At 37.8% G+C, this 57,671-nt stretch carries 59 protein-coding genes, 1 pseudogene and 1 riboswitch (1 of these 61 running past the window's edge); of the genes and pseudogenes, 14 read left to right on the top strand and 46 right to left on the bottom strand.

All coding sequences use genetic code 11. From position 1 onward, the window contains the following. Positions 1 to 112 carry the start of a leucyl aminopeptidase gene (locus tag ACQKIH_RS17550; protein WP_427768047.1) on the bottom strand. It extends 1,391 nt beyond the left edge of the window, so only the first 112 of its 1,503 coding nucleotides appear in the window; its start codon is at positions 110 to 112; its stop codon lies off the left edge, out of view. Positions 113 to 302: 190 nt separating this feature from the next. Here ACQKIH_RS17550 and ACQKIH_RS17545 point away from each other — a divergent pair, with 190 nt between their 5' ends. Continuing rightward, a complete protein-coding gene (locus tag ACQKIH_RS17545) occupies positions 303 to 782 on the top strand; it encodes a divergent PAP2 family protein (RefSeq protein ID WP_427768060.1) in 480 nt (159 codons plus the stop codon). Between the two features lie 92 nt (positions 783 to 874). Here the strand turns inward: ACQKIH_RS17545 and ACQKIH_RS17540 are convergent, their stop codons facing one another. The 3 genes from ACQKIH_RS17540 to ACQKIH_RS17530 form a co-directional block, all read right to left on the bottom strand. Next, a complete protein-coding gene (locus ACQKIH_RS17540) occupies positions 875 to 1,216 on the bottom strand; it encodes a hypothetical protein (protein WP_427768046.1) in 342 nt (113 codons plus the stop codon). A gap of 304 nt (positions 1,217 to 1,520) precedes the next feature. After that, positions 1,521 to 1,847, bottom strand: a complete 327-nt coding sequence (locus tag ACQKIH_RS17535) for a YuiB family protein (protein ID WP_057983762.1) — start codon at positions 1,845 to 1,847, stop codon at positions 1,521 to 1,523. 142 nt (positions 1,848 to 1,989) lie between these two features. Then, a complete protein-coding gene (locus tag ACQKIH_RS17530; protein WP_057983760.1) occupies positions 1,990 to 2,487 on the bottom strand; it encodes an NUDIX domain-containing protein in 498 nt (165 codons plus the stop codon). A 139-nt stretch (positions 2,488 to 2,626) separates the two neighbouring features. Between ACQKIH_RS17530 and ACQKIH_RS17525 the strand changes: the two genes are divergently transcribed. Genes ACQKIH_RS17525 through ACQKIH_RS17515 form a run of 3 tightly spaced genes read left to right on the top strand, consistent with a single transcriptional unit; the run spans position 2,627 to position 6,148 of the window. Continuing rightward, positions 2,627 to 3,007 (top strand): MerR family transcriptional regulator, encoded by a 381-nt coding sequence (locus tag ACQKIH_RS17525; protein WP_427768045.1) that lies wholly within the window; start codon positions 2,627 to 2,629, stop codon positions 3,005 to 3,007. Next, on the top strand, positions 3,004 to 4,515 hold the full coding sequence (locus tag ACQKIH_RS17520; RefSeq protein WP_427768044.1) for a class I adenylate-forming enzyme family protein: 1,512 nt from the start codon (positions 3,004 to 3,006) through the stop codon (positions 4,513 to 4,515). The genes ACQKIH_RS17525 and ACQKIH_RS17520 overlap by 4 nt, the downstream gene beginning before the upstream one ends. After that, entirely contained in the window at positions 4,499 to 6,148 is a 1,650-nt protein-coding gene (locus ACQKIH_RS17515) for an acyl-CoA dehydrogenase family protein (RefSeq protein WP_057983755.1), read from the top strand. The genes ACQKIH_RS17520 and ACQKIH_RS17515 overlap by 17 nt, the downstream gene beginning before the upstream one ends. Before the next feature lie 208 nt (positions 6,149 to 6,356). On the opposite strand, the gene ACQKIH_RS17510 is transcribed toward ACQKIH_RS17515, so the two are convergent. Together ACQKIH_RS17510 and ACQKIH_RS17505 are read right to left on the bottom strand one after the other, a co-directional pair. Then, positions 6,357 to 7,568 carry an NAD(P)/FAD-dependent oxidoreductase gene (locus tag ACQKIH_RS17510; protein ID WP_057983753.1) on the bottom strand — a complete coding sequence of 404 codons (1,212 nt, stop codon included), beginning with the start codon at positions 7,566 to 7,568 and terminating at the stop codon, positions 6,357 to 6,359. A 321-nt stretch (positions 7,569 to 7,889) separates the two neighbouring features. Beyond that, the gene (locus tag ACQKIH_RS17505) at positions 7,890 to 9,095 is read right to left on the bottom strand and encodes an EAL-associated domain-containing protein (protein WP_057983751.1); all 1,206 of its coding nucleotides are present in this window, start codon (positions 9,093 to 9,095) and stop codon (positions 7,890 to 7,892) included. Between the two features lie 248 nt (positions 9,096 to 9,343). On the opposite strand from ACQKIH_RS17505, the gene ACQKIH_RS17500 reads away from it, so the two are divergent. After that, entirely contained in the window at positions 9,344 to 9,583 is a 240-nt protein-coding gene (locus ACQKIH_RS17500) for a hypothetical protein (RefSeq protein ID WP_201784969.1), read from the top strand. 183 nt (positions 9,584 to 9,766) lie between these two features. On the opposite strand, the gene ACQKIH_RS17495 is transcribed toward ACQKIH_RS17500, so the two are convergent. Then, a complete protein-coding gene (locus tag ACQKIH_RS17495; protein ID WP_057983747.1) occupies positions 9,767 to 10,210 on the bottom strand; it encodes a MarR family winged helix-turn-helix transcriptional regulator in 444 nt (147 codons plus the stop codon). A gap of 141 nt (positions 10,211 to 10,351) precedes the next feature. Between ACQKIH_RS17495 and ACQKIH_RS17490 the strand changes: the two genes are divergently transcribed. Next, the gene (locus ACQKIH_RS17490; RefSeq protein ID WP_057983744.1) at positions 10,352 to 10,843 is read left to right on the top strand and encodes a CarD family transcriptional regulator; all 492 of its coding nucleotides are present in this window, start codon (positions 10,352 to 10,354) and stop codon (positions 10,841 to 10,843) included. 305 nt (positions 10,844 to 11,148) lie between these two features. Here ACQKIH_RS17490 and ACQKIH_RS17485 read toward each other — a convergent pair whose 3' ends face one another. Continuing rightward, positions 11,149 to 11,523, bottom strand: coding sequence for a HesB/IscA family protein (locus ACQKIH_RS17485; protein ID WP_427768043.1), 375 nt, complete (start codon positions 11,521 to 11,523; stop codon positions 11,149 to 11,151). A gap of 212 nt (positions 11,524 to 11,735) precedes the next feature. Between ACQKIH_RS17485 and ACQKIH_RS17480 the strand changes: the two genes are divergently transcribed. Further along, positions 11,736 to 12,428, top strand: a complete 693-nt coding sequence (locus tag ACQKIH_RS17480) for a DUF2225 domain-containing protein (protein ID WP_057983703.1) — start codon at positions 11,736 to 11,738, stop codon at positions 12,426 to 12,428. A gap of 58 nt (positions 12,429 to 12,486) precedes the next feature. Here ACQKIH_RS17480 and ACQKIH_RS17475 read toward each other — a convergent pair. Beyond that, a pseudogene (locus ACQKIH_RS17475) lies at positions 12,487 to 12,818 on the bottom strand (NifU family protein). On the opposite strand from ACQKIH_RS17475, the gene ACQKIH_RS17470 reads away from it, so the two are divergent. Further along, a complete protein-coding gene (locus ACQKIH_RS17470) occupies positions 12,808 to 13,137 on the top strand; it encodes a YuzD family protein (RefSeq protein ID WP_057983699.1) in 330 nt (109 codons plus the stop codon). The pseudogene ACQKIH_RS17475 and the gene ACQKIH_RS17470 sit on opposite strands and share 11 nt — an antisense overlap. Before the next feature lie 84 nt (positions 13,138 to 13,221). On the opposite strand, the gene ACQKIH_RS17465 is transcribed toward ACQKIH_RS17470, so the two are convergent. Then, entirely contained in the window at positions 13,222 to 14,931 is a 1,710-nt protein-coding gene (locus ACQKIH_RS17465; RefSeq protein WP_427768042.1) for a methyl-accepting chemotaxis protein, read from the bottom strand. A 245-nt stretch (positions 14,932 to 15,176) separates the two neighbouring features. Continuing rightward, complete coding sequence (locus ACQKIH_RS17460) at positions 15,177 to 16,244, bottom strand: NAD(P)/FAD-dependent oxidoreductase (RefSeq protein WP_057983695.1); 1,068 nt, start codon at positions 16,242 to 16,244, stop codon at positions 15,177 to 15,179. A 180-nt stretch (positions 16,245 to 16,424) separates the two neighbouring features. Here ACQKIH_RS17460 and ACQKIH_RS17455 point away from each other — a divergent pair, with 180 nt between their 5' ends. Then, on the top strand, positions 16,425 to 16,661 hold the full coding sequence (locus tag ACQKIH_RS17455) for a YuzB family protein (protein WP_057983809.1): 237 nt from the start codon (positions 16,425 to 16,427) through the stop codon (positions 16,659 to 16,661). Between the two features lie 89 nt (positions 16,662 to 16,750). On the opposite strand, the gene ACQKIH_RS17450 is transcribed toward ACQKIH_RS17455, so the two are convergent. Further along, positions 16,751 to 17,518, bottom strand: a complete 768-nt coding sequence (locus ACQKIH_RS17450; protein WP_057983693.1) for a TIGR01457 family HAD-type hydrolase — start codon at positions 17,516 to 17,518, stop codon at positions 16,751 to 16,753. After that, positions 17,515 to 17,967 carry a DUF86 domain-containing protein gene (locus ACQKIH_RS17445; protein ID WP_057983691.1) on the bottom strand — a complete coding sequence of 151 codons (453 nt, stop codon included), beginning with the start codon at positions 17,965 to 17,967 and terminating at the stop codon, positions 17,515 to 17,517. Before ACQKIH_RS17445 ends, ACQKIH_RS17450 begins: the two co-directional genes overlap by 4 nt. A 91-nt stretch (positions 17,968 to 18,058) precedes the next feature. On the opposite strand from ACQKIH_RS17445, the gene ACQKIH_RS17440 reads away from it, so the two are divergent. Then, entirely contained in the window at positions 18,059 to 18,325 is a 267-nt protein-coding gene (locus ACQKIH_RS17440; protein WP_057983689.1) for a DUF3055 domain-containing protein, read from the top strand. A 58-nt stretch (positions 18,326 to 18,383) separates the two neighbouring features. On the opposite strand, the gene ACQKIH_RS17435 is transcribed toward ACQKIH_RS17440, so the two are convergent. From ACQKIH_RS17435 to cobA, 11 genes are all read right to left on the bottom strand, one after another. After that, positions 18,384 to 18,731 carry a YutD family protein gene (locus ACQKIH_RS17435; protein WP_057983687.1) on the bottom strand — a complete coding sequence of 116 codons (348 nt, stop codon included), beginning with the start codon at positions 18,729 to 18,731 and terminating at the stop codon, positions 18,384 to 18,386. A gap of 107 nt (positions 18,732 to 18,838) precedes the next feature. Then, on the bottom strand, positions 18,839 to 19,750 hold the full coding sequence (gene lipA / locus ACQKIH_RS17430) for a lipoyl synthase (protein ID WP_057983685.1): 912 nt from the start codon (positions 19,748 to 19,750) through the stop codon (positions 18,839 to 18,841). A gap of 416 nt (positions 19,751 to 20,166) precedes the next feature. Then, positions 20,167 to 20,913: a sporulation protein YunB gene (gene yunB, locus ACQKIH_RS17425; RefSeq protein ID WP_201784972.1), complete on the bottom strand. Its 747-nt coding sequence runs from the start codon at positions 20,911 to 20,913 to the stop codon at positions 20,167 to 20,169. 65 nt (positions 20,914 to 20,978) lie between these two features. After that, positions 20,979 to 22,082: an HD-GYP domain-containing protein gene (locus ACQKIH_RS17420; RefSeq protein WP_427768041.1), complete on the bottom strand. Its 1,104-nt coding sequence runs from the start codon at positions 22,080 to 22,082 to the stop codon at positions 20,979 to 20,981. Between the two features lie 91 nt (positions 22,083 to 22,173). Then, positions 22,174 to 23,538 carry a bifunctional metallophosphatase/5'-nucleotidase gene (locus ACQKIH_RS17415; protein ID WP_057983678.1) on the bottom strand — a complete coding sequence of 455 codons (1,365 nt, stop codon included), beginning with the start codon at positions 23,536 to 23,538 and terminating at the stop codon, positions 22,174 to 22,176. Positions 23,539 to 23,560: 22 nt separating this feature from the next. Next, a complete protein-coding gene (locus ACQKIH_RS17410) occupies positions 23,561 to 24,412 on the bottom strand; it encodes a DUF72 domain-containing protein (RefSeq protein WP_057983676.1) in 852 nt (283 codons plus the stop codon). 199 nt (positions 24,413 to 24,611) lie between these two features. Next, positions 24,612 to 26,330 (bottom strand): assimilatory sulfite reductase (NADPH) hemoprotein subunit, encoded by a 1,719-nt coding sequence (cysI, locus tag ACQKIH_RS17405; protein ID WP_427768040.1) that lies wholly within the window; start codon positions 26,328 to 26,330, stop codon positions 24,612 to 24,614. A gap of 45 nt (positions 26,331 to 26,375) precedes the next feature. After that, positions 26,376 to 28,187 (bottom strand): assimilatory sulfite reductase (NADPH) flavoprotein subunit, encoded by a 1,812-nt coding sequence (locus ACQKIH_RS17400; protein ID WP_057983673.1) that lies wholly within the window; start codon positions 28,185 to 28,187, stop codon positions 26,376 to 26,378. Positions 28,188 to 28,210: 23 nt separating this feature from the next. After that, positions 28,211 to 28,357, bottom strand: a complete 147-nt coding sequence (locus ACQKIH_RS17395; RefSeq protein WP_057983671.1) for a YezD family protein — start codon at positions 28,355 to 28,357, stop codon at positions 28,211 to 28,213. After that, complete coding sequence (locus ACQKIH_RS17390; protein WP_057983669.1) at positions 28,354 to 29,103, bottom strand: sirohydrochlorin chelatase; 750 nt, start codon at positions 29,101 to 29,103, stop codon at positions 28,354 to 28,356. Before ACQKIH_RS17390 ends, ACQKIH_RS17395 begins: the two co-directional genes overlap by 4 nt. Positions 29,104 to 29,107: 4 nt before the next feature. Further along, positions 29,108 to 29,896 carry a uroporphyrinogen-III C-methyltransferase gene (cobA, locus tag ACQKIH_RS17385; protein ID WP_057983667.1) on the bottom strand — a complete coding sequence of 263 codons (789 nt, stop codon included), beginning with the start codon at positions 29,894 to 29,896 and terminating at the stop codon, positions 29,108 to 29,110. Between the two features lie 229 nt (positions 29,897 to 30,125). Here cobA and cysQ point away from each other — a divergent pair, with 229 nt between their 5' ends. Then, positions 30,126 to 30,971, top strand: a complete 846-nt coding sequence (gene cysQ / locus ACQKIH_RS17380; RefSeq protein ID WP_057983665.1) for a 3'(2'),5'-bisphosphate nucleotidase CysQ — start codon at positions 30,126 to 30,128, stop codon at positions 30,969 to 30,971. Between the two features lie 94 nt (positions 30,972 to 31,065). Here cysQ and cysC read toward each other — a convergent pair whose 3' ends face one another. The 12 genes from cysC to sufC all read right to left on the bottom strand — a co-directional run bounded on the left by cysC (position 31,066) and on the right by sufC (position 44,054). Next, positions 31,066 to 32,892 carry an adenylyl-sulfate kinase gene (cysC, locus tag ACQKIH_RS17375; protein ID WP_057983663.1) on the bottom strand — a complete coding sequence of 609 codons (1,827 nt, stop codon included), beginning with the start codon at positions 32,890 to 32,892 and terminating at the stop codon, positions 31,066 to 31,068. 1 nt (position 32,893) lies between these two features. Beyond that, positions 32,894 to 33,793: a sulfate adenylyltransferase subunit CysD gene (gene cysD / locus ACQKIH_RS17370; RefSeq protein ID WP_057983661.1), complete on the bottom strand. Its 900-nt coding sequence runs from the start codon at positions 33,791 to 33,793 to the stop codon at positions 32,894 to 32,896. A 77-nt stretch (positions 33,794 to 33,870) separates the two neighbouring features. Further along, positions 33,871 to 34,572, bottom strand: coding sequence for a phosphoadenylyl-sulfate reductase (locus ACQKIH_RS17365; protein WP_057983659.1), 702 nt, complete (start codon positions 34,570 to 34,572; stop codon positions 33,871 to 33,873). Between the two features lie 12 nt (positions 34,573 to 34,584). After that, positions 34,585 to 35,658 (bottom strand): sulfate/molybdate ABC transporter ATP-binding protein, encoded by a 1,074-nt coding sequence (locus ACQKIH_RS17360; RefSeq protein ID WP_057983657.1) that lies wholly within the window; start codon positions 35,656 to 35,658, stop codon positions 34,585 to 34,587. 16 nt (positions 35,659 to 35,674) lie between these two features. After that, positions 35,675 to 36,511 carry a sulfate ABC transporter permease subunit CysW gene (gene cysW, locus ACQKIH_RS17355; RefSeq protein WP_427768059.1) on the bottom strand — a complete coding sequence of 279 codons (837 nt, stop codon included), beginning with the start codon at positions 36,509 to 36,511 and terminating at the stop codon, positions 35,675 to 35,677. Between the two features lie 50 nt (positions 36,512 to 36,561). Further along, the gene (gene cysT / locus ACQKIH_RS17350) at positions 36,562 to 37,401 is read right to left on the bottom strand and encodes a sulfate ABC transporter permease subunit CysT (RefSeq protein WP_269084192.1); all 840 of its coding nucleotides are present in this window, start codon (positions 37,399 to 37,401) and stop codon (positions 36,562 to 36,564) included. 25 nt (positions 37,402 to 37,426) lie between these two features. Then, positions 37,427 to 38,443 (bottom strand): sulfate ABC transporter substrate-binding protein, encoded by a 1,017-nt coding sequence (locus tag ACQKIH_RS17345; RefSeq protein ID WP_427768039.1) that lies wholly within the window; start codon positions 38,441 to 38,443, stop codon positions 37,427 to 37,429. Positions 38,444 to 38,798: 355 nt separating this feature from the next. After that, a complete protein-coding gene (gene sufB, locus ACQKIH_RS17340) occupies positions 38,799 to 40,196 on the bottom strand; it encodes a Fe-S cluster assembly protein SufB (protein ID WP_057983653.1) in 1,398 nt (465 codons plus the stop codon). A gap of 91 nt (positions 40,197 to 40,287) precedes the next feature. Then, the gene (sufU, locus tag ACQKIH_RS17335; protein WP_057983651.1) at positions 40,288 to 40,728 is read right to left on the bottom strand and encodes a Fe-S cluster assembly sulfur transfer protein SufU; all 441 of its coding nucleotides are present in this window, start codon (positions 40,726 to 40,728) and stop codon (positions 40,288 to 40,290) included. Beyond that, positions 40,718 to 41,947 carry a cysteine desulfurase gene (locus tag ACQKIH_RS17330; protein WP_427768038.1) on the bottom strand — a complete coding sequence of 410 codons (1,230 nt, stop codon included), beginning with the start codon at positions 41,945 to 41,947 and terminating at the stop codon, positions 40,718 to 40,720. The genes sufU and ACQKIH_RS17330 overlap by 11 nt, the downstream gene beginning before the upstream one ends. Beyond that, on the bottom strand, positions 41,947 to 43,254 hold the full coding sequence (sufD, locus tag ACQKIH_RS17325; RefSeq protein WP_057983647.1) for a Fe-S cluster assembly protein SufD: 1,308 nt from the start codon (positions 43,252 to 43,254) through the stop codon (positions 41,947 to 41,949). The genes ACQKIH_RS17330 and sufD overlap by 1 nt, the downstream gene beginning before the upstream one ends. A 17-nt stretch (positions 43,255 to 43,271) precedes the next feature. Further along, on the bottom strand, positions 43,272 to 44,054 hold the full coding sequence (sufC, locus tag ACQKIH_RS17320) for a Fe-S cluster assembly ATPase SufC (RefSeq protein ID WP_099424987.1): 783 nt from the start codon (positions 44,052 to 44,054) through the stop codon (positions 43,272 to 43,274). Between the two features lie 358 nt (positions 44,055 to 44,412). On the opposite strand from sufC, the gene gltC reads away from it, so the two are divergent. Then, positions 44,413 to 45,315: a glutamate biosynthesis transcriptional regulator GltC gene (gene gltC / locus ACQKIH_RS17315; RefSeq protein ID WP_057983643.1), complete on the top strand. Its 903-nt coding sequence runs from the start codon at positions 44,413 to 44,415 to the stop codon at positions 45,313 to 45,315. A 45-nt stretch (positions 45,316 to 45,360) separates the two neighbouring features. Here the strand turns inward: gltC and ACQKIH_RS17310 are convergent, their stop codons facing one another. The 10 genes from ACQKIH_RS17310 to ACQKIH_RS17265 all read right to left on the bottom strand — a co-directional run bounded on the left by ACQKIH_RS17310 (position 45,361) and on the right by ACQKIH_RS17265 (position 55,586). Next, positions 45,361 to 46,167 (bottom strand): MetQ/NlpA family ABC transporter substrate-binding protein, encoded by an 807-nt coding sequence (locus tag ACQKIH_RS17310; protein WP_057983641.1) that lies wholly within the window; start codon positions 46,165 to 46,167, stop codon positions 45,361 to 45,363. A 159-nt stretch (positions 46,168 to 46,326) separates the two neighbouring features. Then, positions 46,327 to 46,995: a methionine ABC transporter permease gene (locus tag ACQKIH_RS17305; RefSeq protein ID WP_057983639.1), complete on the bottom strand. Its 669-nt coding sequence runs from the start codon at positions 46,993 to 46,995 to the stop codon at positions 46,327 to 46,329. Then, positions 46,988 to 48,016, bottom strand: coding sequence for a methionine ABC transporter ATP-binding protein (locus tag ACQKIH_RS17300; RefSeq protein ID WP_427768037.1), 1,029 nt, complete (start codon positions 48,014 to 48,016; stop codon positions 46,988 to 46,990). Before ACQKIH_RS17300 ends, ACQKIH_RS17305 begins: the two co-directional genes overlap by 8 nt. A gap of 157 nt (positions 48,017 to 48,173) precedes the next feature. Then, positions 48,174 to 48,286, bottom strand: a riboswitch (SAM riboswitch). 56 nt (positions 48,287 to 48,342) lie between these two features. Beyond that, positions 48,343 to 48,648 (bottom strand): thioredoxin family protein, encoded by a 306-nt coding sequence (locus ACQKIH_RS17295; protein ID WP_057983635.1) that lies wholly within the window; start codon positions 48,646 to 48,648, stop codon positions 48,343 to 48,345. Between the two features lie 7 nt (positions 48,649 to 48,655). Further along, the gene (locus tag ACQKIH_RS17290) at positions 48,656 to 48,982 is read right to left on the bottom strand and encodes a toprim domain-containing protein (protein WP_057983632.1); all 327 of its coding nucleotides are present in this window, start codon (positions 48,980 to 48,982) and stop codon (positions 48,656 to 48,658) included. A 75-nt stretch (positions 48,983 to 49,057) separates the two neighbouring features. Continuing rightward, entirely contained in the window at positions 49,058 to 49,438 is a 381-nt protein-coding gene (gene gcvH / locus ACQKIH_RS17285) for a glycine cleavage system protein GcvH (protein ID WP_057983630.1), read from the bottom strand. Positions 49,439 to 49,518: 80 nt separating this feature from the next. Beyond that, a complete protein-coding gene (locus ACQKIH_RS17280; protein WP_057983628.1) occupies positions 49,519 to 49,875 on the bottom strand; it encodes an arsenate reductase family protein in 357 nt (118 codons plus the stop codon). 104 nt (positions 49,876 to 49,979) lie between these two features. Continuing rightward, positions 49,980 to 51,761 carry an acyl-CoA dehydrogenase family protein gene (locus ACQKIH_RS17275; RefSeq protein WP_057983626.1) on the bottom strand — a complete coding sequence of 594 codons (1,782 nt, stop codon included), beginning with the start codon at positions 51,759 to 51,761 and terminating at the stop codon, positions 49,980 to 49,982. 254 nt (positions 51,762 to 52,015) lie between these two features. Further along, positions 52,016 to 53,188 (bottom strand): acetyl-CoA C-acetyltransferase, encoded by a 1,173-nt coding sequence (locus ACQKIH_RS17270; RefSeq protein ID WP_057983624.1) that lies wholly within the window; start codon positions 53,186 to 53,188, stop codon positions 52,016 to 52,018. A 58-nt stretch (positions 53,189 to 53,246) separates the two neighbouring features. Continuing rightward, positions 53,247 to 55,586 (bottom strand): 3-hydroxyacyl-CoA dehydrogenase/enoyl-CoA hydratase family protein, encoded by a 2,340-nt coding sequence (locus ACQKIH_RS17265; RefSeq protein WP_427768058.1) that lies wholly within the window; start codon positions 55,584 to 55,586, stop codon positions 53,247 to 53,249. 288 nt (positions 55,587 to 55,874) lie between these two features. Between ACQKIH_RS17265 and ACQKIH_RS17260 the strand changes: the two genes are divergently transcribed. Next, positions 55,875 to 56,192: a thioredoxin family protein gene (locus ACQKIH_RS17260; RefSeq protein ID WP_057983620.1), complete on the top strand. Its 318-nt coding sequence runs from the start codon at positions 55,875 to 55,877 to the stop codon at positions 56,190 to 56,192. A 170-nt stretch (positions 56,193 to 56,362) separates the two neighbouring features. Then, on the top strand, positions 56,363 to 57,532 hold the full coding sequence (locus tag ACQKIH_RS17255; RefSeq protein WP_057983618.1) for an MFS transporter: 1,170 nt from the start codon (positions 56,363 to 56,365) through the stop codon (positions 57,530 to 57,532). Positions 57,533 to 57,671 lie beyond the last annotated feature (139 nt).

Genomic DNA, 57,671 nt, shown 5'->3' with positions numbered 1-57,671 from the left:
ACTGACTGAATAATGACCAATTTTTCATTTGTTCACGGTGCTTTTGCACACCGATAATTAGTGTTTCAGAAGTAATTGTTTCAAATGTTTTTACGTTTTTTTCAATATTCATTGTTAAATTCCCCCTTAAATTGATAAATTCATTATATACAACTTTCATTACTCCGAACAACGAAATATCCTATTTTCTTCATTCCTCTTCGGTAAAGTAGTATTTGAATCAGTTGAAACAAGTTATTTTCCCGATAATAATGCTATACTATTCGTAATTAAAAGATAATTAATTGAGGGTAGGTGTAATTATCGAACTATTACAAAATACGCCACTTTGGCTCGGTATTTTTGCTATTATATTTGCGCAGCTCTTAAAAGTGCCTATTAATTTTATCATTACACGAAAACTCGATTGGAGCTTACTTACCTCGACTGGTGGGATGCCTAGCTCTCATTCCGCTGCGGTCACAAGTGTTGCAACTGCTGTTGGCTTTGAAGTTGGCTTTGATTCCCCTATTTTTGCGGTAGCTGCGATGCTTGCAGGTATTGTTATGTACGATGCCAGCCATGTACGTTTTCAAGCTGGACAACATGCCGCGGTGCTCAATGAAATACGCCACGAGCTACAGACATTTTTCAAAGAAATTAAACGTTGGCCCGACTTAAATGAGCAGGAAAAAATTGAAGACTTAAAAACATTGCTCGGTCATAAAAAAAGTGAAGTTTTCATTGGGGGATTGTCGGGGATTCTTTTAACCGTTATTGTATATAGTTTTGGTAACTTTTAAATAAAAAGCTCTGTTAAATTTAAATGTTGATTTTTAAAAGTAATTAGGGGAACCTTCATTTGTTGAGGTTCCCCGTCTTCTTGCATAAATGCTCAATCATTTCCATCTTCTTCGTACACAATTCTACCTCTTTTCTTTAAAATGAAATAATAGAAAACACTCAAAAGAAATAGAACTAACGGAATTCCCGTAACAAAGAAGAAACCGTATATTAATCCCATCGCATTCCCATCATCTGTCGCCATAATGCCTATAAATAAACCTAAAGGAATTGTTAATACGAATATCAGGGAATTCACTACCATTACTACAACGTGGTACTTCTTGGTTGTTTTCATTTTATCCGAAATCAACGCTCCTAAAAACAGAAAGAATTGATACGCATAAAACGTTATGGTCCCATATTTAACAAAATAAAATAATTCTTGACTCATTTCCTCACCAAATTTAATTTTCTATCTTGTATTCAATCAACCTCAAATTATACAAGGAAAAAAGACTAAAAACAAAATGTTTTAGTCTTTTTAATTCTTATAAACCTACATTCACAACAATTACAAACTCTTTGCCAAATCTATTAATGTGTTCAGAAGTACAAAGAGGGCATTCAAACTTCCAACACGAATAATCGTTCTTAGTATAACCACTTTTTTAAAGTTACCAATTTTCAACATTATTCTATAACAGAGCCAAATAAAAAAGACCGCACTTCATAATAAAAGTGCAGTCTTTTTTCAATTAAAACATGCGATAACCCGCTTTACGCAATGCAATCATCACAAAACCTGCGACTATCGCTCCTCCAAACCCACCAGATAAAATGACAATATCGACTAAATGTAACGCTTGGAATTTATCCATAAGCTCTGGGAAAGCTGAGCCAGCCTTAAAGATGTAATCGAGGAAGCTCACCTCATCAATAATAAATACGACAACAACTGGATAAATAATCGCCATTAACCAAGTCATCCGTAATAACATATTTAGAAGGAAACCGATTCCAAAAAACATGACAAAAAAGAGAACAACCGAAATAATTACTTGTACTAACGAAACGTCATTCATAATATGTATACCCTCCATTTACCTCTCATAAGTTTACATGATTAAGAGCACGCTTTCAATTCCATAAAGATAATAAAAAAGAGAAGCAATGAATTGTCAAAACTTCTCCATAATGTAAATAAATTATGCAATTTTATAATTGTTATTTCTTGAAAAATAAGTGATATTCGCTATATCCGAAAACATCACCTGGATTAACCCCTTCAATAATCGGATGAATATGCTGCTTCACATGCTCCTGCGCCATTTCTTTGAGCATAATAGAAGTATGTTCATTTTCTAAGATCAATGAAGGTGTTAGCCAACAAGCTTCTGCAATTTCACGTTCTTGTATGTGAATTGCTGGATTTTCTTCGACAGGCTGGCAATAAAATATGGCCATATTATCGCTAATATCATTCATAATCACACCCGATCGAAATCCGATAAGCCCCTTCACTTCACATGCAACCCCAGTCTCTTCCTTCACCTCACGAATTACTGCTGTTGTTACGGTTTCAGCTTGTTGTACAAAGCCCGCTGGTAAAGACCACGCACCTTTTAAACCACCATATGTTTTTTTGACGAGAAGCCATTCACCGTTTGTATTTTCAATAATCGCTGCTACACCAAGCCATACTTTCCCACGATCTGTCGCCATTCCCCCACACCTTCCCTCTTTCTTCTATGATAGCAAAAATATACTGCTTAACGCATCTATTACACTACAATAATATTGTTTTCCCTTGAAGTTAACGTTAACGTAAATGGTACGTTAATAACTACAGGAGGTGCGGATCGTGAAATCGATTCAACAAATGAGCAAACAATATCGAGTGACAGCACGAACATTGCGTTACTACGAAGAACTTGGCATTTTAACACCAAATCGCCAAGGGAATACACGGCTTTATTCACAACGCGAAGAAGCAAAAATGAAATTAATCGTTCGAGGGAAGAAATTTGGTTTTACTCTCGATGAAATTAAAGAAATGGTGCATCTATTTAATGCGGATCGAACAGGAATAAAGCAGCTGGAGCGCACGATTCAATTTGGCGATGAAAAAATAGCACTCATTGATGAGCAAATTGTTGAGCTGATGAAAATTCGCACAGAACTGGAACTAATGAAATATGATTTTCAAATAAAATTGATAAGTTTAAAGGGGGATTCTTCATGAACACAGCGGAATTATTAACAAGAGCGGCACGTAAATATCCACAGCAGACGGCAATTCAAAGTATGGGACGTGCAGTTAGTTATACAGCACTTAATCATCAAGCGAATCAGCTCGCACATTCTTTGCAACAACAAGGCATCAAAAAGGGTGACAAAGTAGCCATTTTCATGCCAAATGTAACGGAATTTGTTGTTAGTTATTTTGCCATTGCAAAGCTTGGGGCAATTGTTGTACCGATGAATGCGAAATTTACCGCGACGGAAATTGAGTTTGTGTTAAATCATGCGGATGCGAAAGCAATCATTGCACACGCATTAATTTTTGAATCAGCTAAAACGATTGATTTTAATGGATTGAAAATCAAAACGGGTGAAGCCGTTGAACAATGGCAAAGCTTTGATCGTTTATTGACAGGTACTGGAGAAAATTTGTGCACATCATTAACTGAGGATGACGATTCCACTTTGCTTTATACATCCGGTACGACAGGTAATCCAAAAGGTGTCCTATTAACACATCGTAGCGTGCTTGCTGTTTCGACGATGATTGCTATTGAAATGGAAGTGAAACCAGAAAGTAAACTACTATTAATGATGCCCCTTAGTCATTCGGCACCACTTAATTTATTTTTAATTACAGCTATCCTTGTTGGGGCAACTGCTGTATTAACCCCTACATTTACACCGGATTTATTGTTAGAATCCGTTCAAACTTACAAAACGACGCACTTTTTCGGCGCACCAGTAGCCTATTTATTAACGGCAAACTCTCCTAGAATACAGGATTTCGACTTATCTTCCATGAAGTGGTGGGTATATGGTGGTGCTCCTTTATCAGAAAAGGAAGTTTTGTTTGTACAGGATAAATTCTCAACAGACCGTCTCATTTGTGTATACGGTTTAACGGAAGCTGGGCCAAGTGGTTCGATTTTACTCGCGGAAGATCATCCACAACGTGCGGGTTCTATCGGCAAACGGGCACCATACGGAACAGAACTACGTATCGTCAATGACCAATTTGAGGATGTAGCAGCTGGTGAAGTCGGTGAAATTGTCCTCCATGGTGAAGGCAATATGAAGAAATATTATAAAAATCCAGAAGCAACACAAGCAACGATGCAAAATGGTTGGATTCGTTCTGGGGATTTAGCAAAAATAGATGAGGATGGCTATGTGTATATTGTAGATCGCAAAAAGGATGTTATTTTTTCAGGTGGTATTACGATTTATCCGAAAGAAATTGAAGATGTGCTATTACAAATTGAACCTATTTTTGAAGTAGCGGTAATTGGTGTGCCTCACGTTGAATGGGGCGAAACGGTCAAAGTTGTTTATGCGGCAAAACAAGCCGTATCGGAAGAAGAAATTCGTGATTATTTAAGCAAGCATTTGGCAAGTTATAAAATCCCGCGACTGTATGAGCAAGTAGACGTACTCCCACGAAATGCTTCAGGGAAAATTTTAAAACATACGTTAAAAGGAGATGGCCAACATGCAAGTATTAACTGAGCAGCAGGAGCGTACTCAAAACTTTTACACCCACGATACGACATTACAGCAAATTTTGCAGGACATGTTGAGTGAACCTTTTTATCACTATGCGAACAGAGAATTGACGACATTTGGCGAACATGTTGCAACGGTAATTGATGCGCGAGCAAAAGTAACGGACCGTGAAGGCGAGCCGCGATTACAGCGCTATAATGAATTTGGCGAAGAAGTCAGTCAAGTCATCGTTAACGAGGGCTATAAAAATACGGTGAAAGAAACATATGAAACAGGTATTGTTGGCTATGTACACAAAAAAATCCCTGAGCTCAATCAAAAAGGAAATTATGTGTATAGCTTTGCACAAGGCTATATATTAGCGCAAGCAGAACCTGGCTTTTATTGTCCGGTCACATTGACGATGGCAACGGCTTATTTATTAGACCATTTCGCAGATGAAGACGTGAAACAGCGCTTTTTACCACATGTTGCGGCAACGGGCGAGGTAGAACTTTTTGAAGGTGCAACTTTTTTAACCGAGCGCCAAGGTGGTTCAGATGTAGGAGCCAATATAGTACGTGCAGTCAAAGATGGTGAACACTATCGTTTATTTGGCGAAAAATATTTTGCCTCAAATGCGGGGATGTGTGGTGTAGCGATGGTGCTTGCTCGAATGGAAGATGCACCTGGCGGATCAAAAGGGCTAACATTATTTGCGGTGCCTTGGAAGCGTGAAGATGGTACATTGAATGGCATTACGATACGTCGCTTAAAAGATAAATTGGGTGTGCGTGCAGTACCTTCTGGTGAGGTCGTATTTGATGGTGCGCAGGCATTCGTGGTTGGCGATCCGTCAAAGGGAATTTATTACATGTTAGAAGCACTGAATTTATCACGTATTTGCAATGCAGCCGCGTCATTGGGCATTATGAAGCGTGCGTTAGATGAAGCGACAACCTATGCGACTGCTCGTCATGCATTTGGACATCGCCTGTTAGATTATCCAATGGTTCAACAAACAATCGGAACACTTAAAGCTAAGCACCATGCCTCACTTGTCACATTATTTGATTTGGTTCAATTATATGATGATGTTTCTTCAGGTCGCGTTGGTCGAGAACAGCAACTAATTGTCCGCTTATTGATTGCACTCGTGAAAAAGGAAACTGCTGAGCAAGCAATTCATTTTGCACATGAAGCGATTGAAATACATGGCGGAAATGGCTATATTGAAGATTTTGTCACACCGCGTTTATTGCGTGATGCACAAGTATTAACGGTATGGGAAGGCACGGCCAATATATTAGCGCATGAATTAATTCGTATTATTAAGCAAGATGGGCATCAGCTACTATTAGCTTTACTAGAGCAACGGTTAGCACCATTACAAGGAGCCGAAGTACAATTTGTGAAAGAACGATTGCAAGAAATCACGACCCAACTGGAGCAATTCACAAAATTACCAGCAGCTGTTCAAACATTAGAAGCAAAAGGCTTAATGAAAAAGCTAAGCGATTTGTATGAAAGTGTTGTTGTGTTAGAGCATGCGGATAAACATGGTAAGCGTGAACAGCAACTCGCACAAATTTATATTCAGCTAACTTGGAAAACGATTGCATTTGGTGAAGTACCACTGGCTGTACAGTATTCTTAACATCTTATACAAAACAAAAAACTTGCAACGGAAAGGGCAGAAACCCAATCGTTGCAAGTTTTTTTAACTTAATTTAGCTGGGGTTTCAACCCCCAGCTAAATTAAGTTAAGCCCCGGCGGATGTCACAGATTTTTTAAGGACGCTTTTCGAGCAAGCTCGAAAAAAAATCTGGACACAATTACGCCAAGTCGTAATTGATTAATTCAATTAAAGGAATTTAAATTTACCTTTTTTAAGTGTTAAGCCAACGCCGCCTACTAAGTAAAGTGCACGGTCATCAACAACTTTTTTAAGTGCTGATGCTGTTTTACCAGTAAATTTGCGACCCATTGCAGAACCAATCGCGTCATCATGACCTAAAGAACATACTGCGCCCTTGTCATCATATACGAATGTTTCAGTTTCTTGATCATTCATTAAGTGCTTAATGTTTTTCGCAATGTTTACAGCTTGTTGCATTGCAATTTGTGCAGTTGGTGGGTATGGACGACCTGCTTCTTCATTTAATAAGAATGCACAGTCACCTACTACGAACACATCGTCAAATCCTGGAGCACGCATATCTTTACGTACTGCAATACGCGCACGGTTCGATTCGATACCAGAAGATTCTACTAATGCGTTACCGCGAACACCTGCAGCCCATACAACTGTACCAGCTTTAACAAATTCGAACTCATCTTCACCCTTTTTGATATTAACGCCTTCTGGAGTTGCTTCAACAAGTGGTGTACCGATTGAGAATTCGATACCTTTTTTCGATAATTGTGTTTTTGCATATTCTACAAGTTGTGGATCAAAGCCTGGTAATACCATTGGCGCTGCTTCTACACAAAGTACACGTACTTTTTCTTGTGGAATATCAAATTCTTTACATAATTCAGGAACACGGTTACCTAATTCACCTAAGAATTCGATACCTGTGAAACCAGCACCACCTACGATAATTGTAAGCTTGCTGTCATCTTTTACTTCATCTAATGACCAAGATGCGAATTGGTATTCAATATGCTCACGTACTTGGCGAGCTGTATTAATGTTTGATAATGCTAAAGCATGTTCTTTTAAGCCTGGGATACCAAATGTTTCCCCTTCAAAACCTAAACCGAATACTAAATAGTCATAAGTGAATTCGCCAGCAGATGTACCTACTTTTTTCGTGTTTACATCAACACTTTCAACAGTAGCTTGTACAAATTTCACACCGCTATTAATAACGCTAGCAATTGGGTAGCGTGCTTTATCTGGTGAGATTGTGCCTGCTCCTACTTCATGTAACCATGTTGTTTCGTAGTGGTAATCATTTTTGTTAACTAAAATGATTTCTACTTCGTTAACATTCACCATTTTTTGTAAGTTAACAACAGTTGTTAAGCCACCATAACCCGCGCCTAATACTAAAATTGTTGGTCTTTTCACTTAAATCAGAACCCCTTTAATTTTATTGTATATTTACTAGCGAAAGACAAAGAAAAAAAGAAGTACACGCATATACTTCCCTAATTACTCTACGCTAGGTCGACTGAATTTCGACAAATATTCCTTAACTATTATATTAGACCTTTTCAACTCGAATTTCAATAGAATTCTCTCGATACTTTCAAATTGGAAGATTAATTGGAAATGAGAGAAAGATGCATTCGTTACCGATATTATTTATAAATTACGCGTAATATTCAAATTAATTTAAAATAGAAAATTAATAAAAGATCCTGGATATCCATTTAAAGTGTACTTTTATTAATTCACTATATTGTGTTCATACAAATAATCATACGTAATATCAATAAATAAAAACTCCGCATTCGCAAGCGCCATTGAATAGGTTCTTGTCAGCTCGCCTGTCTCAATATCGCTATATACTGCCGATAATTCGCCTTTATGGTCTTTCGTCATTTTAATAATATTCAAAAGGAAGTATGGTCGCCAACTCCAGTTTCTCCCCTTCGCTTCCTGCTGTATATGCCACTCATCATTTTTCCAAATAATGTTTGGTGATGTTTGAAAGCCATTATTATCACAAATATATATCCGAAAAGCGTACTCTTTCAAAGCGGCGGCAAGTTTTTTTAACTTCATTTCATCCTTACCTGTTGGCTGTAATTGCTCGACAATCGTCCAAATCTTCTTTTCAAGCAGCTTCATTTCTTCATACTTTTGTAAAAGCTGTTTTTTCTCCGTCACGATAAATTGCTCGCATTCATTTCTGAAACGTTCTTTTAATGAATCTCGTGCAAAAAACTCTTTATGTGGTTGTTGCAAATAAGCCCCTTTATAAAATCTCGCTCCAATTTTCCACCCTTGTTGTAATTGATACACTGTTTCAATATTTTCAATTAAAAGAAGTGTCCCCATCTTCACAGCGAGCGAACGAATTGTTGCAAACACATGATTTTGAGCGCCCCATAAATTATAACCAAGCTGCTCGACATTTATTTTAAGTACTGCGGGTTCTAGCATGAGCACATGTTCTAATTGTGTTTGTGCGCCTACATTTGCAAGCGCAATTTTTACACCATATGTTTGAATATAGCGAATCGCATGTTGCAGCTTTTCAATACTCCCTTCATATTTATGCTCCGCCATCACTAGTGTAATATTCGGTAAATCGTCCTCAGCCAAAATCTCTTTCAGCATTGTAAAGTAGCTTTCCCCAAAATCCAACATTAATAAGTTCGGATTACATGGGATATATAAATTGACATCGACTAATAAATGCTTCACCGCTTCAATTGTCTTTCGTACAAATAACAGCTCAATTTCAAATCGAATATCCTCTGGTACATCTTCTTCATATGTAAATTGTTCAATATCAACTATTGTTCCACTATCATCCAATTGTCCAATGACTTCATAGGCGACTACACGATGCCCATCCGCGCTATAAATCGGTTCGTATAAAGTTTCTATTTGATCTAATTTATCTAACATTTCTAAAACACCCATTCGAAAACCTCCTCAATCAAATGTGTCCTCTTTATCATAGTCCATCTTTGAGAAGATGACAAAAGGCTGAACTTATTTCAATCAATTACGCCTCGGCTAACTTTAGTCCAGATTTTTTTCGAGCTTGCTCGAAAAGCTTCCCTTAGTAATCTGCTTTACAACTTTTTAAGTTCGCTTTAAAATGAAATTTCTATAATAAAGTATGACATCGTAATGTATTATATTTCACTTTTTAGGAGGCAATAGGTATGGATAAACAAGGACAAGAAATGTTTTTACATTTTATTTTACAAAGAGTTCAAGAAGGCAAGGAAGATGAAGCAAGGGTAATACTTTTAGAAAACTTCAAGAAACAAGATGAGGGTACATTTTCACAAAAAGATATTCAAGCGTTTTTCCCTCAGATGCTTACTCTTTTGAAACCAGAAAAGCTAGAGGAAGTACAAGCTGTTGCAAAACAATTCTCTGGAAGCTTTGGCAATAAATAAGAAAGCTACTTTGAAGGTGGAGAATCGGCTCCTTCATAAATTTTTTTGAACATATTTTATTTAGATATGAAAAGGCAGAAACATTGATCAATTCATGTTCCTGCCTTTTATTTTTAGCTAATGTCATCATTTTAATTCAGCCACTTATCCTCGATTTATTTTATCGTATTTTAATGGCTGATTTCATACTTCTACTTGTTCAATATCCCAATCCAAAGTTAATATATTCTTTAACTTTGTCACTTCAATCTCACCAAGTTTATTAATTAATTGTTGTTCAATTTCACCTTTGTAATGCGCATTTTTTTCATAGCATAGTTTACCGAATTCAGTCATGTTAATCTCTTTATGTTTTTTACTATGCAGGGCACTGCTTACTTCTACCAATCCTTTTGCCTCTAAACTTTTCACAAATTTATGTGTTGCTTGTCTAGAAAAATCAACGTCTTTGGCTACATCTGAAATCGTCCGTTTTTTATTAAAAACTTTACTTAAAATACGCCATTCTGAATTGGAAATATATATATCATTATTTTTATTCCATTTTTCTTCAGCGATCCGTCGAAGTATTTCATAACGTTCGCTCAACAAATCAATTACATCTTGATATTGCAATGCGTCCTTCAACTAGTTCACCTTCATCTCATTTTTTTGTAATTACTATACAAAACAAAACCCCCATCGTCAACTAAGTTGACAAAAAACGTTTAATTCAATACAATTAACTTAGTCAACTATGTTGAAAATATAGTTTGTGGAGGGAAATACATGTACAATGTTGGTGATACAGTCATTTATTCATCACACGGACTTTGTTCTATAGAAGAAATTTGCGAACAAACCTTTAGCGATATTACAAAAGATTATTACGTCTTAAAACCACTAAACGACCCAAATTTAACCATTCGCACACCTGTTGAAAATTCAAGTACACAGATAAGAGATATCATGAAAAAAGAAGAAGCAATTAAAATATTACATTCCTTTACTTCTCCTGGTATCGAATGGGTTGAACAAAGCACACACCGCATGAGACTTCACGTAGAAATTATCAAAACTGATGATAGACAAAAACAAGCCCACCTCCTAAACACACTATTACGCAAAAAAAAGGATTATGAAGCTCTCGAAAAGAAATTTCCAATGCAAGAAGAAAAATTACTTCAAACTTTACAAGAACTTATATTTTCAGAGTTTTCTATCGTACTCAATAAATCATCTGAAGAAATTTACGACCAAGTATTAGCACAAATTAGCTAAGGTTCTCCAATATAAGATTGAACTCATTTTTCACTTGAATAAATTGTTCATTTTTGGGGCAAATATGAAAGGCACTCTTAAGATAATTTAAGAGTGCCTTTCTTTCATCTTCACTCTATTATTGCTTTTCAATCCTTCTTTTTAAAATCAAAAAAGCCTCCTCAATTTGCATCGCTTTCGCAACATACAAATCAAAAAGGCTTAGTAGCTATCCCCCTCAATAAACGATTGGAGGGTTATGATTACATATTTTATAGATTGTATACATACCAATCTCTTGCATTACTCATTTATAACAAATCATATTACTCGCAAACTTCAGGCGTACTTTCACGTGCCGCTGCTTTAAAGCTCGTACCACAACCACATGAAGCCAGCGCGTTCGGATTGTCGATTGTAAATCCGCCGCCCATTAACGATTGTTTGAAGTCAATTTTCGTATTTTGTAAAATCGCAGCATCTTCTGTAGATACGATCATTTTAATACCATGTTGCTCATCGGTAAAATCATCCTCATTCACTACTTGGTCAAATGTCATGCCATAGGAAAGACCACTACAGCCGCCACCTTTCACTGCAATACGTAAAATTGCGTTTTGTTCTTCATTATGAACCATCATTTCTTTGACTTGAAATGCGGCCGCTTCTGTTAAAATAATTACTTGTTTTTCACTTGTCATTTCAGTCACCTACTTTCTTATAATTATCATATCAATTGCAGTTCATTTCTGACAACAAATGTGCTTTGGAAGTCAATTATCCCTATAATACCTATTTAATCGAAAGGAAAATATACCTAAAAACTTCACAATTCATCTACTAAAAAGTTACTGCATGTATCGGTTTATTGCTATACTAGATACATAATTATATTGCGAGGGGTTTGAATTAAATGGAAATCTCACCTTTTTATGAAAAAGATATCGATTGTATGCATTGCAAAAAAAGTTTCCCCACATTAAAAGTGCGCTCAAAATTCATTAAAATAGCGCAAACTGAATCTGATTTTCAGCCTATATATGCCGATGAAAACGTGAATGCACTGTACTATAATGTTTTTGTTTGTCAGCACTGTGGATTTTCATTTACGGAGGATTTCTCCAAATATTTCGCACCTGGTGTAAAAGAACAATTAGATCAACAAGTCTGTGCAAAATGGATTCCCCATAACTTTAAAAACGAGCGCAATGTATTTGATGCCATTCAAGCTTATAAATTAGCTTTTCTTTGCGCCACAATTAAAAAAGAGAAATACATCATCACTTCAGGTCTTGCTTTACGCTTGGCATGGCTTTATCGCTCATTAAAGAATACAGGACAAGAAATGCGCTTTTTAAAGCTTGCTCGTGACCATTACATGGAAAGCTTCTCCACAGAAGACTATGCTAGTACACAAATGTCTGGTGTGCGCGTTATGTATTTAATCGCAGAGCTTTCTCGTCGTTTAGAAGATTATGAAAATGCCACACGCTTTTTCTCACGCGTCATCGAAAACCAACGGACTGGTGGCGAAGGTCAACTTGTAGCAATGGCCAAAGAACAATGGGACTTATTAAGACAAACACGCGAACAATCTGCGAACTAGTGAAATAAAAAAATGGAGCAAAGGAAATAATTCCTTTGCTCCATTTTATGCTTACTACTTAGAAAACTTGCTCAACTTCGATAATACCTGGTACTTCTTCTAATAGCGCACGTTCGATACCGGCTTTTAACGTAATCGTTGAACTTGGGCAACTACCGCATGCACCTAATAAACGTAACTTTACGATGCCGTCCTCTATATCTACTAATTCACAGTCACCGCCGTCACGTAATAAAAACGGACGTAATTTATCTAATACTTCTTGTACTTGTCCAACTTGTTCTGTTTCTGTCATTTTACTCGACTCCCTTCATTAAAATCATTATAATGTGAAGAAGTGAAAAAATCCAATATTGTATTACGAAAGGACGGAAATAGTATGTCTAACATAAAACCTACCATTGAAATTTATGGTGCAAATATTATTTGCGCTAGCTGTGTGAATGCTCCCTCATCAAAGGATACATACGAATGGCTACAAGCTGCCATTACGCGAAAATACCCAAATCAATCCTTTTCGATTCGCTATATTGATATAGAAGGTGCACTTGATAATGACCGCGATGCCGAGTACGCAAGCCGCATTCAAGAGGACGAATTTTTCTATCCACTTGTACTCATTAATGATGAAGTAATCGGAGAAGGCTATATTCAATTAAAGCCAGTATTTTCTACACTTGAAAATTTAGGATTTACTCCAGTCGAATAATGAAAAAGGTGAAATCAATTTTATGATTTCACCTTTTTTATTTTATATTCATTCAAATTGAGCTTTTTCATGGTAATGAATCTTTTAGCTCAACTTAAATTCCTTCACATGTTCATTCAAAGTAAGTGCCATATCATTCGTCTCATTCACCGTGTGTGATACGTCATCAATATAATCTGTCGTTTGCAGCGCAGCAGATGTTAAGTGATTCATCGTATCTTCAATTTCGCGAATTGCCAAAGTTAATTGTTGAATCATTTCTACAACTTGATCGGACTTTTCTACTTCACTTGTCATTGACGAAGATATATCAACAACTTGATCAACTGTCTCCGTAACCGCATGCGCAATCGTATTTAGTGACTGTACTGTAAGATGTACGGTTGCTGTTCCCTTTTCAATATACTTTGTATTATCTTTTGTGGAAATTAACACATGATCGATATGACTCATAATATCTTGCACTAACTTTCCAACTTCCCCTACTTCATGATTCGATTGTTCTGCAAGCTTCCTTACTTCCTCTGCAACGACCGCAAACCCTTTTCCATGCTCTCCTGCACGTGCCGCTTCTATCGATGCATTAAGCGCTAATAAATTGGTTTGTGCCGCAATTTCTGCGATGGTTGTTGTAAACATCTGAATTTTGGTTGCAGAAGATACTAAATTCTCAACCGTCTGACTTACTTCGTCGGAGCCTTTTTGAATAAGTATAATATCATCTTTAATATGTTGTGCGTTTTGTTCCCCTTCACGCGCGATTTGCAATGTTTGCTGTGAATTTTGGGCGGTATGATCTGCCTTTACTTTCATCGTTTGTAGCTGCTTCGCTAAATCTACTAACGCATCACTCGCTTTGTCGGCATGATGCATCCCATCTGTAATCGAGCATGAAACTTCACCTACGCTATTCGCGACACTATGCATCGTATTCGTCATGGTCTCTAATGTTTGTGCAGATTTCCCCGCATTATTATTTAATGTTTGCGATGTTTGGCGCATCGTTAAAATCATTTTTTGTAAGTTTTCTGTCATTTGATTTAACGTTCGTGCTAAATCACCTACTTCATCTTGATTTTTGACAACCGTCTTCTCCACTGCCAGATTACCGTTTGCAATTTCTCTTGCTTGATTGATTAATAAGCTAATTGGTCTTACTTTTCGGCGAATTAAAAAACCTGTAATAATTGATGCTATTAACATAGGTAAAATGCTTAATAAAATGCCATCACGCACAACATCCCATGTACGTTCTTTTACAATATTCGCATCAAAATCAATGACACTAATCGCGATAACCTCATTATTAGGATCATGGTCCTTATAAATCGGTGCATACCCTGAAAGACGTTCCATTCCACCAAATGTATAAATTTCTGAATAGGTAGGATGCTTATCACGTATCAAAGTTGTGATTGCTTCTTCATCCATGTGAAAACGATCCCCTACTTGATATCCATCATTTGAAAGATTGTCGTCAAGAGCGACAAGTTTTCCATCAAGCGATAAAATATATTGCGTTTCAAAAATATCCTTATGTGCAATTGTCCAATTCAGCGTTTCGCCTACCTGTTGTTGTTTCTCTATATCTCCATCCATTGCTTGTTCCAAATCAATAGACGAAATTAAGCCCGTTGTAATATTAGCACAGCCGTAAGCCTCTATCCCTGCCGCTTCATATATTTTATTGTAAGCCGTGAAATAAGTAGCAAAAGAGCTAATACATAACATCACTATTAATATCCCAGCAATAATTGTACCAAGTTGAAATGTTAATGAATTTTTAGGATTCATAGTAATTTTACTCCTTTTTTAATATTCCTCTACTTCTCATAGCATACTATAAAAAAGAAGTATTTTATATACATCTTATAACAAAGTTTCATTTAACATTTTTTAAAGTCATACGATATTCACACATTGCCATAAATAAAATCGAGTTCAAATACAAATAGTTGCCTAAAGTGCAGATATAAAAATCCCGCCACAAAGTACATTTTACTTTGTGGCGGGATTTCCCATTTAACTTAAAAATTTATTTAATTATCATTTTGACGTTTGTACATCCATAGTAAGCCAGATTTCATTATTCGGGCAATACGTCCTGTTACCGTCGTATCTGCTAAATGAACGAACCCTTGCTTCTTACCTAGTGAGCCCATAAAGCCTTTTAGTTTAATTTCTGCTAGTTTTTCTGGTAATTGCTCACCATTCCAGCGATGACGTAATACTTTTACAATACGCTCCCCTTGCTCTTCCGCAAGTTGTGCTGTTGGTGGTAAATGTGAAGAAGCTGAATCTCCTACAACATATACATTTTCGTCCCCTACAACATGATAATGCTCTGTTAAAATCGGACGGTCAAATTTATCTTTTTCTACATCTAATTCACGAACAATTTCTACAGGCTGAACACCGGCAGTCCATACAATCACATCAGCTTCGATCACTTCATCATGATTGTAAAGTTTGCCTTCTTCAACGCATGTAATATTCGATTCTGCGATAACATCTACATTATGTTTTACGAACCATGATTTCACATAATGACTTAATTTTTCTGGGAAATCACGTAAAATACGAGGAGAACGGTCGAATAATTTAATCTTTAAATCCGCACGACTTTCTCGTAGTTCACTTGCTAATTCAATTCCTGATAATCCGGCACCAATAATTGCAACAGTTGAGCCAGGAGCTAATCCACAAACTTTTTCAAACGTTGTACGTGATTTTGCGATTGTTTGAATGCTATATGTGAATTCTTCTGCACCAGGAACACCATGGTATTTATCCACACAGCCCAATCCAATAACAAGTTGATCATAGTCGATTGCTTGACCATCTTCTAAATAAACGGCCTTTTCTTCACGATCAATTCGAATAATCTCTCCATACACTCGCTTTAATCGATCATTTTCTGGAAATGCAACACGAATTTCTTTATCCGTCGCTGTTCCAGATGCTAACGCGTAAAATTCAGTTTTTAAACTATGGAATGGTGTACGATCTACTAAAGTAATTTCTACATCCGCTGGTAAGTTTGGTAACAGACGAAGTAAAATTCGCATATTGCCATAACCGCCGCCTAATAAAACAAGTTTCTGCATAGCTTTCCCTCAAATCAAATGAATTATATGTTATGTTCACAAAGTTTCCAAAATCATTATAACCCTTTGTGATAAGTTTCACAATATGTTCTTAGCAATATTGTGAAACTTATCACAAAAACATAGAAATTGACGAATAAACAAAAAAAAAGTAGCATTGCTATGAGTGAGGTGACGGTTTTGAATCCATTAGTAGAATTTTGCATTAGTAATCTCGCAAACGGTGCGCAGGAAACATATGAAGCGCTGGAAAGAGATCCGAATATTGATGTGCTTGAATATGGTTGCTTAAGCTTTTGCACGAAATGTGAGCAATCCTTTTATGCAGTCGTGAATGGTGATGTTGTGGAAGCACAAACGCCAGCTGAGCTAACAAAGCGCATTTATGAATATATTGAAGAAAATCCAATGTGGTAATTTGCCCAACATGTAAAAAAGGACATCCGTACTTGCCAATTTCAGGCAAGCTGATGTCCTTTTTATGTTTATCCATTTAGAAAACTAGCTCAATTTGTTACGAGCGCCAATAAACTTTCTATGCAATAAGTTGGTAATTCCTCTTTTTGTTTCACGATATGTGTGGGTGTGACGCCAGTATTTACATGAAGCGTATCACAGCCAAAATTAATACCACATAAAATATCTGTATCATAATTATCGCCAATCATGAGCATGTCCTCTTTTGTAAAACCATGCTCCTGTGCAATAATTTGCAACATAACAGGAGAAGGTTTACCAATAAAGATTGGCTCGACTCCTGCAACATTTGCCACTAAATGTACTAACGAGCCGTTCCCAGGTGCAAAGCCATTTTCAGTTGGAAACTTAATGTCACCATTCGTTCCAATCAACTGTGCGCCTTTTTGAACAGCATAGCTTGCTTGTACGAGCTTGTCATACGTCATTTGTCGGTCAATCCCCATTACAAGCACTGAACACGGCTCATCTGAAATCACGAGTCCTTCTTGTTCTAATGCAGTGTGAAGCCCTACTTCTCCAACGAAATTTACCAATTTGTCCTGACAATTTTTCGCTACATACTTTGCGGTTGCTAGTGAACTCGAATAAATATGCGATAAGGGCGCAGAAATTCCGATGTCATGCAAGCTTTGTTGTAATTGCTCTGGTGTTTTAGAAGAATTATTCGTTACGTAAAATGGCTCAATCCGCTGCTCTTGTAAATGGTTAATAAATGTCACAGCTGAGTCGATTGCCGTTTTCCCACGATAAACAGTGCCATCTAAGTCAAAACAATACGCTTTGTACGATTTCATTGATGATCCTCTGGTAAGAATGCTGAAACAGGACCTAATTCATTCGTTAAATAATCCTGCACTTTCCCAGAAAATTGTTTCATGATTGGTAAATTTTCTATTAATACACGTAACACTTCTTCATTGTCGACCGCAATAAATTCACGGACAATCATTTTTCGTAACCCAACTACTGCTTTTATTGGTGCATCCATTTCAGTTGTAATGACTTTTTCATCGACAAAAATATCAATAATATCTTCATAACTTCCTGGATCACGCATAATAAAGCCGTCAATGATTAGGTTGCCCACATCCATCATCGCTTCCATTACGTTATGACCGATGCGTTGTAATGCGAGTTTACTAATGTCATCTGCTAGCCAATCCTTTTTTGCTTCCAAAAGTGCTAACAATTCGTCTAAGTGTGCTAAATTTAAAGTAATTTTGTTTCTATCTACGAAATACATAGATAAAGCCTCCATTCAGTCAATAAAAGTTGATAGTGTTTTCCCTTATATAGTACCATATTCTTTAGACATGGAAGGGGTACAAAACAAAATGGAACGATATTTCTTATATGATGATGTAGAAGATACAAAAACGCGCTTTGTTAGCTTTGCTGGCAAAACACAACGTTATGATTTAGCCATCCTACAAAGTGGTCGATTTTTTGGTAAAGTGCTTGTCCTTGATATTCAATTTGGACGCTTTGCCATTATCGGAGCCGATGATGTAGAGGAAGAAGGCTATTTAGAACAAGTTTATAATCGCAGTGAAGTAGATACAGAAGATTTACGAGAATACTTACGAGAGTTATTAAGCTAAACGAAAAAACACAGCTCAGTTCAAAATTTGACTGAGCTGTGTTTTTCATTTTTAAAGCTTATACTTCCTGATTCACGGCCGCTAAAACTTCCTCAGTATCTTGAGGAACTTCTACTACTGCCTGCTCTGGTGCACGCCCTGTTTTTTTAACAATAAAATAAGCACAACCGAAATTACAGTATTCATATAAATAATCTTCTATCGTGCTAATTTTTGTATCAAATGTAGATTTTTGATTTTTATCATCAAAAAATCCTTTTAATCGCAGTTGACCATATCCCCAGTCCCCAACAATATAATCATACTTTGATAAAATGTCGGAATAACGCGCAGCAAATGCTTCTTCATTAAAGCCTTCACGCATGTCTTCAATAATTTCGTATACATTACCATCCGCAATAATCACGTCGAACACCACCTATCTTCTCGTATATATTACGTATTATTATTAGATGAGTGCAATTTTACCTATAACTTTTATTGGTTGCACTGTTTATTATCCATTGCGAGTAATCATATTTCCACCTTATTTTGTGTGGCTGCATTCACTTGCTCATCTGCATGATAGCTACTGCGTACAAGTGGGCCCGCTTCACAATGACTGAATCCCTTTTCCATCGCGATTTTACGAAGCTTACCAAATTCAATCGGTGAATAATACTTTTTTACGGCAACATGCTTTTTCGTAGGCTGTAAATATTGACCGATTGTCATAATATCCACGTTGTTCGCACGAAGATCATCCATCACTTCATATATTTCTTCCACCGTTTCACCAAGTCCAATCATTAACGATGATTTCGTTGGAATGGTTGGTTGCATTTCTTTTGCACGTCTTAAAAACTCCAATGAACGCTCATATGTAGCTTTTGCACGAATTCTCGGTGTGAGTCGACGAACCGTTTCGATATTATGATTTAAAATATCTGGTTTGGCGTTCATCAATAATTGAAGGTTTTCCTCGTGACCGCCTAAATCAGAAGGGAGTACTTCAATCGATGTTAATGGGCTTTTGCGGCGGATTGCTCGTACCGTTTCTGCAAGAACTTCGGCACCACCGTCTTTTAAATCATCACGAGCAACCATTGTAATGACAATATGTTTTAAGTTCATTATCGCAACTGAATCTGCAACGCGCTCTGGTTCTGCTAAATCCAATTCATTTGGTAATCCTGTTTTGACCGCGCAAAAACGGCATGCACGTGTACATACTGAACCCAAAATCATCATCGTAGCAGTACGTCTTTCTCCCCAACATTCATGAATATTCGGACAGCGCGCTTCTTCACAAACCGTATGCAAATTATTATCACGCATTAATTTTTTTAACGCTTTGTACTCATCATTCGTATTTAGCTTAATTTTTAACCACTCAGGCTTGCGTAAATGTTCTTCTTTGTTGCTAGTTGGCTTACAAGATGTCATATTATTTCGTCCTTTCACTCAACTAAAATTAGGTATATTACTGTTGTCAATGTAACATATTCCACCAATTGCAACAACTCACTTTATCTCCATTCAGCGTAAAAAATACGTTATATGTAATTAATCAAAGAATCTATCATTAATAACCCTTTCTAATAAAGGGGGAGTTGATTTCCATTCCGGGTCGGACGCTTTCCACGGCAAGCGGCGCAAAAAATGCAGAAAGCTTTAGAAAAGCAAAACTTTAAATAGGCTGGCCTTGCACAAAGCACAAAGATGAGTCGTACAGATTTGTGCTAACATTGTCTGTGCGCCTCATGTACTTAGCCAGCCTAAACTAACAAATACTTTATTAGAAATTGTACATCATAAGGATAGAATCTTTTGTTGAACTTATATAAATGGTGATAAAGCATTTATTCAAATGGAACTGGTACTTCAATCGAAGGCTGAGCCGCTCCATCTGTACTATAAATATTTGGAACAGATCCCCTTACTAAGCCAATTGCTACTGGTATTCTCTGCGTAACGGTAGCTGAGTTACTCGCAAATGGAACGATAATTTGGACATTCACTTCGATGACAATACTCACTTCTACTTTCGCATTATTAATGCCGAATTCAACGATGTCTGATATTACATCACTCGTAACATTACCAATAATGTGGAAACGAATCGGCACTTTAGGACCTAAATTCCCAATAATCGGAATATTAATCGCCTGCCCTAACGGAACAAAAAAGACGATCCCTTCGCCTGCCTCCATTTTTCCGACGTCATACTCTACATTTTCTAAATTTGGCAAGTGAGACAAATCACCATTTTCCGCCTGTTCTAAATATTCTTTAACAAGTGTTTGTGTTTCTGAGCGTACTTGATTAATAATTTCTGTATTAAATTTCGTTGTAATCGTATCCTTCGATTCAGTAGGTATATCTATAATAATCTCATTTACATCAAGCACACTAGATGTTCTTGAATTAATGGCTTTATTCACAACATAGGAAGCCACTTTAAACGTTTGCTTCTCTGCATATTGCGAATAGATTGGCATTAAACGCATATTAATGACATATATACTAATACCGACCATAACTAAAAGACTAGTAAGCAATAAAACGAATAGATTCCCCACACCGCGTTTGCGTTTTACAAAATACATCTTCTTTCTTCGGCCAAAATGCAAAAAAATCCTCCTTATCCTAAGCTATGATAAGGAGGTCTTTCCTATTCTGCGCTAGGGACAAAATCTATCTCAATTTTCGTAATTTCGAGCGCTGGATAATCGGATAAACAAATTTCATATGTAGCGAGCAATAAATTTTCTTCTTTTTCAAAAATTCGTAGCCATGGACGGGATGCATCAATTATATTTTGCTTTGAAACAATCGCTCTGTTCCCGTCATTTAACTGGACAACCGTTCCATTCGCATAATGAACAATACTGCGCTTAAAGGCATCATAGACACGTTCATCAAACTGTGTACCACGACCCTTTTCAATAATTTGAATTGCATCTGAAGGAAGCATTTTTTTGCGGTAAGTTCGTGTAGAAGTCAGTGCATCAAAGACGTCCGCAACCGCAATAATTTTCGCAAAGGGATGAATTTCAGTAGCTACTAAGCCCCTCGGATAACCACTCCCATCTGCTCGTTCATGATGCTGGAATGCACAATGTGCAACTAATAATGATACGGAGTGTAAGTTTCTTAACAAATCAAATCCGTATCGGGAATGATTTTTCACTACGTCGAATTCTTCTTGCGTAAGCTTATCGGGTTTGCTTAAAATCTCTGTTGGTACTAACAGTTTACCAACATCATGCAACATCGCACCAATTCCGATTAAACGCAAATCTTCATGCGAATATCCAAGCTCTTTTGCAATCGCGATCGAATACATTGTCACTTGAAACGAATGGTGATAAAGATACTCATCATAAAGATAAGCATCTGTTAATACCATCAAAATATCTTCACTATCTAAAACGGAACTCATAATATCGTCTACGATGTGGCCAATCACTTTGGATTGTTGGTCTAAAACATAGGATGCCTGAGTAGATTTGGCTTGCTTTACTTCATTAAAAGATTTTGTAATATTTTTCACAGCTTGTAAACGTTTTGCAGGCGCAATCGTTTCTATTACTTCAATACCCTTTGAAATCTCATCTTCAATATACAAATACTGTATATTAAGATCATGCAGTCGGTCGATAATTCGACTTGTCACGACAACATCTTTGTGCAGTAATGGGTGTCCCGCTTCATTCCAAATCGTACGCCCTACAACCATGCCTTCCATTAAAACATTAATAGATATTAATCGCATTTAACGTATATTCTCCATTCTAATGTTACATTATCCTCATTATATAGCTCTTATTGCCTCTAGGAAAGCTATAATTAATGGCTATTAATTACTAATTGTATTTATTTTCGCAATACTCCCGAAAAATATCTCGAATAAATTCAGGTAAAATATACTGTTTTTTTGCATATTTAAAACTCGGAAAGAAAAATCCAAATGTAAATAAATCCAAAGTTGCAAGGCGATAAATTTTCGTTGGAATCATCCGCTCACCTTGAATAAAAAACTCACGTTGCTTATTCATCGATAAACCATAATTTAAAATTTTACCGAAAATAATGCCTCGAAAACCTAAACCCTTTAATTCCAAACGCGGCCATTCTTCATTTTCAGATTGGATGAAAATCTCTTTTAATTCATTCCCTGTCAATTGTAATACACAAACGTTAATTGGATGTGGTAATATTTTGTGAATATTGTAGGAAGAAATGGTTCCTTTTGTCATATTTTCTACAAAAATCCCCGCATTGAACATTAAACAATCTGCTTGCGTATAATCATACAAACTTTCTGCGAATAAATCTGATAGCTGCGAGCGATGAAACCATTCTTTATGAAAAGTTTTTGGACTTGAAAATACCGGTTGTTGCAATATTTTTTTCGCCTCTTTTTGCAAATTTTGATGCCATTTCTCTTCATTTTCAGCTACTGGCATTAGTGAATTTTCATGTAAAGTATCAATTTTGGATACGATTTTTTTTAGTTCGTGATCAAATTGAATCGTTAATTGCCCTGTAAATTGTCCGAACTTCCCGCCACCTGTGAGCAAAACATTATTGACCAATTGTCCTTGCGGGAATATATGATGCGTATGTGCGCCAAAAATCACATCAATGACAGGACATTCTTCCGCTAACAATTCATCTTCCGTTACACCTAGATGCGATAAACAAACAATGATATCCACTTGTTCATAAAGCTGTAAAGCCAGCTCAATTAATGTTTTTCTTGGTTCTTCCACATGCCAGCCTAATTCTTTATAAAAAATATCAAATCGTGAAGTTGCTGCAATGACACCAATTTTCGTTCCATATTTTGTCATCAAAATGGTAAAAGGTTTTAACCACTTCGGATTGGCTTCTAATTCGGACTGTAAATTTCCAACAACTACTTCAAATTGCGCATCATCATATAAATGATAGAACACATCATGCGGTAATGTAATCCCCTCATTATTTCCAATCGTTACGACATCATATTGTGCATCATTAAGCATTTCTATATTCCCTTTACCTAATGTTGCCTCTGTATACATATTTGAACGATCGATATGATCACCTAAATCAAATAAGAAGCTTACTTCCCCACGCTGTGCGAGTAAATGCCGTTGCGTTTCTATAAATGATTGACTTCTTTTCCAATAGGTGAAATGGCTATGCAAATCGTTTGTATGAAATATATGAATGGTCTCTCGCACCTTTGTCCCCCCACTTTATCTGCTACTCTTCAAACATATTCAGCTGTTTTGGTGCTAGCCCATCAAATTGAATTTGAAGGATTTGCTGCATCATTTTAGCATTTTTTGCCGCATGCCCACCTGAGTTATTATTAAATAATACATAAACGTCTTTTGCTTGTTGTTCTAAAAATAAAAAGTGTTCACTCATTTTTTTGAGTTCTTCTTGATTGTAATCATATAAAAATCGGACTTTCCGCCATTTTTCCCCGTGTCCGATATTACGCCAGCCATGCACATTCCTCCCATGAATCCTAACAAGTACTTTATCATTTGTTGCGATTGGTACAAATGGGACAGACCCGCTCCCCGCTTGTGGTTCATCACATACTGTATGAATCAATTCGGATTCCTTTAAAAATTGCAATGTTTTTTCTTTCATTTTTTCTCTATACCAGGACTGATTTCGAAACTCAATCGCTACCGGAAATGAAGCTAATTGCTTTTTCACATAACGGATATATTGTACATTTTTCCCTTGGCAATCAAACCAAGGTGGAAATTGTACGAGCAACATTGCCAGTTTACCATGTTTTTGAAAAACTTGTGCACATTCACGAAAAGCATTGAACATATCATTTTTCGTTTCATAAGGAAGCTCATCTCGTAAATGACCCGTCATGCCTTGATACGCTTTAACAACAAATCGAAAGTTTTCCGGTGTATCTTTACACCATTTTTCAATCGTTGCGTTCGATGGTATCGCGTAAAAAGATGTATCCACTTCAACAATAGGAAAATGACCACTATAATCAAATAATTTATCGCGTGCTGCTGTTACTTCACTATATACTTCAGGATGATCTCCCCAGCCTGTTAAACCTATGTAAATCATTTTATCTCCTCCCTGCTCCAATACTTATAACAATTATTTTATTCAAAAACACATCATTAGAAAAACAAAAAAGCTCGCTTACGTCAAATACGTAAGACAAGAGCTCTTTTTCATCACTTATTTATAATGTAACGGTTTGAACTGGATTTGTCTTGCTTCAAAAATACAGACAGATCATCTCTGAATAGGGAAATTAATTCTAATTATAGAAATCTAGACCATCCGTCACTGCATTAACATAATCTTTACGAATAACAAAGTCACCAAAGTGTTCGCCTTCCCCGCGCTCTTTCGCATAGTGTTCAAAAATCGGACGAAGCGTTGCTAAAATATCAGCTTCTCCTATATTTTCACGGTAAATCTTATTAAGACGCTGACCTTTGAAATCGCCCCCTAAATACAGATTATACTTACCAGGACCTTTTCCGATAAAGCCGATTTCCCCCATTGCTGCACGTGAGCAGCCATTGGGGCAGCCTGACATACGAATGCCAATTTCCGTTTCGCGTAAACCAATTTCTACTAATATGTCGTCAATTTTCGTAATTAGGGATGGCAAGTAACGCTCCGCTTCAGCCATTGCTAAGCCACATGTCGGTAATGATACACAAGCAATTGAATTACGGCGAAGTGCAGAATAATGTGCACCATCTGTAATATGATATTTCTTTAACAACGTATCTATCGTACGTTTCTTCTCAGTGGTAACATCTGCAATTAATAAATTTTGATTCGGTGTTAAACGGAACAAACCCGTATGGACTTTTGCGATTTCACGAAGACCTGTTTTTAACTGGTAATCCTCAAAATCCCGAATGCGTCCATTTTGAATAAATAAGGTAAAATGCCATTTACCGTCTCTCCCATTCACCCAACCAAATTCATCACCTGTGCGCTTAAAGGTATACGGACGAATCTCCGCTAACTCCCATCCTAGACGACGATTGAGTTCTTCTTTAAACCAATCAAGACCACGTGCATCTATCGTGTATTTAAAACGTGCATTTTTACGAACAGCACGGTTTCCATAGTCACGCTGTATTGTTAGTATTTTCTCCGCAGTTTCCAATAATCGCTCTTTTGGAATGTAACCAACGATCCGACCTAGCTGCGGATAAGTAGAAGTATCACCATGTGACATTCCCATACCACCACCGACAGCGACATTAAAGCCTATAAGTTCCTCATCCTCTACAATTGCAATAAAGCCAATATCTTGTGAAAATACATCGACATCATTACTCGGTGGAATCGCTATTCCAATTTTAAATTTTCGCGGCAAATAAAGTGCACCGTAAACGGGCTCTACTTCCGCTTCTTGACCGTCAAAAACCTTTTCTCCATCTAACCAAAGCTCATGATATGCACGTGTTCTAGGTAACAGATGTTCACTTAGTTTCGCAGACCATTGATATACTTCATCATGTAGCGCAGACTGATTAGGATTTACATTACACATGACATTTCGGTTAACATCTCCACATGCTGCGATACAGTCTAGCAGTACCTCGTTAATTTCTTGCATATACTTTTTAACATTCCACTTTAAAATGCCGTGCACTTGAAATGCTTGGCGAGTCGTTAATTTCAATGAACCATTTCCATATTTATCGCCCATATCATCCATTATAAGCCACTGCGTTGGTGTAGCTGCTCCTCCTGGTGTTCGAACGCGCACCATGAATTGATACGCAGGCTCAAGCTTTTGTTTTTCACGCTCATTTCGGATATCGCGGTCATCTTGTAAATAGCTTCCATGGAATTTCATTAATCGATTATCATCCTCTGGAATCCCAGAACTAAGTGGTTCATTCATTGTTCTTTCAAGTGTTCCACGTAAATAATTACTTTCATTTTTTATACGTTCTACTTCGCTTGGCGTGCCAGGCTGTGGAGGTAATACAATTTTTTCAGTCATTATTTTTCTCTCCAATCAATCAAATTCAACTTGCCCAATTTATAGTTAGTACACATCTCTTTGATAACGCTGTTGCTGCTTTAATTTATTAATATATTGCGCTGCTTCATCGGCTGATTTTCCGCCCTGCTCTGCGATAATCGTATTTAACATTTTATCGACATCCGCTGCCATATTCTTTTCGTCTCCACATACATATAGGACGGCACCTTGTTCAAGCCATTCATAAACCTCATTTGCATTTTCCCGCAAGCGATGCTGTACATATACTTTGTGCTCCGTATCACGAGAGAAAGCAACCGTTAAATTGGTAAGGGCCCCTTCTTTTAGCCAACTTTGCCACTCTGTTTGATATAAAAAGTCTGTGACAAAATGTTGATCACCGAAGAACAACCACGATTTCCCTTCTCCCCCTACTTCTGCTCGGTCCTCTATAAATGAACGGAATGGCGCAATCCCTGTACCCGCACCAATCATAATAATTGGTGTCTGATTGTCTTTAGGCAATCTGAAGTTTGGATTTTTGTGCACGTAAATTAGGAGCTTTTCCCCTTCAGTAAGGCGTTCTGCAATTTGCCCTGAACATACACCTAGTCGTGCACGACCACCCTGTTCATAACTAACCTTGCCAATCGTTAAATGAACCTCTTCCTCGTTTGCCCTCTGACTACTTGCAATTGAATAAAGACGAGCTGGAATTTTGCGTAGTAATTTTATAAAATCTTGCGCGCTCCAAGTAAAAGGACCAAATTGCTCAATTGCATCTAGTAAATCCCTTCCATATGCATAATCCTTCCATGAATTATCCTGTACTAAAATATTCGCTAATTCTTCATTGTCGGTGAACGACGCCATTTTTTGTAATACCGGCTTTGACAATACCGTAATTTCTAGTTTCGTTTGCAGAACTTCCTTCAACGAAAGCTCTTCATCTTGCAGTTTCACTTTTGTTTTTTCATCAAAGCCAAGAGACGAAATAAGCGCGTCTACGAGAGATAGATCATTTTCTGGTACAATTCCAATGCTGTCACCAGGCTCAAAAGTTAATCCCGCCCCTTCGATCGATAGCTCCACATGGTAGGTTTCCTTATTTGAGCCACGACCATTTAAATTAATATTCGCTAGTACTTCTGCATGGAACGGATTTTTTTTGGAATATACAGCATGTTTATTTACTCCTATTGGCTTTGTCTCAGTCTGTAATGGCGCTTGTGATGTTGATGCTGACAACCCACCGGCCACCTCTTCAACCCATTGATCTGCTAGTTCCTCATAATCTAGGTCACAGTCAACGCGCGATACGATACGCTGCGCACCGAGCTTTGCTAATTGTTCGTCAAAATCAATACCCGTTTTACAGAAAAACTCGTAGGAAGTATCCCCAAGTGCTAACACTGAAAATTTTACATGATCAAGCTTCGGAGCACGTTTGCTAAAAAGGTATTCATGGAATCCAATGGCGTTATCAGGTGGGTCTCCCTCCCCATGAGTACTCGCCACGATAAATAAGTTCGTCAGTTTTTTCAGATTATTATGTTTAAACGCTGACATTGATGAAACTGTTACACCTACCCCGTTTTCACTTAATTTCTTGCCAAGTTTTTCTGCTATTCCCTGTGCATTGCCCGTTTGTGAACCATATAAAACAGTGGCGACTTGTGGTGCTGCCCTAATTGGTTCCTGTATCGGTAATATAGACTCAGATTGACTTATTCCAGAGCCTTGTGTTGTCACTTGTACACCACTTAAATACCCCGTTAACCAAATTTTTTGATAATCCGTTAAACTTGGTATCAGTTCATTTATTGTTTTTATTTGTCCTTCATCAAAAGGGCTGCTCAATACATTTAAAGTCAATTTATCCACCTCATAAATTTTGATTACTTTAATCGGATTTTTTCATTTTTTTCTATTTGAACTACGAGCCCATCTTGGATGACAAGCGTTATTGTTCCAAATTTGATCGCTGCTAACATCTCTTTAATGTTTTCTAAGCTGACCTCAATATTTTCTTTTTGCTTTGTCATATTTCATCCCCCTCATTATTAATCCCCTTCAATACTCGCTCGACAAGCACTTTTCGAACATTTCGGTCATACCCTAAGCTGTTACACAAAATAATACGAGACTCATCAAACGCGAGCGCCTTCGCTTTTTTTTGAATACCAATACTTAATAGACCTGAAAATAATAAATAAGGAACGATAAATAACTGCTTGACATCTTGTTCCTTTAAACTGTTCATTGTATTTTCAAACGAAGGACCTGTTCCATATAAAAAGCATGTTCGAACCGAATGAAATTTATATTTCTTCTGCAGTCGATTACTAATTTCACGCATATCTCGTATGACGGCTCTATCACTACTACCACGGCCAACAAGTAACACCTCTGCATCAGGTAATATGGCACACTGTTGTTCCGTAATGCGTTTATATACGGTATCAATTAGCTTTTCATGAATACCAAATGGTCGACCTAATGTAAATTTAATATTAGGATAAAGTTTACTCGCCTTTTCGATCTCTGCTGGAATATCTTCCTTTGCATGCTGCGCTGCGAGAAGCAAAATGGGGGCAATCAGTATACGAGTAGCACCGCGCTCTACGCATTTTTTTATCCCTTGCAATATATTTGGCTCCGCTAGCTCTAAAAAGGCAGTCTCTTGAATACTAATATCAACTTGCTTCTTTGTTTCTTCAATGAAATGAAGGGCTTCTTCTACCCCCTTCTTTATTCTTGTGCCATGCCCAATATATAAAATCGCTTGCACTGCCTCACCTACTCATCACGATACTTTCGTTTATATACCGCTCTGTCTCAAGTTTTTGTTCAAACCACTTTATTTTTTCTCTAACTGCTACTACCTCTCCAACAATAATCATGCTCGGGTTCCTGACTTTACTTTCCTTAGCGATTTGTGAAATTGTTTCTAAAGTACCTGTCACAGTTTGTTGTTCTTCAAATGTCCCCATATGAACGAGTGCAACAGGCGTTGAAGCTTTTCGCCCATGCTTTAAAAGCTGTGAGCATATATATGGTAAATTTCCAACGCCCATATAAATTGCTAACGTATCTACCCCTGTCGCCAAGCTTTCCCATTTTATTGAATCCTCCTTCCCTTCACGCATATGCCCTGTGACAATTGCAAAGCTTGAACTGTAATCTCTATGTGTCACTGGTATACCTGCATAAGCTGGTGCTGCAATGCCTGATGTAATACCAGGTACGATTTCGAACGGGATCTGATGTGCTGCAAGTACTTCTGCCTCTTCACCACCTCGCCCAAAAACAAATGGATCTCCTCCCTTTAAACGTGTAACTATTTTCCCTTGACTAGCGTATTGCACAAGTGAATAATTAATGTGCTCTTGAATCATGGCATGACGATTCGGTAGCTTTCCACAATAGATCAGTTTTGCATTCGGCTTTGCATATTCCAATAACTCCTTATTAATTAAACGATCATAGAAAATAACATCAGCTTCTTTAATACACCGAAGCCCCTTAACTGTGATAAGTTCCACATCTCCAGGCCCCGCTCCAACAATATAAACCTTCCCCATATAAACACCCCTTCCATAATCTGAATATTTAAAACTATCTATGTTGATGTATATATTATCTAATATCCACACGAAATACAACAATTCCTATAAAATTACATGGTTATAAATTATGAATAATCCATTAAGGTTAACATCTTAAATAAACTGAAGCACCCACACGATCGCCATCAATGTTGAGTATTCCTATCGATTATGTTAGAATCATACCGAATAGGAGGTTTCTTCCATGGTTAACCAATTAGTTAAAGTATTAGATATTGTTAAAATAGCATTTGAAGCGGGTAAGCATATTTTAGATGTGTATCATTCAGATAGCGTAGAAGTTGACTATAAAAATGATGCGTCCCCAGTAACCATTGCTGATAAAAAATCGCATCACTCTATTTGTCAGCAACTATCTATACAATATCCAAACATTCCATTAATAAGCGAAGAAGGCGATTTGCCAAACTATCAACAACGAAAGCATTGGCATACTGCATGGCTCATTGATCCTTTAGATGGCACAAAAGAATTTATTAAGCGTAACGGTGAATTCACAGTCAATATCGCGCTTATTGAAAAGGGCACACCGATTTTGGGCGTTATTTATTCACCGGCACAAGATCTTATGTATTTTGCAAGTAGCTGGCATGGTTCATATAAATTATCCAATTGCCGCGCGACGCTATCCACTATTTATAGTGAAGCCGAATTAATCAAAGCTGCCGAAAAATTACCCATTTTTCATTCACGAAAATCATTAGGTATTGTTGTAAGTCGATCGCATTTTTCTAGTGATACACAAGCCTATATTGATCAAATTCAACAACAAGTGGGTGATGTACATATTATCAAAGCAGGTAGCTCAATTAAAATGTGCCTTATTGCTGAAGGTGTTGCACATATTTATCCACGATTAAGCTATTCAATGGAATGGGATACAGCGGCAGGTGAAGCTATTGTAACGTATAGCGGAGGGAAGGTTGAAGAGTACGGGACCCATTCACCTCTGCAATACAATAAAGTGCATTTAAAAAATTCCTTCCATATCGTAACAGCTCAGTCGAATGACAACTTAAATATCAGATGATTCATTTCCAAACAGAAGAGTACCGTAATGAAAAATCCTCCCTAAAATAGTTCTTATGATGATGTCTAACAAAATATAGGGAGGAGCTTAACTTTTATGATAGGATCTTAAGAATCTCTTTTACTAAATAATCCGTTGCATCCTCTAACGAATAATTACTTGTATCAATTGCAATATCCGGATTCCTCGGTGCCTCATATGGACTTGATATTCCTGTGAAATGCTGAATTTCCTCTGCTCTTGCTTTTTTGTATAATCCTTTAACATCACGTTCTTCACAAACTTCAAGTGGTGTACTGACGTAAATTTCAATATAGGACTCACCAATAATCTTTTTCGCATAGGCGCGGTCCCTCTCAAATGGCGAAATAAATGACGTTAACGGAATCAAGCCTGCATCATTCATCAGCTTCGCCACTTCTGCGATACGTCGAATATTTTCCACACGTCCCGCCTCGTCAAAACCTAAATCCTTATTTAATCCAAGTCGAACATTATCGCCATCTAGTAGCATTGTATGATAGCCTAAAGAAACTAACCGTTTTTCCACTTCATTCGAGAGCGTTGATTTACCCGAACCAGAAAGTCCGGTAAACCATAATGTGAGTGGAACATGACCTTTTTGCTTTGCACGAATTTCACGTGTGATATCTGTCTTTTGCCAAATAACATTTTCCGAATGCTGAACAGCTCTATTTACTATGCCACATGCAGACGTCATATTTGTCACACGATCAATTAATATAAAACTACCTAGTGCTTTATTTCGTTTAAATGAGTCAAATACTACTTTTTCAGATAGAGCAATTTCACATGTTGCTAATTCATTTTTTACGATTTTCTCTGCTTTTAAATACTCCCCTGTATTAATTTCTACCTTATGTTGAATCGATAAGACTGTACCAAGAATGATTTTTGTACCGATTTTGACCAAGTACTGCTTACCAGGTAAGAGATTCGTATCATCCATCCATAAAATTTGAGCGATAAACAAATCAGCCGCTTCAATGTTATTAGCTGTTGTCAAAACACATCCGCGCGAAACATCCACTTCTCTATCTAATTGAACAGCAATTGGCTGCCCTATACTAGCTGATTGCACTTCCCTATTTGTTAATAAAATACTTTTCACGTTTGCCTTTTCATTACTTGGTAGCGTCGTAATTTCATCGCCTACTGAAATCGTTCCAGCTTCAACTTGCCCTTGAAAACCACGGAATGTATGGTCAGGTCGACTAACACGCTGTACAGGCATTATGAAATCGTTTTGTTTATTGTCTTTACGAACATCGACATTTTCTAAATAAGTAAGTAGTGCTAATCCATCGTACCAAGGGGTATGCTCCGAGTATTTTGTCAAATTATCCCCGTTTGTAGCCGAAACCGGAATCGCCTGAACACTTTCAAGTTGGAAGTCCTTCGTTAGCTGTTTGAAATCATCCTGTATGGCATTAAATCGTGCTTGACCAAAACCAATTAAGTCCATTTTATTAACAGCTAGCACAATATGCTTCACGCCCATTAATGCACAAATACGAGCATGGCGTTTCGTTTGAGTAATCACACCTTTTGTCGCGTCGACTAAAATAATGGCAAGATCTGCAAACGATGCTCCTACAGCCATATTACGTGTATATTCCTCGTGTCCCGGCGTATCTGCTACGATAAACGAACGATGACCTGTCGTAAAATAGCGATAAGCAACATCGATTGTAATCCCTTGTTCTCTTTCTGCTAATAGCCCATCAAGAAGGAGTGAATAGTCAATTTCCCCTCCTCGACTCCCTACTTTACTATCTAATTCTAGTGCTTTTTCTTGATCGGCAAACAGCAGCTTCGCATCATATAACATATGACCAATTAATGTAGATTTCCCATCATCTACACTCCCACATGTAATAAATTTCAATAAGCTTTTCATTTTAGAAATACCCCTCTCGCTTGCGTCTTTCCATACTTCCAACAGCTTCTTGATCGATAACACGAGTTGTACGTTCTGATGTAACTGCTCCTAATGTTTCTTCAATAATTTCTTCTAACGTAACGGCCTCCGATTCAATACCGCCTGTAAGAGGGTAACAACCTAATGTACGAAAACGAACCTTTTTCATCAGTACTTCTTCATTTGATTCGATTCGCATGCGTTCATCATCTACCATCACATAATTGCCTTCACGGTACACGACAGGTCTTTCCTTTGCAAAATAGAGAGGTACGATGTCGATATTTTCTCTATGAATATATTGCCAAATATCTTTTTCGGTCCAGTTCGAAATGGGGAATACTCTGATGCTTTCCCCTTTATGAATTTTTGTATTATATAACTTCCACATCTCAGGTCGTTGGTTTTTTGGATCCCATGCATGGTTTTTATTCCGGAAAGAAAAAATTCGTTCCTTTGCACGCGATTTTTCCTCGTCTCGTCTTCCTCCACCAAAAGCCGCCGAAAACCCATACTTATTCAAGCCCTGCTTCAAGCTTTCTGTTTTCATAATATCTGTATATGCAGAACCGTGATCGAACGGATTGATACCTTGCAATAGCCCCTCTTCATTTTTGTGGACTAACATTTCAATTCCTAATTCTTTTGCACGACAATCTCTGAATTCTATCATCTCCTTAAATTTCCACGTTGTGTCGATGTGTAGAAATGGAAATGGCGGCTTCTCAGGATAAAAAGCTTTCATCGCTAAGTGAAGCATTACAGAGCTATCCTTTCCTATTGAATAAAGCATTACAGGATTTTCACATTCCGCGGCTACTTCTCGAATAATATATATTGCTTCTGCCTCCAGTTGATCGAGGTGGGTCTGTTCATTCATTTACTTTATCTCCTTTCAAAATCGAGCAAAATTAATCCGCCGGGGCTCAACTTGATTTAGCCAGGGGTTGAATCAAGTTAACCGTGCAATCCACATTCCGTTTTACCTTGCCCTTGCCATCTGCCGGAGCGTAAATCTTCCGCTGTAAAAGCTGGCTTTGTGCAATGTGAACAGCCGATGCTTGGATATCCTTGGTCGTGCAGGACGTTATATGTTAATTCATACTTCGAAACATATCGCCATACATCCTTCCAGGTCCAGTGAATAAGCGGACATATTTTAATGGATTGGAAACGGTCATCTTTATTGATAAACTCGACATTTTTCCGTGTTTCTGACTGCTCATGACGCAGACCAGATATCCATGCTTTCTCACCCGTTAATACTTCATTTAATGGACCGAGCTTTCGAATTTTACAGCATTGATTTGGATTCGTTTCCCATAATTTATCGCCGTATTGCTTCGCTTGTTGTTCTAAAGTTAGGGCAGGCTTCTTTAATACAATTTGGAGCGTTGGATACTTCTCACGGACATGCTCAATCGTTTCATATGTTTCTTTAAAATGTACATCCGTATCTAAAAACACAATTTGTGCATTGGGCTGTACTTTCGCAATCAAATCAATTAACACAATTCCTTCAATGCCAAAGCTACACGCATACACGATGTCATTTCCATATTCCTTATAGCTCCACTCTAAAACTTGCAGAGCGCCTTTATAAGTTTCATCAATGTCAAATGAGATGTTCAGCTTTTGCCATGCTTCGTACGTCAACAAGCAAATCCCCCCTTAAATTACAAAGTCCTCAGGAATGAATACTTTCACTTCTTTAGGACTAACATAAACAACTTCTCCTACCTTCAATTGGAGCTGTGCATAATCTTCCTTGCTTAGCTCTACTTCTACATAGGCCTCACTATCTTCACGTTTCATTTCAATATGCCATGTTGGACCGATTGAATGCATAAATGAAATTTTAGCTGCAATCGCTTCTTCACTTTGCTTCTCTCGTTCAATGGTTAAATGATGCGGGCGAACATATCCAATCGCTTCTTTATCGTTTGCATGTAAATGATCTGGTGCATCAAACGTTGCTGAGCCTAAATCCAATTTCCCTTTATGTAGGCGCCCGTGGAATAAATTCACATTACCTAAAAAGTCATATACAAATGGACTAGCCGGCTTATCATATACTTCAGATGGCGTACCGAGCTGCTCGATTTTCCCTTTATTCATAATGACAATCCGGTCCGCTACATCTAACGCCTCTTCTTGATCATGCGTTACGAATACACTCGTGACATGGATTTCATTGTGCAATTTTCGTAACCATCTGCGTAATTCTTTACGCACCTTTGCATCTAGTGCACCGAATGGCTCATCTAGCAATAGTATTTTCGGTTCTACTGCTAAGGCTCTAGCCAGAGCTACTCGTTGCCGTTGACCACCTGAAAGCTGAGTAGGGTAGCGATGTGCAAAACCGCTTAATTTTACTAAATCTAAAAGTTCGTTTACTTTCTGTTCAATTTCTTTTTTCGATGGACGTAGCCTTTTTTTACGTATATTTAAGCCGAATGCAATATTATCAAATACAGTCATATGCTTAAATAATGCATAATGCTGGAACACAAAGCCTACATCACGCTGATTAACATGAACTTCGCTTAAATCTTTACCATCAAACAAAATACCACCTTCTTCAATCGACTCTAGACCTGCAATGATACGTAATAGAGTCGTCTTACCAGAACCTGAAGGGCCAAGTAATGCTACGAGCTCCCCTTTAGGAATAGTTAAATTGATATCAGTTAATGCCTGAAACGAGCCATAGTGCTTCGTTACATTGCATATTTCTATCGACACTTTCCATCACCCATTCTTATACTTGTTGTTCTTTTTCCGTTCGCCATTCAATCCAAGACTTCACAATTAACGTTAAAAATGCGAGTAATGACATCAATGAAGCAAACGCAAAAGCAGCGGAAAATTGATATTCGTTATAAAGTATTTCTACATGTAATGGCATTGTGTTTGTCACCCCTCTAATTCGACCAGATACAACGGACACCGCACCAAATTCCCCGATTGCTCGGGCATTACATAAGATCATGCCGTACAGAAGCCCCCATTTGATCGTTGGTAGCGTTACTCGGAAAAACATTTGCCAACCATTTGCACCAAGTGAAATCGCGGCCTCTTCTTCTGCACTTCCTTGCGCCTGCATCACAGGAATGAGCTCACGTGCCACAAATGGCAATGTGACAAACATCGTCGCAATAATAATGCCAGGTACAGAAAAAATAACTTTGATTCCCCAATCGGTAAGTAGCGGTCCGAGTACTCCACGCGGACTAAAGAACAAGACAAAAACTAAACCCGCAATAACTGGTGATACAGCAAATGGTAATTCAATGAGGGATAATAATAGTTGCTTCCCTCTAAATTGGAACTTCGTAATGCACCACGCTGCCGCGACGCCGAAAATTGTATTCAGTGGCACTGTAATAATCGCAACAAGTAGCGTTAACTTTACAGCAGATAAGGCATCTCTCTCCGTAATCGCCGCAAAATAAACGGCTGCCCCTTGTTCAAATGCTTTCGTAAAAATAAAGACAAGTGGAACTAAGAGAAATAAACTTAAATACAGCAACATCACAGTAACCAAAATCCGCTTCGTCCAATTTACTTGTTTCTTTTTATGCGTTACGTATTGCATTCGGTTTTCCCCATATTTCGAAACATCTACCGTCACAACTAACTCACCTCCTATTCATCTTGCAATTCATGCTTTCTGCTCCACTTTTGAAGTAAATTAATAAAAATTAAACAAATAAAAGAAACGAGTAACATTACTACCGCAATCGCTGTAGCTCCTGCATAATCAAATTGTTCAAGCTTTGTCATGATCATCAGAGGGGCAATTTCTGTTTTCATTGGCATATTTCCTGCAATAAAAACAACGGAACCATATTCGCCTAACCCCCGCGCAAACGCTAACGAAAATCCAGCGAGCAAAGCCGGTAATACTTCTGGAAAAATAACTTTCAAAAAAGTTTGTTGCTTAGTTGCACCTAAGCTTGAGGCAGCTTCTTCTACTTCTCGCTCCAGATTTTCTAGCACCGGCTGCACCATCCGCACAACAAACGGCAGACCTATAAACATTAAGGCAATCATAATACCAAGTGGCGTAAATGAAATTTTAATGCCTATTGCCATAAAGTATTGTCCGAGCCAGCCATCCTGTGCATACAATGTCGTCAATGCAATCCCAGCAACTGCAGTTGGCAGAGCAAAGGGTAAATCAATCAAACCATCAATTAATCGCTTACCTGGAAAGCGGTAGCGTACTAATACCCAAGCAATAATAAAGCCAAATATGCCATTCAATAATGCCGCCGCAAACGATGTTGCAAACGAAATTTTATAAGCATGCATCATCCGTTCATTCGTAACAACTTGCCAAAATTCTGACCACCCTAGCTTTGAAGACTCAATAAACACCATGGACAACGGGATTAAAATAAATAAGCTAATATATAGCGTCGTAATGCCCATTGAAAGACCAAACCCAGGTAATATGTTCCTTTTTTTGTGCTTTTTCTTCACGCGCTCCACCACCTAACTTTTCCGATTACTCATAAATGGAGTCAAATATACCACCATCGTCGAAATGCTTTTCTTGCGCCTCTTTCCAACTTCCAAACTTGTCGTCAATAGTGAATAACTCAATTTCCGGAAATTTATCTTTATATTTCGCCATTACCTGTTGTGAACGAGGGCGGTAATAATTTTTCGCTACTATTTCCTGACCAACGTCTGTATATAAATACTCTAAATAACTTTCCGCTACTTCTCTTGTGCCTTTTTTATCTACTACACGATCAACTACTGCAACAGAAGGTTCGGCTAAAATACTAATAGAAGGAGCAACCAGTTGTAACCCATCTTCTCCTAGTTCATCTAACGCTAAAAACGCCTCATTCTCCCACGTAATCAAAACATCTCCAATCCCTTTTTCCACAAAGGTTGTTGTAGATCCACGTGCTCCAGAATCTAACACCTCTACATTTTTATATATTTTTGATACAAATTTCTGTGCCTTCTTTTCATTATCATTGTATTTTTCTAGTGCATAGCCCCAAGCAGCTAAGTAATTCCAGCGTGCGCCACCGGATATTTTAGGATTCGGTGTGATGACTGATACATTTTTGTTCGTTAAATCATCCCAATCTTTAATGTTCTTGGGATTGCCTTTACGTACTAAAAATACGATTGTCGACGTGTAGGGAGCCGAGTTGTTTTCTAGTCGCTCAATCCAGTCTTGATCAATTAATTTTTGATTTGCAATTGCATCAATATCGTAAGCTAATCCAAGAGTAGCGACATCTGCATCTAAACCATCCATGACAGAGCGTGCTTGGCTTCCCGAACCACCGTGTGATTGACTAATGATTACCTCTTGCCCTGTTTTCTGTTCCCAATATGTAACAAATTCTTCATTAAACTCTTGATACAGTTCCCTGGTCGGGTCATAGGAAACATTTAATAATTTTACAGAATCAGACGTTGCCCCCTGTCCGCAAGCGGTTAAAAACGCTAAAGACGTAATAAGGATTACTGTATGCTGTGCGAACCTTCTTTTTTTCATAAATTTCCCCTCCAGTTTTATAAGTAATCCATCCATTAAAATTAAACCTATTTGTTAAGTATGTTTTAAAGGGAAATAAAAAGCTGCTCAATTTTACAGAAGGGGACCTCTGCGTAATTGAGCAGCCTCTAGTTTTTCTAGTGAGCTACTTTAATTCTTAGTATTTCTATATGTATTATGTTATTTCATCCTCCTCGTTTTGTCAACGTTATTTTTAAATTTTTCTGATAAATAAATCGGGATGAATTTTACGTAAAAAAGTCTTCCTCAATAACGACGCACTTTATATAGAAAGATAATGATTTCAATAAAAAAAAGCTGCTTTAGATTTTTGTCTAAAACAGCCTTTTCTATATTACCCGATAGAACCTTCCATCTCAAACTTGATAAGACGGTTCATTTCTACTGCGTATTCCATTGGTAATTCTTTTGTGAATGGCTCGATGAAGCCCATTACGATCATTTCTGTCGCTTCAAGCTCAGAAATACCACGAGACATTAAGTAGAATAATTGCTCTTCAGATACTTTTGAAACTTTTGCTTCATGCTCTAAAGATACGTTATCATTTAAAATTTCGTTGTATGGAATTGTATCAGAAGTTGATTCGTTATCCATGATTAATGTGTCACATTCGATGTTCGCACGTGCACCTGTTGCATTTTTACCGAATTTCACTTGACCTAAATACGTTACTTTACCGCCTTGTTTAGCAATCGATTTAGATACGATTGTTGACGACGTGTTTGGTGCTAAGTGAATCATTTTCGCACCAGCGTGTTGGTGTTGACCTTTACCTGCAATGGCAATCGATAATGTCATACCACGAGCGCCTTCACCTTTAAGGATACATGCTGGGTATTTCATCGTTAATTTTGAACCAATGTTACCATCAATCCATTCCATTGTACCGTTCGCTTCAACAACCGTACGCTTTGTAACTAAGTTATACACGTTGTTCGCCCAGTTTTGGATTGTTGTATAACGGCAATATGCATCTTTTTTAACGATAATTTCTACTACCGCTGAGTGTAGTGAGTTTGTCGTATAAACAGGAGCAGTACACCCTTCAACATAGTGTACAGATGCGCCTTCGTCTACGATAATTAGCGTACGTTCGAATTGACCCATATTTTCAGAGTTAATACGGAAGTAAGCTTGCAGTGGTGTATCTAATTTAACACCTTTTGGCATGTAGATGAATGATCCACCTGACCATACTGCTGAATTTAATGCAGAGAATTTATTATCCGTATAAGGGATTACAGTACCCCAGTGTTTTTTGAAGATTTCTTCATTTTCTTTTAGTGCTGAGTCTGTATCTTTGAAGATAATCCCCATATCAGTTAGGTCTTGCTTCATGTTATGGTAAACTACTTCAGATTCATACTGAGCAGATACACCCGCAAGATATTTTTGTTCTGCTTCAGGAATACCTAATTTATCAAAAGTTGCTTTGATTTCTTCAGGTACTTCATCCCAAGATTTTTGCGTTGCTTCAGATGGCTTTACATAATACGTAATTTCATCGAAGTTTAATGATGCAAGATCGCCACCCCATTGAGGCATTGGCATTTCATAGAATTTTTCAAGAGCTTTTAAGCGGTAGTCAAGCATCCACTGTGGCTCTTCTTTCATACTTGAGATTTCACGTACGATTTCTTCTGTCAATCCACGTTCAGAACGGAAAATCGAAACGTCCTTATCATGGAAACCATATTTGTAATCGCCGATATCAGGCATTTTTTTCGCCATGTTTTTCTCCTCCGTTCATAAAATGAGAAGTGCTAAAATAAATGTTTCTAAAGCGAGTTCAATAATATACCTTTACCCTACTTTTATTATTTTAGTTCTTTTCGTTGTTTACGCCTTTTTCCATTGCTTTCCAAGCCAATGTAGCGCATTTAATTCGTGCTGGGAATTTCGCTACACCTTGTAGTGCTTCTACATCCCCAAGATCATATTTTTCATCGTCGAAGTCTTCACCAAGCATCATTTTCGAGAAAATGCCTGCAAGTTCAAGTGCTTCGTCCAATTTTTTCCCTTTAACAATTTGCGTCATCATAGATGCTGAAGACATCGAAATCGAGCAACCTTCGCCGTCAAATTTCGCATCTTCTACAATGCCATCATTTAATTTTAGTGTTAAATGGATACGGTCACCACATGTTGGGTTATTCATATCAATTGTTACAGTATTTTCATCTAAAGACCCTTTGTTACGAGGGTTTTTATAGTGATCCATAATTACGGAACGGTATAGTTGATCTAAGTTATTAAAAGACATCGCCAAAATACTCCTTCGCCGAGCGCAATCCTGCAACTAATGCATTAATATCTGCTTCGTCATTGTACATGTAGAAGCTTGCACGAGCTGTTGCAGTTACTTGAAGCCATTTCATTAATGGTTGAGCACAGTGATGACCTGCACGAACGGCAATTCCACTCATATCTAGAACCGTTGCAACATCATGTGGATGCACATCATCTAAATTGAATGTCACTAAGCCGCATCGTTTCATTGGATCAGTTGGACCGAAAATCGTTAAACCATCAATTGTCGAAAGCTGATCCATCGCATAGCCTGCTAAATGATGCTCATGCGCCGCGATGTTATCTAAACCAATTTCCTCTAAGAAGTCAATTGCTGCACCTAAACCGATAGCGCCTGCAATAATTGGTGTACCGCCTTCAAATTTCCACGGTAACTCTTTCCATGTTGATTCCTGTAATCCTACGAAGTCGATCATTTCCCCACCAAACTCAACTGGTTCCATGTTTTCAAGTAGCGCCTTTTTCCCATATAGTACACCAATTCCAGTTGGAGCACACATTTTATGCCCTGAAAATGCAAAGAAGTCACAGTCTAAATCTTGTACATCGATCTTCATATGTGGTGCTGCTTGTGCACCATCTACAACCATGATTGCGCCGTTTTCATGCGCTATTTTTGCAATTTCTTTCACTGGATTGATAGAGCCTAATACGTTGGATACATACATAACTGAAACAATTTTCGTTTTTGCTGTAATGGCTTCGCTTGCTTTTTCTATTGAAATCGTGCCATCTGCTTCAAGCTCAATATATTTCAGGACAGCTCCTTTATCTTTAGCAAGTTGCTGCCACGGTATTATATTCGAGTGATGTTCCATGTACGTAATGACAATTTCATCACCTTCAACAATATTTTGGCGACCATAGCCACCAGCAACTGTATTTAATGCAGTTGTTGTACCGCGCATAAAAATAATTTCTTGCATTGAAGCAGCGTTTATAAACTTACGAACCTTTTCACGTGCACCTTCATAAGAATCCGTTGCACGATTTCCAAGTGTATGTACACCACGATGTACATTTGAATTGTCTAAGTTATAGTAATTCGTTAACGCTTCGATCACTTGGATTGGCTTTTGTGATGTCGCTGCGCTATCTAAATAAACAAGCGGATGACCATTAATTTCTTGATTTAAAATCGGGAAATAACTTTTAATGTTTTTTGGTATCATTATCGAACTTTCCTTTCGATAACCTCCGTCAGCTGTTTTTTAACACCTTCGATTGGTAAGTTAGCAACAACTGGCGCAAGGAATCCATGAATGACAAGGCGCTCTGCTTCTGCTTTAGAAATACCACGGCTCATTAAGTAGTAAAGTTGAGTCGGGTCAACACGTCCAACAGATGCTGCGTGTCCTGCTGTTACATCGTCTTCATCAATTAAAAGAATCGGGTTAGCATCGCCACGCGCTTTTTCAGAAAGCATTAATACGCGAGATTCTTGCTCTGCATTGGCTTTTGTACCACCGTGCATAATGTGTCCAATTCCGTTGAAAATAGATTGAGCGGCATCTTTCATAACGCCGTGTTTTAAAATTTGACCGTCAGAGTTTTTACCCCATTGACGAATTGTAGTTGTAAAGTTTAATTTTTGCTCACCGCGACCAACTGTTGCCATCTTGAAATCTGATGTTGAGTTGTCTCCGATTAAGTTCGTTGTATTGTCGTAAATTGTATTCGCATCATTCATTAAACCTAATGCCCAGTCAATTTTTGCATCGCGCATTGCATGTCCACGACGGTTCATATAAGCAGTAAAACCTTTTGCTAATGTATCAACCGCACCGAACGTAACGTGTGCATTATCTTTTGCGATGACTTCTGTTACAACGTTCACTTGGCCTTCTGCTTGTTCAAATGTAGAAATATATGTTTCTACATATGTAACAGCTGAAGATTCTTCCGCTACAACAAGTACGTGATTGAATAAAGAAGCTTTTGCATCGTCATTCACAAACACAACTTGTAATGGCTCTTCTATTACAACATTGCGTGGAACATAAACGAAAATACCGCCGTTTACAAGTGCCGCATGGTAAGCCGTTAACTTATGCTCATCCACTTTTACCGCTGTTGTCATGAAGTATTTTTCTACTAAGTCAGCATGTTCACGAATTGCTGTTTGAATATCCGTAAAAATAACGCCTTTATTTGTAAGTTCTTCAGAAACTTTAATAAATGCAGGTGTATTATTGCGTTGAATGTAAAGGTTTTGTTGACCTTCTGTATCAATTACAGCCTTTACTTCTTCCGGTAATTCGTCTAGTGACGTATACACAGCACTTTCTACAGTATGTGCAGGGAAGTCTACGAAATTCCATTTTGTAATATTCGTTCTATCTGGTTTTGGTAATTCAAGCGCTGCAGCTTTTTCTAATGCGCTTACGCGAAAATCAGCGAATGCTGCTGGTTCATTATTCTTTTCAGAGAACGAGCGTACTTCTTGTGCTGATAACGCTAATTTTGTTTCAACCGTCATCTCATTCGTCCTCCTAATTATGCTTCTTCTGTTACAGCGTCAGTGTTTTCGATCCCTAACTCTTGTTTAATCCACTCATAGCCTTCTGCTTCTAAACGTTGTGCAAGCTCTGCTCCACCCGATTTTACAACTTTACCTTGCATCATTACGTGTACATGATCAGGCGTGATGTAGTTAAGTAGACGTTGGTAGTGAGTGATCATTAAGCAACCGAAGCCTTCACCGCGCATTTGGTTAATACCTTTTGATACTACTTTTAATGCGTCGATATCTAAACCTGAGTCGATTTCATCTAAAATACCGAAAGTAGGTTTGATCATCATCATTTGTAAAATTTCGTTACGCTTTTTCTCACCACCAGAGAAGCCTTCGTTTAAATAACGTTGAGACATTTCTTCTGGCATTTCTAAAAAGTCCATCGTTTTATCTAATTCACGGATGAATTTCATAAGAGAAATTTCATCGCCTTCTTCACGACGTGCATTGATTGCAGAACGTAAGAAGTCAGCGTTTGTAACACCAGGAATTTCAGATGGATATTGCATTGCTAGGAAAAGGCCCGCTTTTGCACGCTCGTCCACTTCCATTTCAAGTACGTTTTCACCATCGATTAGTACTTCACCTTGCGTTACTTCATATTTAGGATGACCCATGATTGCCGATGCTAATGTTGATTTACCAGTACCGTTTGGACCCATGATTGCGTGTACTTCATTTGTGTTGATTGTTAAGTTTAAACCTTTTAAAATCTCTTTTCCGTCGATTTCAACGTGAAGATCTTTAATCTCTAAAGTTGCCATTAAATTACCTCCAAATATTCATTTGCACGGTATACACCTATGCTAATTTATTGTCATATCCAATCTTAACTGAAAAGGTGATTGGTTGCAAATAGTTTAGAATGATTTTAATTAATATTTCTAGTAGATTCTTTAATTATTCTTTTCTCCAAGTCGTTTCTACTATTAATATAGTGTTTTATTTTAATTTATTATTTTCAATAGGAAACTTGCAACTGAGAATCAATTTCACTTCTCTATTCTAAAAAAACGCCTTACTTCCGATACTTCATAATTAGATTTACATTGTAAAGTTTTGAAAATCCTATATAGTTTTCATTAGAATCAATCTTCTTTATAGATAATAGAGGTGGAAAATTTGGAATTAAGACAGTTACGTTATTTTGTGGCGGTAGCAGAACGCGAGCATATTTCTGAAGCTGCGGAACATTTACGTGTTGCTCAATCCGCAATTAGTAGACAAATCGCCAATTTAGAAGAAGAGCTCGGCGCCCCACTTTTTGAGCGGGTTGGACGTAATGTCAAGTTAACGCCGATTGGCAAAACTTTTTTAGAACACACGATTGTTGCGCTCAAAGCGATTGATTTTGCTGCAAAACAAGTCGAGGAATATTTAGATCCTGCTAAAGGTACGATTAAAGTCGGGTTCCCAACAAGTTTGGCAAGCTATGTACTTCCTACCATTATTTCCGCATTTAAAAAGGAATATCCAGACGTTTCCTTCCATTTACGCCAAGGATCTTATAAGTATTTAATTGAGGCTGTTAAAAATCGCGAATTGAATTTAGCTTTACTCGGCCCATTACCACCAAAAGATGAAACACTAAATACAACTGTACTTTTTAGTGAAAACATTCACGCACTACTCCCAGCAAATCATCTACTCGCGAAAAGGGAAAATATTAACTTAATCGAATTGCGTCATGATCATTTCGTCATGTTTCCAGAAGGCTATATTTTACACAAAGTAGCCGTGGATGCTTGTAAATCTGCTGGCTTTGTTCCAAAAATCACTTCTGAAGGCGAAGATATGGATGCATTAAAAGGGTTAGTTGCTGCGGGGATTGGCGTGTCTTTATTACCAGAAAGCTCACTGTATGATTCAACACCCCGAATGACTGTAAGAATACCGATTGCCAATCCAGCAATTCGTCGAAATGTCGGAATTATTACACCAACGACAAGGGTACTCGCACCTTCTGAAGAAATATTTTTAGATTTCGTTGCACAATTTTATTCACGTGTATCCGGATTTCAATAAAAAATTCCCGCAACTTTTTATACAGTTTGCGGGAGTTTCTTTCAATTATTTTGTAACTGGTACGACTGAACCGCCCCAATTTTCTAAAATGAAGTCTTGCACTTCTTTTGAATGTAAAGCGTCCACTAACGCTTTAATTTCTTTTGAATCTTTATCTTTTGATTGCACTGCAATAATGTTTACATATGGTGACTCATCGCTTGATTCAATTGCGATTGAATCTTCTAATGGGTTAATGCCATTATCAATTGCAAAGTTTGAGTTGATTAATACTGCATCACCCTCGTCATTTTCGTACATTTGCACTAAAAGTTCTGGAGCTGTATTGTAATCAAATTTCAAGTTTTTTGGATTTTCTTTAACATCTTTAATTTCAGCTTTTGTTTTATCAATACCATCTGCAAGTGTGATTAATCCTTTTGCTTCAAGTAATGACAGCATACGACCGTGATCAGATACAGAATTTGATAGTAATACTAAAGCACCTTCTGGAAGTTCTTCTAATGTTTTATATTTTTTCGAATAAATTCCGATTGGCTCAATGTGAATTTCGCCCGCATTTGCAAAGTCATAGTCGAAATCTGCAATTTGCCCTTCGTAATACGGAATATGTTGAAAGAAGTTAGCATCTATATCACCTGAGTCAAGATCTTGGTTTGGTAAAACATAATCTGTATAAGGTTCAATTTCAAGTTCAATACCTTGCTCTTTTAAAATTGGTTTTACTTGCTCTAAAATAACTGCATGCGGTGTATTTGAAGCACCTACTATTAATGTTTCTTCATCTGAACTACATGCTGCTAAAGCTAATACTGATGCTCCTAATAAAACACTTGATAATAATTTTTTCATTTTCTCCTACCTACCTTTTTCTTTTTATCGTTTCACATAACATTCCCTATTTTCAGTCATTAGACATTACAGAAAGGCACTTTTATAAAGCGCGCGTCTGTTATGATCGTTAGAAATAATGCAAAACGTATTTTCTATAATTACGGCTTGAGCCATGAACTATCGTTTATCTACTTTTGTGGTAATGACATCACCAATATACTGAATAATAAATACGATGATTAAAATTAAAACGGTTGCCACGAATGTTACGTCTTGGCGGTTACGTTGGAAGCCATCTAAAAATGCTGATGTACCCAGTCCACCTGCCCCAATAATCCCTGCCATCGCTGTGTAACCTACAAGTGCAACAGCCGTTACTGTAAGACCCGAAATCAATGCTGGCAAACTTTCTGGAATGAGTACCTTCCATACAATTGTCGACGTTTTTGCCCCCATTGAACGAGCTGCCTCAATCACACCTTTATCAATTTCACGCAATGCGATCAACACCATCCGCGCATAGAACGGGGCTGCACCAATAATTAGTGCTGGTAATGCCGCATTGGCACCTCGAATTGTGCCAAGTAAAAATTTCGTGAATGGGATGAGTAAAATAATTAATACGATAAATGGAATCGAACGGAAAATATTCACGACTGACCCCGTTAGGAAATGGACGATTTTATTTGCCCATAGCTGATTATCACTCGTTAAAAATAGGACAATTCCGATGATTAAACCAAGTACAAATGTCACGGCGGTTGCGATAACCGTCATATAAATCGTTTCATATGTTGCATCGAGCATCTTTGCCCAATCTACATTCGGAAATAATTGTTCAATCATGTCCAATCACCTCCGTTTGAACTTTATGTTGCGCAAGTACTTCTAAAGCGGCGTTAATTTGGTCATTCGATCCTTCAATATGAACAAACAATGTACCGAGCGGGCCACTTGTCGTATTTGAAATTTTGCCATGTACAATATTCACGACAATATCAAATTGCTTAATGATTTGTGAAATAACAGGTTGCTCTGTTGTTTGACCGACAAAGCCTAGCTTTACAATTCTCCCTGATGGATAGTTGGCTAAAATTTGCTCAAGTGACGCTTGTATTTCTTGTGTTTCTCCAGATATTTGCGCCATAAAGTTTTTCGTAATCGGTGCTTGAGGATTTTGGAATACTTGGAGAACCTCGCCTTGCTCCACTACTTTACCCGCTTCCATTACGGCAACACGGTCACAAATTTTTCGGATAACATGCATCTCGTGTGTAATGAGTACAATCGTCAATCCTATTTTTTTATTTATATCAAGTAACAGTTCTAAAATTGAATCCGTCGTTTCTGGGTCCAGTGCAGATGTTGCCTCGTCACCTAGTAAAACTTCCGGATTATTGGCAAGTGCGCGGGCAATTCCGACACGTTGCTTTTGACCACCTGATAACTGTGAAGGATACGCTTTCCCTCGACCTGCTAGTCCAACAAGCTCAATTAGTTCTTCTACACGTTTTGCTCGTTGTTCTTTTGAAACTCCTGCAATTTCAAGTGGAAAGGCAATATTTTCTTCCACAGTACGCGACCAAAGTAAATTGAAATGTTGGAAAATCATGCTGATCTTTTGCCTTGCATCTCGTAATTTTTTTCCAGAAGCTTTTGAAATATCGTTGCCATTTATAATGACTGAACCAACTGTTGGTTTTTCTAAACCATTTAATAGTCGAATCATCGTACTTTTACCAGCACCACTGTAACCGATAATACCGTAAATTTCACCTTGCTTAATCGATAAGTTTACTTGGTCTACAGCTTTTAGTTCACCGTTTTTCGTCTTATAAATTTTCGATATATTTTGTAAGTCAATCATTTTTTGAACTCCTTTATTTGAAATAACTGATTCGTTATTTGCAAAATACCTTTTTTCGCGCGAGCAGTTTCACTTAATTTTCAAACTGTTTAAAAAACAAAAAAACCTTTCTACGACGACAAGTAGAAAGGTTTTCACATATTTATGTTGAACCGTTCTCTCATCTCTCAAAGTTAAACTTTAAACTTTGTGTGATTTGGCACCTTTTCATCATACGATGCTGGTTGCCGGGCTTCATAGGGCACTTCCCTCCGCCTCTCTTTATAAGAGTAACGCTATTAAGTTTTTTGTTATAAATGATACTCTATCACGTGAAATTAGGAACGTCAATCTTTTTTTAACAATGTATATAAAAAAGGTACGGATTGAAATGCATATATTTTTTCTTGGATTTCCCCATTATTCGCAATGATTAAACACGGGACACTTTCTACCTGCATCTCCATGGCAAAATCACCTAAATAGTTAATATTCGCCTTTCCAATCGGCACATCCGGTAATAAATTCTCAATTACTGTTAACATTTTTGACGCTACATCACATGTCCCACATAGTGGTGTATATAAATAAAAGGCACATTGCTCTCCACTTTGTACCTGCTCTATCCATTGTTCTTTCGTCCATTGATCCATACTACCGTCATCCTTCTTTTACTAAAAATTTCGCATCTTTAAGAAGTTCAATTAAAATAGGCGCTGGTGTCTCAGCCACTTCAATATATTGCTTTGGAATTATTAAATGCTGTGCTTCAGAATAAGTACGATTCATCAACTTGCGCAATTTCTCTCCATTTTTATCAACATCGAACATCGTGACCATTTCATATTGCTCGTACGGCGTTAATAATGCAATTAATTCATCTTCACTTATCGTGCCATTCGTACAAAGTATCACAACGTGTTCAGCTAGTAAAGGGGCAATTTGAAGTTTATCTGACCGCCCTTCTACGATAATACATTTCTCCATTCGGAACCCCTCCAATAGTATTGAAATGAAAAAAAACGCCAAAACCTGCATAAACAGATTTTAGCGTACGGATTATTATTGCTCAGTTAATTGCGTGTATGCGTCTGCATCCATTAATTCTTCTAACTCAGCATCATTTGTTAATTCGATAACAACCATCCATGCTTGCTCATATGGAGATTCGTTAACAAACTCAGGATTGTCAGATAACTCTTCGTTTACTGATACAACTTTACCTGAAAGTGGTGCATATAATTCTGAAACTGTTTTAACAGATTCTACGCTACCGAATGGTTGGTCTTTTGTAATATCGTCGCCAGCTTCTGGAAGCTCAACGAATACGATGTCGCCAAGTTCAGATTGTGCAAAGTGCGTAATACCGATTGTTGCTTTGCCATCCTCAATTTTTACCCATTCGTGCTCTTTAGTATATTTCAATTCTTTCGGTGTGTTCATGAAAATCCCTCCAAGTAATATGTAGTATATTCATGTTCAGTTTGCCATAAATCGTTCGGAAATTCAATATGTTACACGGTTTATTTCCAAGTTTCTAAGAAGTCAGACTCCTTAAATCCTAATGTTAAATTTTTACCATCTGTAACAAGCGGTCTTTTAATCAACATACCATCCGATGCAAGTAATGCTAGTTGCTCCTCTTCAGTCATTGTTTCCAACTTATCCTTCAAGCCAAGCTCTCGATACTTTATGCCAGATGTATTGAAAAATTTCTTCAAAGGCAAGCCACTCGCTTTATAAATCGATTCTAATTCCTCCACAGAAGGTGTTTGTTCAACGATATTTCTATTTTCGTATGTAATCCCATTTTCATCGAACCATTTTTGTGCTTTTTTGCAAGTTGTACATTTTGGATATTGAATCAATTGAATTGTCATGAAAGTGCTCCTTTTTTACAATCTATTTTCCACTATTGTAACGGATTCGCATACACAATTCAAAAATCGGATGCGGCGTCCCACATCCGATTCTCATTTATAGGTTATACAACATACTTAGCAGCTTCAATTAATTTCACTGATGCTTCACGTTTTTTCGGAATTAAGTTGTACGGATTATTACGTGTTAATTTACGTAATGCAGATAAAATCATACGTCCTGCATCCCCTTCAACTGTCGCAAGTAGTGTTTCTTTTGCTTCTTTTTCGATTTCTGCAAATGCTTCTTGGCAGAAAATTTGCGTATAAAGAATTTTTTGTGCCGCCTTTTCTTCACCATCACGCGCGATTGCTTTTTGCGTACGGATTACCGCTGATTCCATTGCATATAATTGGTTCGCAATATTTGCGATGTTCACCAAAACTTCTTGCTCTTGATCTAGTTTAGCACCAAAACGTTGTGCTGCCGCGCCCGCTGCAAGAACCGCAATTTTCTTCGCGTTTTTCACTAAATATTTTTCTTGTTCTAATGCTGCGTCGCCAATTTCTTCAGGCATTAGCATTAATAATTCGTTTTGTAAGTCTTGCGCTACTTGTAATAGCGGTAATTCACCTTTTAATGCTTTCTTCATGAATGTACCCGGTACAATCATGCGGTTAATTTCATTTGTTCCTTCAAAAATACGGTTAATACGTGAATCGCGGTAAATACGCTCTACTTCATATTCAGCCATAAAGCCATAGCCACCGTGTAATTGTACTGCTTCATCTGCCACATAATCCAATGTTTCTGAACCGAATACTTTCGCAATCGAACATTCAATAGCGTACTCAGCAATGGCACCTGCAACTGCCATACCATCTTTTTGTTCTTCATCTGATAACTGGCTTAAGCGATCTTCGAAGTAACCAACTGTACGATAGTTTAAAGACTCCGATGCATAAATATGTGATGCCATTGTCGCTAACTTTTCTTTCGTTAAGTTAAAACTTGAAATTGGTGTTTTGAATTGTTGACGTTGATTTGTATACGCTACCGCAAGCTCAAATGCACGCTTTGAACCCCCAACCGTACCTACCCCAAGTTTGTAACGTCCTACATTTAGAATATTGAAGGCAATAATATGGCCACGACCAATTTCACCTAATAAGTTTTCTACTGGTACTTCTGCATCCTCTAAAATTAATGTACGAGTTGAAGATGATTTAATCCCCATTTTCTTCTCTTCTGGACCAACCGAAACGCCCTTGTATGCGCGTTCTACAATGAATGCCGTGAACTTTTCACCATCAATTTTCGCGTAAACTACGAAGACATCTGCAAAGCCTGCATTTGTAATCCATTGCTTTTCACCATTTAAGATGTAATGCGTGCCCGCTGCGTTTAATTTCGCTGTCGTTTTTGCACCTAATGCATCTGAACCTGAGCCCGGCTCCGTTAATGCATAGGCAGCAATTAACTCACCTGAAGCTAACTTCGGTAAATACTTAGATTTTTGTGCATGATTCCCGAATAATACGATTGGTAATGAACCGATTCCAACATGCGCACCATGTGTAATCGAGAAACCACCTGCTACCGACATTTTTTCTGCGATAAGTGCAGAAGAGATTTTATCTAAACCAAGCCCTTCATATTCTTCTGGTACATCCGCTGCAAGTAAACCTAGCTCCCCTGCTGTTTTTAATAAGCGTACTGAATGCTCGAACTCATGATTTTCTAAATTTTCAACGACTGGTAATACTTCGTTTGTTACATAGTCCTGAGTTGTTTGTGCAATCATTTTTTGTTCATCTGTAAAATCCTCTGGCGTAATGACACGATCGATTTCAACGTCCTCGATTAAGAAGCCGCCACCTTTAATAATGTTTGTTGTTTGTTCCATGATAAATTCCTCCCCTAAGGTCTTTGTGATTGGAAATAGCTAAGTCAAAAATATTTTAATCAAATATGCCTCGGCATATTTTCGTCTGGAATCGGCTTTGTGCTTGGGCCTGCACGATGCAGGTCAGTTAGCCGTTGTCGCATGGATGCGACGAACTTAGGCTAACATCCTTAAAAGAACTCCTTTCCGATTCCGTGACATCCGCCGGAGGCTTAACTTCTTTCAGCGGTTGTTAAGACAACTGCTGAAAGAAGTTAAAGTACTTCAAATACGCCCGCTGCACCCATTCCGCCGCCGATACACATCGTCACGACACCATATTTGCCGCCGCGTCGTTTTAATTCATTAATAAGCTTCACCGTTAAAATCGTACCTGTTGCGCCAAGTGGATGGCCTAATGCAATGGCACCACCGTTGACATTCACTTTATCAATATCAATGCCAAGTTCACGTACTACTTGGATCGATTGTGATGCGAATGCTTCATTAATTTCCCAAAGGTCGATTTGGTCTTGTGTTAAACCAGCAATTTTTAACGCTTTCGGAACGGCTACAATTGGACCAATTCCCATTACTTCCGGTGGCACTCCGCCAACTGCAAAGCCTAAAAACTTGGCAAGTGGCTGAATGCCTTGCTTCTCTGCTTCTTCACGGTCCATCACTAACACTGCTGCTGCACCATCTGATGTTTGAGATGCATTTCCCGCTGTAACAGATCCCTTAACATGGAAAGCTGGACGTAATTTTCCTAAACCCTCCATTGAAGTGCCCGGACGTACCCCTTCATCCGTATCGAAAATCACTTTCTTTTCTTGTAGTTTATTATTATCGTCAACTGTGTACTCAATGACTTCAACCGGTACAATTTCGTCGAGGAATTTGCCTTCTTTAATCGCTTTTTCAGCTAATTCATGCGAGCGCACTGCGAAAGCATCTTGCTCTTCACGGCTCACATTGTAACGCTTTGCGACTTCTTCCGCTGTATGCCCCATACCAATATAGTATTGAGGTGCTTCTTCTGCTAGCTTCGGATTTAAACGAACTGTATTTCCTGTCATTGGAATCATACTCATCGATTCTGTACCACCCGCGATAATCGCTTTTGAGTGGCCAAGCATAATTCTTTCCGCAGCATAAGCAATTGTTTGTAAACCTGACGAACAGAAACGGTTAACCGTCAAAGCTGGTGTTGTATCTGGCAAGCCTGCCAACGCACCAACTAATCGCGCAACATTCATCCCTTGCTCCGCTTCAGGCATCGCGCAGCCCATAATTAAATCATCAATCGGACCTTCATAGCCCGCACGTTTTAACGTTTCCTTTACTACTACTGCACCAAAATCATCCGGACGAGTATTTGCAAGTGTTCCCTTTTTTGCACGCCCAATTGGTGTTCTCGCCCCTGCAACGATAACAGCTTCACGCATAATGATGTATCCCCCTTGTTATAAGCTAGTGACTCCAATTGCCACTAAACATGAAATATTAGTTACGTAATGGCTTACCTTTTACAAGCATGTGCTGCATACGCATTTGTGATTTTTGATCGGCTACTAAACTTAAAAATGCTTCTTTTTCAAGATTTAATAAATAGTCTTCCGAAACTTCTGTTCCATATGGTACTAAGCCACCTGCAATGACATATGCAAGCTTTTTAGCAATTTTCAAATCATGCTCACTAATAAATCCAGAATCATACATCCCTTGTGCACCTAGTAATAACGTTGCATAACCCGGTGCCCCGACTACTTTCACAGCCTTTTTCATTGGTGCTGTATAGCCCGCGTTTGCAAGTGCTAATGCTGCTTGCTTGGCATCATAAATTAGGTGATCTGGATTAACGGAAATTCCGTCAGCAAAGTCTAAGAAATTATTTTCACGCGCTTCATCTCCTGAAGCTGATACTTTCGCAAGTGCAACAGTTTCAAATACTTTATTGGCAATCGTTTGGTAGTCCATATCCACGCCATTTGGTAAGCCCTTTAGGAACTTCTCATATAGACCGATATTTCCGCCACCACCTGGAATTAGGCCAACACCGACTTCTACTAAGCCAATGTACGTTTCCGCCGATGCTTGAATATGTGCAGCAGGTAAACAAACTTCCGCACCGCCACCTAGCGTCATTTGGAAAGGTGCTGCCACGACTGGTTTTACACTATATTTAATTCGGCGCATCGCCTGTTGGAAGGAACGGATTACAAAATCAAGTTCAAAAATATTATCATCCTGTGCCTCCATTAAAATCATGCCGAGGTTCGCACCGACACAGAAGTTTTTACCTTGATTTCCGATTACGAGACCTTTATAGTTTTTCTCCACTTCGTCAATCGCGAAATTGATCATTTGGATAATATCTAAACCAATGGCATTGGATTGTGAATGGAATTCTAATAATGCAATACCATCTCCTAAATCTATTAAACTAGCACCTGCATTCGATTTAATGACCCCATGTTTTTTCTTATAACGTCTTAAATCAATTGCTTTTTCATTTACCGGAACTTTTACATATTCCGCTCCATTGAAGTAAACTAGATCTCCATCAATTTCCGAGTAGAATGTTGAGTATCCATTATTTAATAGATTTGTAACAAAGGCAGGAATTTCGCGTCCTTCTTCGTTCATTTTGGCAACAGATTTTTCAACACCAATGGCATCCCACATTTCGAATGGTCCTTGTGCCCAGCCGAAGCCCCATTTCATCGCATTATCAATTGCTACAATGTCATCCGCAATTTCACCTGTCAGTTTTGCTGAGTAAATTAATGTCGGTGCAAATGAATTCCATAAAAGTTCTCCCACACGGTCATTGGCATAAATTAATGTTTTTAATTTGCCACCTGGTCCTTTTGCTTGCTTTGCCATTTCTAATGAAGGAGCTACTAATTTTTTCGATGGCTCATATTGCAATGTCGATAAATTTAATTGTAAAATCTCTTTTCCTTCTTTTTTGAAGAAACCTTGACCTGTCTTTGCGCCTAACCAGCCATTTTCAACCATTCTTTTTAGAATTGGTGATTCTTCAAAAACAGCCTGTTCCTCACCAGTTGTTTGGTCATACACATTTTTTGATACATGGACAAACGTATCTAACCCTACAACATCTAACGTACGGAATGTAGCTGATTTTGGACGACCGATCAGTGTACCCGTTACCGAATCAACCTCACCGACTGTATAATTGCGGGCTATCATTTCCTGCATCGTTACAAGTAAGCCGTACGTACCGATACGGTTGGCGATAAAGTTTGGTGTATCTTTTGCAATGACGACCCCTTTACCAAGGACATCTTCACCAAATTGTTGCATAAAGCTTACAACTTCTGGCTTCGTCGTATTTGACGGAATGACTTCTAATAATTTTAAATAACGTGGCGGGTTGAAGAAGTGCGTGCCAAGGAAATGTGCTTGGAAATCTTCTGAACGTCCTTCCGCCATTGCATTAATGCTTACCCCTGATGTATTGGATGAAATAATTGTGCCTGGTTTACGGATTGCATCAATTTTTTCAAATAATCCTTTTTTAATATCTAAGTTTTCTACAATAACTTCGATGATCCAATCAACATCTTTTAATTTGTCTAAATCATCATCGAAATTCCCCGGTGTAATAAGCGCTAAATTATTCTTTGCCGAAAGTGGCGCTGGCTTTTGTTTTAATAATTTTTGCATTGCTCCATTAGCGAATCGGTTTTTCACCGCTTTGGAATCAAACGTTAATCCCTTTGCAATTTCCGCGTCCGTTAACTCTTTTGGTGCAATGTCTAATAATAATGTAGGAATCCCGATATTTGCTAAATGTGCTGCTATACCTGACCCCATTACCCCTGAACCTAATACGGCTGCTTTTTGAACTTTGTAAGACACAAGCACTTCCCCCTTTTACCCTTGAATGAACAATCATTCATTTTTAAGTGAAAAAAAAACTTCAAACATCTTTTCTGTTCTTAGTGTAGTTTATATTGGTAATTTTCGCAATAATTTTCTTTGAATTTTCTAATTATTTATTATTCTACTTTAGTATTAGCTAGAACAAGTGCTGTTTTGGAGTTGAATTCCTTTTCCCAATTCCCTTTTCTGTGTAGAATGGGCAAAAGGAGCGTGATTAAAATGCAAGAAATTACAACAATTGAACAATTTAACGAATTAACAGGTACAGACAAAAAAGTATTACTTAAGTTTTTCGCTGGTTGGTGCCCAGACTGCACACGCATGGATATGTTTATCGATCCAATTATTGAAGAGTACGCTCAATATGACTGGTATTCAATTAACCGCGATAACTTCCCTGAATTAGCGGAGAAGTATCAAGTAATGGGGATTCCTTCATTATTAATTTTCCAAAATAGCGAGAAATTAGCTCACCTACACAGTGCAAACGCAAAATCTCCTGCACAAGTGGAAGAGTTTTTAAACGCACAAGCTTAATACAACGAAAAAGCGGGTCTAAAAGGATTTCTTTTAGATTCGCTTTTTTTTTCACTAAATCTCTTTATAAAGATGGAAATTTTCTATCAATCTTTAAATTTGTCATTGGTATCAATCCGTAATACAATGGGTTACTATGCGCAAATTTATGTATTACGAAAGGATTTTATATGACTTCAGATCAACGAAAAAAATTAGCATTATTAATGTTAAATATGTTTATTGCAGTCGGGAGCTTTGGGATTATCATTCCAATCATTCCAGCTTACTTAAAAGATATCGGACAAGGTGGAACTGCAGCAGGGTTAATTATCGCGATTTTTGCTTTCGCTCAATTTTTAGTTTCTCCGATTGGTGGGAAATGGGCAGATAAATATGGACGTCGCCCGCTTATTAATGCCGGATTACTTATATTAGCTATCTCGATGTTTATGTTCTATTTTGCAGATTCTATTGTTTTACTATATATTTCACGAGCAATCGGTGGTATCGGCTGTGCACTTTTAATCCCAGCAATTTATGCTTACGTTGCTGATATTACGACAATGGATCAACGTGCGAAAGGAAATAGCTTTATTTCAGCAGCAATGTCTTTAGGTATCGTTATCGGACCTGGTATTGGTGGTTTTTTAGCTGATTACGGTTTAAAAGCACCATTACTTGTTTCAGCAATCGTTGGATTATTAGCATTTGTCGTATCCTACTTTACATTGCCTGAAAGTTTAAGTGAAAAGATGGAAATGTCGAACGAGCCAAATCAATCGATGATAAAAGACGTACTTTTATCGGTGAAAAAACCATTCTTCATTCCATTAGTTATTACACTTATTATGAGTTTCGGATTAATGTCCTATGAAACGGTGCTTGGCTTATATGTGAACGATCAATTCGGAGCCACACCACAACAAATTGCCTTTATGATTACCGCAACAGGATTAGTTGGTGTCATTATGCAGCTTTTCGTTGTAGACCGCATTGTAAAGTTAATCGGCGAAGTAAATGTTTTGAAACTATTTTTAATCGTGACAGCAGTTGGCTTTTTACTGGCCATTCTTGCAGGAACGTATGAAATGTTCTTTGCTATCTCATTAATGATTTTCCTTGCGACTTCCATTTTACGACCTGTTCTAACAACGTTGATTTCAAAATTAGCAGGAAATGAACAAGGTTTTGCGATGGGGATGAACAATGCCTATATGAGTATCGGAAATATTTTAGGACCACTTCTTGCAGGTGCCCTTTACGATATTCGAATTTTACTTCCGTTTATCGCTGGTTTAATTATCTTAATCTTAACAACCATTTTCACATTCATGTGGAAAGGCGCAAAGCTTACTTAAAACAATTAGTTTTAGAGCAAATATGAAAGGCTACCCGATTATAAGGGACTGACCCCAAAAGTATAGACAAATAAAAAAAGCATCTTCGATTGAATTCGGGTTTAGATACCTAAAATTCAATTAGGAGGTGTTTTTTTAT

The sequence above is a fragment of the Solibacillus cecembensis genome, assembly GCF_050272495.1.
Lineage (GTDB): Bacteria > Bacillota > Bacilli > Bacillales_A > Planococcaceae > Solibacillus > Solibacillus cecembensis.
The sequence above is the reverse complement of the archived record's forward strand: the minus strand, read 5'-3'. Positions and strand labels throughout refer to the sequence as shown.

What these genes read in the sequence shown, in the direction of transcription:
- ACQKIH_RS17540 (WP_427768046.1), bottom strand. Translation starts at nt 1,216, where the DNA reads ATGAGTCAAGAATTATTTTATTTTGTTAAATATGGGACCATAACGTTT.
- ACQKIH_RS17535 (WP_057983762.1), bottom strand. Translation starts at nt 1,847, where the DNA reads ATGAATGACGTTTCGTTAGTACAAGTAATTATTTCGGTTGTTCTCTTT.
- ACQKIH_RS17530 (WP_057983760.1), bottom strand. Translation starts at nt 2,487, where the DNA reads ATGGCGACAGATCGTGGGAAAGTATGGCTTGGTGTAGCAGCGATTATT.
- ACQKIH_RS17520 (WP_427768044.1), top strand. Translation starts at nt 3,004, where the DNA reads ATGAACACAGCGGAATTATTAACAAGAGCGGCACGTAAATATCCACAG.
- ACQKIH_RS17515 (WP_057983755.1), top strand. Translation starts at nt 4,499, where the DNA reads ATGCAAGTATTAACTGAGCAGCAGGAGCGTACTCAAAACTTTTACACC.
- ACQKIH_RS17505 (WP_057983751.1), bottom strand. Translation starts at nt 9,095, where the DNA reads ATGGGTGTTTTAGAAATGTTAGATAAATTAGATCAAATAGAAACTTTA.
- ACQKIH_RS17500 (WP_201784969.1), top strand. Translation starts at nt 9,344, where the DNA reads ATGGATAAACAAGGACAAGAAATGTTTTTACATTTTATTTTACAAAGA.
- ACQKIH_RS17490 (WP_057983744.1), top strand. Translation starts at nt 10,352, where the DNA reads ATGTACAATGTTGGTGATACAGTCATTTATTCATCACACGGACTTTGT.
- ACQKIH_RS17485 (WP_427768043.1), bottom strand. Translation starts at nt 11,523, where the DNA reads ATGACAAGTGAAAAACAAGTAATTATTTTAACAGAAGCGGCCGCATTT.
- ACQKIH_RS17480 (WP_057983703.1), top strand. Translation starts at nt 11,736, where the DNA reads ATGGAAATCTCACCTTTTTATGAAAAAGATATCGATTGTATGCATTGC.
- ACQKIH_RS17470 (WP_057983699.1), top strand. Translation starts at nt 12,808, where the DNA reads ATGTCTAACATAAAACCTACCATTGAAATTTATGGTGCAAATATTATT.
- ACQKIH_RS17465 (WP_427768042.1), bottom strand. Translation starts at nt 14,931, where the DNA reads ATGAATCCTAAAAATTCATTAACATTTCAACTTGGTACAATTATTGCT.
- ACQKIH_RS17460 (WP_057983695.1), bottom strand. Translation starts at nt 16,244, where the DNA reads ATGCAGAAACTTGTTTTATTAGGCGGCGGTTATGGCAATATGCGAATT.
- ACQKIH_RS17450 (WP_057983693.1), bottom strand. Translation starts at nt 17,518, where the DNA reads ATGAAATCGTACAAAGCGTATTGTTTTGACTTAGATGGCACTGTTTAT.
- ACQKIH_RS17445 (WP_057983691.1), bottom strand. Translation starts at nt 17,967, where the DNA reads ATGTATTTCGTAGATAGAAACAAAATTACTTTAAATTTAGCACACTTA.
- ACQKIH_RS17440 (WP_057983689.1), top strand. Translation starts at nt 18,059, where the DNA reads ATGGAACGATATTTCTTATATGATGATGTAGAAGATACAAAAACGCGC.
- lipA (WP_057983685.1), bottom strand. Translation starts at nt 19,750, where the DNA reads ATGACATCTTGTAAGCCAACTAGCAACAAAGAAGAACATTTACGCAAG.
- yunB (WP_201784972.1), bottom strand. Translation starts at nt 20,913, where the DNA reads ATGTATTTTGTAAAACGCAAACGCGGTGTGGGGAATCTATTCGTTTTA.
- ACQKIH_RS17420 (WP_427768041.1), bottom strand. Translation starts at nt 22,082, where the DNA reads ATGCGATTAATATCTATTAATGTTTTAATGGAAGGCATGGTTGTAGGG.
- ACQKIH_RS17410 (WP_057983676.1), bottom strand. Translation starts at nt 24,412, where the DNA reads ATGATTTACATAGGTTTAACAGGCTGGGGAGATCATCCTGAAGTATAT.
- cysI (WP_427768040.1), bottom strand. Translation starts at nt 26,330, where the DNA reads ATGACTGAAAAAATTGTATTACCTCCACAGCCTGGCACGCCAAGCGAA.
- ACQKIH_RS17395 (WP_057983671.1), bottom strand. Translation starts at nt 28,357, where the DNA reads ATGACAAAGCAAAAAGAAAATATTGAGGTCAGCTTAGAAAACATTAAA.
- cobA (WP_057983667.1), bottom strand. Translation starts at nt 29,896, where the DNA reads ATGGGGAAGGTTTATATTGTTGGAGCGGGGCCTGGAGATGTGGAACTT.
- cysQ (WP_057983665.1), top strand. Translation starts at nt 30,126, where the DNA reads ATGGTTAACCAATTAGTTAAAGTATTAGATATTGTTAAAATAGCATTT.
- cysC (WP_057983663.1), bottom strand. Translation starts at nt 32,892, where the DNA reads ATGAAAAGCTTATTGAAATTTATTACATGTGGGAGTGTAGATGATGGG.
- cysD (WP_057983661.1), bottom strand. Translation starts at nt 33,793, where the DNA reads ATGAATGAACAGACCCACCTCGATCAACTGGAGGCAGAAGCAATATAT.
- cysW (WP_427768059.1), bottom strand. Translation starts at nt 36,511, where the DNA reads ATGCAATACGTAACGCATAAAAAGAAACAAGTAAATTGGACGAAGCGG.
- ACQKIH_RS17345 (WP_427768039.1), bottom strand. Translation starts at nt 38,443, where the DNA reads ATGAAAAAAAGAAGGTTCGCACAGCATACAGTAATCCTTATTACGTCT.
- sufB (WP_057983653.1), bottom strand. Translation starts at nt 40,196, where the DNA reads ATGGCGAAAAAAATGCCTGATATCGGCGATTACAAATATGGTTTCCAT.
- sufU (WP_057983651.1), bottom strand. Translation starts at nt 40,728, where the DNA reads ATGTCTTTTAATAACTTAGATCAACTATACCGTTCCGTAATTATGGAT.
- ACQKIH_RS17330 (WP_427768038.1), bottom strand. Translation starts at nt 41,947, where the DNA reads ATGATACCAAAAAACATTAAAAGTTATTTCCCGATTTTAAATCAAGAA.
- sufD (WP_057983647.1), bottom strand. Translation starts at nt 43,254, where the DNA reads ATGACGGTTGAAACAAAATTAGCGTTATCAGCACAAGAAGTACGCTCG.
- sufC (WP_099424987.1), bottom strand. Translation starts at nt 44,054, where the DNA reads ATGGCAACTTTAGAGATTAAAGATCTTCACGTTGAAATCGACGGAAAA.
- ACQKIH_RS17310 (WP_057983641.1), bottom strand. Translation starts at nt 46,167, where the DNA reads ATGAAAAAATTATTATCAAGTGTTTTATTAGGAGCATCAGTATTAGCT.
- ACQKIH_RS17305 (WP_057983639.1), bottom strand. Translation starts at nt 46,995, where the DNA reads ATGATTGAACAATTATTTCCGAATGTAGATTGGGCAAAGATGCTCGAT.
- ACQKIH_RS17300 (WP_427768037.1), bottom strand. Translation starts at nt 48,016, where the DNA reads ATGATTGACTTACAAAATATATCGAAAATTTATAAGACGAAAAACGGT.
- ACQKIH_RS17295 (WP_057983635.1), bottom strand. Translation starts at nt 48,648, where the DNA reads ATGGATCAATGGACGAAAGAACAATGGATAGAGCAGGTACAAAGTGGA.
- ACQKIH_RS17290 (WP_057983632.1), bottom strand. Translation starts at nt 48,982, where the DNA reads ATGGAGAAATGTATTATCGTAGAAGGGCGGTCAGATAAACTTCAAATT.
- gcvH (WP_057983630.1), bottom strand. Translation starts at nt 49,438, where the DNA reads ATGAACACACCGAAAGAATTGAAATATACTAAAGAGCACGAATGGGTA.
- ACQKIH_RS17280 (WP_057983628.1), bottom strand. Translation starts at nt 49,875, where the DNA reads ATGACAATTCAATTGATTCAATATCCAAAATGTACAACTTGCAAAAAA.
- ACQKIH_RS17275 (WP_057983626.1), bottom strand. Translation starts at nt 51,761, where the DNA reads ATGGAACAAACAACAAACATTATTAAAGGTGGCGGCTTCTTAATCGAG.
- ACQKIH_RS17270 (WP_057983624.1), bottom strand. Translation starts at nt 53,188, where the DNA reads ATGCGTGAAGCTGTTATCGTTGCAGGGGCGAGAACACCAATTGGGCGT.
- ACQKIH_RS17265 (WP_427768058.1), bottom strand. Translation starts at nt 55,586, where the DNA reads ATGGGGTCAGGTATAGCAGCACATTTAGCAAATATCGGGATTCCTACA.
- ACQKIH_RS17260 (WP_057983620.1), top strand. Translation starts at nt 55,875, where the DNA reads ATGCAAGAAATTACAACAATTGAACAATTTAACGAATTAACAGGTACA.
- ACQKIH_RS17255 (WP_057983618.1), top strand. Translation starts at nt 56,363, where the DNA reads ATGACTTCAGATCAACGAAAAAAATTAGCATTATTAATGTTAAATATG.